This window comes from Phenylobacterium sp., from assembly GCF_028290885.1.
GTDB lineage: Bacteria > Pseudomonadota > Alphaproteobacteria > Caulobacterales > Caulobacteraceae > Phenylobacterium.
Genome location: NZ_JAQGIZ010000286.1, coordinates 1 through 51,609, shown reverse-complemented (window position 1 = coordinate 51,609; position 51,609 = coordinate 1). Strand labels below are relative to the sequence as shown.

At 68.9% G+C, this 51,609-nt stretch carries 51 protein-coding genes and 1 pseudogene; 26 read left to right on the top strand and 26 right to left on the bottom strand.

The window, feature by feature from the left end:
* Positions 1-119: 119 nt before the first annotated feature.
* Both JWP28_RS18850 and JWP28_RS18845 read left to right on the top strand, forming a co-directional pair.
* Positions 120-1,145, top strand: coding sequence for a hypothetical protein (locus JWP28_RS18850; protein WP_299545369.1), 1,026 nt, complete (start codon positions 120-122; stop codon positions 1,143-1,145).
* 88 nt (positions 1,146-1,233) lie between these two features.
* Positions 1,234-2,475: a hypothetical protein gene (locus JWP28_RS18845; protein WP_299545367.1), complete on the top strand. Its 1,242-nt coding sequence runs from the start codon at positions 1,234-1,236 to the stop codon at positions 2,473-2,475.
* Here the strand turns inward: JWP28_RS18845 and JWP28_RS18840 are convergent.
* Positions 2,472-3,263: a DUF6270 domain-containing protein gene (locus JWP28_RS18840; RefSeq protein ID WP_299545365.1), complete on the bottom strand. Its 792-nt coding sequence runs from the start codon at positions 3,261-3,263 to the stop codon at positions 2,472-2,474. The genes JWP28_RS18845 and JWP28_RS18840 overlap by 4 nt on opposite strands.
* 239 nt (positions 3,264-3,502) lie before the next feature.
* Between JWP28_RS18840 and JWP28_RS18835 the strand changes: the two genes are divergently transcribed.
* From JWP28_RS18835 to JWP28_RS18820, 4 genes are all read left to right on the top strand, one after another.
* Positions 3,503-5,230: a type I secretion system permease/ATPase gene (locus JWP28_RS18835; protein ID WP_299545363.1), complete on the top strand. Its 1,728-nt coding sequence runs from the start codon at positions 3,503-3,505 to the stop codon at positions 5,228-5,230.
* The gene (locus JWP28_RS18830; protein WP_299545361.1) at positions 5,227-6,597 is read left to right on the top strand and encodes an HlyD family type I secretion periplasmic adaptor subunit; all 1,371 of its coding nucleotides are present in this window, start codon (positions 5,227-5,229) and stop codon (positions 6,595-6,597) included. Before JWP28_RS18835 ends, JWP28_RS18830 begins: the two co-directional genes overlap by 4 nt.
* A gap of 216 nt (positions 6,598-6,813) precedes the next feature.
* On the top strand, positions 6,814-8,790 hold the full coding sequence (locus JWP28_RS18825) for a calcium-binding protein (protein WP_299545359.1): 1,977 nt from the start codon (positions 6,814-6,816) through the stop codon (positions 8,788-8,790).
* Between the two features lie 91 nt (positions 8,791-8,881).
* The gene (locus JWP28_RS18820; RefSeq protein WP_299545357.1) at positions 8,882-10,537 is read left to right on the top strand and encodes a glycosyltransferase family 4 protein; all 1,656 of its coding nucleotides are present in this window, start codon (positions 8,882-8,884) and stop codon (positions 10,535-10,537) included.
* 142 nt (positions 10,538-10,679) lie between these two features.
* Here the strand turns inward: JWP28_RS18820 and JWP28_RS18815 are convergent, their stop codons facing one another.
* From JWP28_RS18815 to JWP28_RS18805, 3 genes are all read right to left on the bottom strand, one after another.
* A complete protein-coding gene (locus JWP28_RS18815; RefSeq protein ID WP_299545355.1) occupies positions 10,680-11,450 on the bottom strand; it encodes a hypothetical protein in 771 nt (256 codons plus the stop codon).
* 63 nt (positions 11,451-11,513) lie between these two features.
* Entirely contained in the window at positions 11,514-12,509 is a 996-nt protein-coding gene (locus JWP28_RS18810) for a M23 family metallopeptidase (RefSeq protein WP_299545354.1), read from the bottom strand.
* Positions 12,510-12,571: 62 nt separating this feature from the next.
* Positions 12,572-13,312: a sulfotransferase domain-containing protein gene (locus JWP28_RS18805; protein WP_299545352.1), complete on the bottom strand. Its 741-nt coding sequence runs from the start codon at positions 13,310-13,312 to the stop codon at positions 12,572-12,574.
* A 189-nt stretch (positions 13,313-13,501) separates the two neighbouring features.
* Here JWP28_RS18805 and rfbF point away from each other — a divergent pair, with 189 nt between their 5' ends.
* From rfbF to JWP28_RS18770, 7 genes are read left to right on the top strand one after another with little or no spacing between them, the layout of a single operon-like run.
* On the top strand, positions 13,502-14,269 hold the full coding sequence (gene rfbF / locus JWP28_RS18800) for a glucose-1-phosphate cytidylyltransferase (protein WP_299545350.1): 768 nt from the start codon (positions 13,502-13,504) through the stop codon (positions 14,267-14,269).
* A complete protein-coding gene (rfbG, locus tag JWP28_RS18795) occupies positions 14,257-15,318 on the top strand; it encodes a CDP-glucose 4,6-dehydratase (protein ID WP_299545348.1) in 1,062 nt (353 codons plus the stop codon). The genes rfbF and rfbG overlap by 13 nt, the downstream gene beginning before the upstream one ends.
* The gene (locus JWP28_RS18790; protein ID WP_299545346.1) at positions 15,315-16,553 is read left to right on the top strand and encodes a class I SAM-dependent methyltransferase; all 1,239 of its coding nucleotides are present in this window, start codon (positions 15,315-15,317) and stop codon (positions 16,551-16,553) included. The genes rfbG and JWP28_RS18790 overlap by 4 nt, the downstream gene beginning before the upstream one ends.
* Entirely contained in the window at positions 16,553-17,083 is a 531-nt protein-coding gene (locus JWP28_RS18785) for a dTDP-4-dehydrorhamnose 3,5-epimerase family protein (RefSeq protein WP_299545344.1), read from the top strand. Before JWP28_RS18790 ends, JWP28_RS18785 begins: the two co-directional genes overlap by 1 nt.
* Positions 17,084-17,140: 57 nt before the next feature.
* Positions 17,141-18,214, top strand: a complete 1,074-nt coding sequence (locus JWP28_RS18780; protein ID WP_299545342.1) for an FkbM family methyltransferase — start codon at positions 17,141-17,143, stop codon at positions 18,212-18,214.
* On the top strand, positions 18,211-19,020 hold the full coding sequence (locus JWP28_RS18775; protein ID WP_299545340.1) for an NAD(P)-dependent oxidoreductase: 810 nt from the start codon (positions 18,211-18,213) through the stop codon (positions 19,018-19,020). The genes JWP28_RS18780 and JWP28_RS18775 overlap by 4 nt, the downstream gene beginning before the upstream one ends.
* On the top strand, positions 19,017-19,670 hold the full coding sequence (locus tag JWP28_RS18770; protein ID WP_299545339.1) for a hypothetical protein: 654 nt from the start codon (positions 19,017-19,019) through the stop codon (positions 19,668-19,670). The genes JWP28_RS18775 and JWP28_RS18770 overlap by 4 nt, the downstream gene beginning before the upstream one ends.
* Here JWP28_RS18770 and JWP28_RS18765 read toward each other — a convergent pair.
* The 3 genes from JWP28_RS18765 to JWP28_RS18755 form a co-directional block, all read right to left on the bottom strand.
* Positions 19,645-21,960 (bottom strand): tetratricopeptide repeat protein, encoded by a 2,316-nt coding sequence (locus tag JWP28_RS18765; protein WP_299545337.1) that lies wholly within the window; start codon positions 21,958-21,960, stop codon positions 19,645-19,647. The two genes, JWP28_RS18770 and JWP28_RS18765, sit on opposite strands and share 26 nt — an antisense overlap.
* A gap of 93 nt (positions 21,961-22,053) precedes the next feature.
* Positions 22,054-22,323 (bottom strand): SemiSWEET transporter, encoded by a 270-nt coding sequence (locus JWP28_RS18760; protein WP_299545335.1) that lies wholly within the window; start codon positions 22,321-22,323, stop codon positions 22,054-22,056.
* A 62-nt stretch (positions 22,324-22,385) separates the two neighbouring features.
* The gene (locus tag JWP28_RS18755) at positions 22,386-22,559 is read right to left on the bottom strand and encodes a hypothetical protein (RefSeq protein ID WP_299545333.1); all 174 of its coding nucleotides are present in this window, start codon (positions 22,557-22,559) and stop codon (positions 22,386-22,388) included.
* Positions 22,560-22,861: 302 nt separating this feature from the next.
* Here JWP28_RS18755 and JWP28_RS18750 point away from each other — a divergent pair, with 302 nt between their 5' ends.
* From JWP28_RS18750 to JWP28_RS18730, 5 genes are all read left to right on the top strand, one after another.
* Complete coding sequence (locus tag JWP28_RS18750) at positions 22,862-24,067, top strand: ATP-binding protein (RefSeq protein WP_299545331.1); 1,206 nt, start codon at positions 22,862-22,864, stop codon at positions 24,065-24,067.
* A 50-nt stretch (positions 24,068-24,117) separates the two neighbouring features.
* Positions 24,118-24,810 (top strand): phosphate signaling complex protein PhoU, encoded by a 693-nt coding sequence (phoU, locus tag JWP28_RS18745; RefSeq protein WP_299545329.1) that lies wholly within the window; start codon positions 24,118-24,120, stop codon positions 24,808-24,810.
* A 13-nt stretch (positions 24,811-24,823) separates the two neighbouring features.
* Positions 24,824-25,513 carry a phosphate regulon transcriptional regulator PhoB gene (phoB, locus tag JWP28_RS18740; protein WP_299545371.1) on the top strand — a complete coding sequence of 230 codons (690 nt, stop codon included), beginning with the start codon at positions 24,824-24,826 and terminating at the stop codon, positions 25,511-25,513.
* A 55-nt stretch (positions 25,514-25,568) separates the two neighbouring features.
* Positions 25,569-26,840: a phosphoribosylamine--glycine ligase gene (purD, locus tag JWP28_RS18735; RefSeq protein WP_299545328.1), complete on the top strand. Its 1,272-nt coding sequence runs from the start codon at positions 25,569-25,571 to the stop codon at positions 26,838-26,840.
* A 96-nt stretch (positions 26,841-26,936) separates the two neighbouring features.
* Positions 26,937-28,010 (top strand): phosphotransferase family protein, encoded by a 1,074-nt coding sequence (locus JWP28_RS18730; protein ID WP_299545326.1) that lies wholly within the window; start codon positions 26,937-26,939, stop codon positions 28,008-28,010.
* Here the strand turns inward: JWP28_RS18730 and lpxK are convergent.
* From lpxK to JWP28_RS18705, 5 genes are read right to left on the bottom strand one after another with little or no spacing between them, the layout of a single operon-like run.
* Complete coding sequence (gene lpxK, locus JWP28_RS18725) at positions 28,007-29,026, bottom strand: tetraacyldisaccharide 4'-kinase (RefSeq protein WP_299545324.1); 1,020 nt, start codon at positions 29,024-29,026, stop codon at positions 28,007-28,009. The two genes, JWP28_RS18730 and lpxK, sit on opposite strands and share 4 nt — an antisense overlap.
* On the bottom strand, positions 29,023-30,354 hold the full coding sequence (locus tag JWP28_RS18720) for a 3-deoxy-D-manno-octulosonic acid transferase (protein ID WP_299545322.1): 1,332 nt from the start codon (positions 30,352-30,354) through the stop codon (positions 29,023-29,025). Before JWP28_RS18720 ends, lpxK begins: the two co-directional genes overlap by 4 nt.
* A complete protein-coding gene (locus JWP28_RS18715) occupies positions 30,351-31,331 on the bottom strand; it encodes a cation diffusion facilitator family transporter (RefSeq protein ID WP_299545320.1) in 981 nt (326 codons plus the stop codon). The genes JWP28_RS18720 and JWP28_RS18715 overlap by 4 nt, the downstream gene beginning before the upstream one ends.
* A gap of 33 nt (positions 31,332-31,364) precedes the next feature.
* A complete protein-coding gene (locus tag JWP28_RS18710) occupies positions 31,365-32,069 on the bottom strand; it encodes a lysophospholipid acyltransferase family protein (protein WP_299545319.1) in 705 nt (234 codons plus the stop codon).
* Positions 32,066-33,853 carry an ABC transporter ATP-binding protein gene (locus JWP28_RS18705; RefSeq protein WP_299545317.1) on the bottom strand — a complete coding sequence of 596 codons (1,788 nt, stop codon included), beginning with the start codon at positions 33,851-33,853 and terminating at the stop codon, positions 32,066-32,068. The genes JWP28_RS18710 and JWP28_RS18705 overlap by 4 nt, the downstream gene beginning before the upstream one ends.
* Before the next feature lie 107 nt (positions 33,854-33,960).
* On the opposite strand from JWP28_RS18705, the gene JWP28_RS18700 reads away from it, so the two are divergent.
* Positions 33,961-34,644, top strand: coding sequence for a protein tyrosine phosphatase (locus JWP28_RS18700; protein ID WP_299545315.1), 684 nt, complete (start codon positions 33,961-33,963; stop codon positions 34,642-34,644).
* A 6-nt stretch (positions 34,645-34,650) separates the two neighbouring features.
* On the opposite strand, the gene JWP28_RS18695 is transcribed toward JWP28_RS18700, so the two are convergent.
* The 4 genes from JWP28_RS18695 to JWP28_RS18680 form a co-directional block, all read right to left on the bottom strand.
* Positions 34,651-34,893, bottom strand: coding sequence for a DUF4170 domain-containing protein (locus JWP28_RS18695; protein WP_299545314.1), 243 nt, complete (start codon positions 34,891-34,893; stop codon positions 34,651-34,653).
* Between the two features lie 78 nt (positions 34,894-34,971).
* Positions 34,972-36,303, bottom strand: coding sequence for a TldD/PmbA family protein (locus JWP28_RS18690; protein WP_299545312.1), 1,332 nt, complete (start codon positions 36,301-36,303; stop codon positions 34,972-34,974).
* A 44-nt stretch (positions 36,304-36,347) separates the two neighbouring features.
* Positions 36,348-36,749, bottom strand: a complete 402-nt coding sequence (locus JWP28_RS18685) for an MAPEG family protein (RefSeq protein WP_299545311.1) — start codon at positions 36,747-36,749, stop codon at positions 36,348-36,350.
* 116 nt (positions 36,750-36,865) lie between these two features.
* Entirely contained in the window at positions 36,866-38,392 is a 1,527-nt protein-coding gene (locus JWP28_RS18680; RefSeq protein ID WP_299545309.1) for a UbiD family decarboxylase, read from the bottom strand.
* A 74-nt stretch (positions 38,393-38,466) separates the two neighbouring features.
* Between JWP28_RS18680 and JWP28_RS18675 the strand changes: the two genes are divergently transcribed.
* From JWP28_RS18675 to JWP28_RS20690, 4 genes and pseudogenes are all read left to right on the top strand, one after another.
* Positions 38,467-38,697 (top strand): hypothetical protein, encoded by a 231-nt coding sequence (locus JWP28_RS18675; RefSeq protein ID WP_299545307.1) that lies wholly within the window; start codon positions 38,467-38,469, stop codon positions 38,695-38,697.
* A gap of 214 nt (positions 38,698-38,911) precedes the next feature.
* Positions 38,912-39,064 (top strand): annotated as a pseudogene (locus tag JWP28_RS20695) (hypothetical protein); the annotation flags it as partial.
* Positions 39,065-39,195: 131 nt separating this feature from the next.
* Entirely contained in the window at positions 39,196-40,149 is a 954-nt protein-coding gene (locus JWP28_RS18670; protein WP_299545306.1) for an IS1595 family transposase, read from the top strand.
* A gap of 109 nt (positions 40,150-40,258) precedes the next feature.
* Positions 40,259-40,723, top strand: coding sequence for a super-infection exclusion protein B (locus JWP28_RS20690; protein WP_366143829.1), 465 nt, complete (start codon positions 40,259-40,261; stop codon positions 40,721-40,723).
* Positions 40,724-40,890: 167 nt separating this feature from the next.
* Here the strand turns inward: JWP28_RS20690 and JWP28_RS18660 are convergent, their stop codons facing one another.
* Complete coding sequence (locus JWP28_RS18660; RefSeq protein ID WP_299545303.1) at positions 40,891-41,673, bottom strand: hypothetical protein; 783 nt, start codon at positions 41,671-41,673, stop codon at positions 40,891-40,893.
* Positions 41,674-43,161: 1,488 nt separating this feature from the next.
* Between JWP28_RS18660 and JWP28_RS18655 the strand changes: the two genes are divergently transcribed.
* Positions 43,162-43,689 carry an SMI1/KNR4 family protein gene (locus JWP28_RS18655; RefSeq protein WP_299545301.1) on the top strand — a complete coding sequence of 176 codons (528 nt, stop codon included), beginning with the start codon at positions 43,162-43,164 and terminating at the stop codon, positions 43,687-43,689.
* 105 nt (positions 43,690-43,794) lie between these two features.
* Here JWP28_RS18655 and JWP28_RS18650 read toward each other — a convergent pair whose 3' ends face one another.
* From JWP28_RS18650 to JWP28_RS18615, 9 genes are all read right to left on the bottom strand, one after another.
* On the bottom strand, positions 43,795-44,142 hold the full coding sequence (locus JWP28_RS18650) for an MmcQ/YjbR family DNA-binding protein (protein WP_299545299.1): 348 nt from the start codon (positions 44,140-44,142) through the stop codon (positions 43,795-43,797).
* Positions 44,139-44,345: a YdeI/OmpD-associated family protein gene (locus JWP28_RS20685; RefSeq protein ID WP_366143828.1), complete on the bottom strand. Its 207-nt coding sequence runs from the start codon at positions 44,343-44,345 to the stop codon at positions 44,139-44,141. The genes JWP28_RS18650 and JWP28_RS20685 overlap by 4 nt, the downstream gene beginning before the upstream one ends.
* On the bottom strand, positions 44,342-44,689 hold the full coding sequence (locus JWP28_RS18645; protein WP_299545298.1) for a hypothetical protein: 348 nt from the start codon (positions 44,687-44,689) through the stop codon (positions 44,342-44,344). The genes JWP28_RS20685 and JWP28_RS18645 overlap by 4 nt, the downstream gene beginning before the upstream one ends.
* On the bottom strand, positions 44,689-46,455 hold the full coding sequence (locus tag JWP28_RS18640) for a gamma-glutamyltransferase family protein (protein WP_299545296.1): 1,767 nt from the start codon (positions 46,453-46,455) through the stop codon (positions 44,689-44,691). Before JWP28_RS18640 ends, JWP28_RS18645 begins: the two co-directional genes overlap by 1 nt.
* 73 nt (positions 46,456-46,528) lie before the next feature.
* Entirely contained in the window at positions 46,529-46,798 is a 270-nt protein-coding gene (locus tag JWP28_RS18635; protein WP_299545294.1) for a hypothetical protein, read from the bottom strand.
* Entirely contained in the window at positions 46,798-47,730 is a 933-nt protein-coding gene (locus JWP28_RS18630) for a phytanoyl-CoA dioxygenase family protein (protein ID WP_299545292.1), read from the bottom strand. The genes JWP28_RS18635 and JWP28_RS18630 overlap by 1 nt, the downstream gene beginning before the upstream one ends.
* Complete coding sequence (locus JWP28_RS18625; protein WP_299545290.1) at positions 47,720-48,331, bottom strand: acyl-homoserine-lactone synthase; 612 nt, start codon at positions 48,329-48,331, stop codon at positions 47,720-47,722. Before JWP28_RS18625 ends, JWP28_RS18630 begins: the two co-directional genes overlap by 11 nt.
* A gap of 56 nt (positions 48,332-48,387) precedes the next feature.
* Positions 48,388-49,161: a LuxR family transcriptional regulator gene (locus JWP28_RS18620; RefSeq protein ID WP_299545288.1), complete on the bottom strand. Its 774-nt coding sequence runs from the start codon at positions 49,159-49,161 to the stop codon at positions 48,388-48,390.
* On the bottom strand, positions 49,158-49,568 hold the full coding sequence (locus tag JWP28_RS18615) for a helix-turn-helix transcriptional regulator (protein WP_299545287.1): 411 nt from the start codon (positions 49,566-49,568) through the stop codon (positions 49,158-49,160). Before JWP28_RS18615 ends, JWP28_RS18620 begins: the two co-directional genes overlap by 4 nt.
* A 174-nt stretch (positions 49,569-49,742) precedes the next feature.
* Here JWP28_RS18615 and JWP28_RS18610 point away from each other — a divergent pair, with 174 nt between their 5' ends.
* Together JWP28_RS18610 and JWP28_RS18605 are read left to right on the top strand one after the other, a co-directional pair.
* Positions 49,743-50,345 (top strand): hypothetical protein, encoded by a 603-nt coding sequence (locus tag JWP28_RS18610; RefSeq protein ID WP_299545284.1) that lies wholly within the window; start codon positions 49,743-49,745, stop codon positions 50,343-50,345.
* A 76-nt stretch (positions 50,346-50,421) separates the two neighbouring features.
* Entirely contained in the window at positions 50,422-51,435 is a 1,014-nt protein-coding gene (locus tag JWP28_RS18605) for a TIM44-like domain-containing protein (protein WP_299545282.1), read from the top strand.
* Positions 51,436-51,609 lie beyond the last annotated feature (174 nt).

Genomic DNA, 51,609 nt, shown 5'->3' with positions numbered 1-51,609 from the left:
GCGCTGGCCGCGGCGCTGGAAAGCGGCGGCCTGGCGGGCCTGGCGCGCGCGCAACGCAAGCCGCAGCTCTACGACCTGGCGTTCAGCGCGCTGACGGTCGACCTCCTGGAGGGCCGGGCGTGAAGGTGCTCTGCTATTCCAGCTTCACCTTCTCCTACCTGAACCGCGCCCGCGTGCTGTTCCAGACGCTGCGCCGCTTCCACCCGGACTGGGAATTGGTGGCCCTGATCACCGACCGCCCGCCGCAGGGCTTCGCCTTCGATCCCGCCGCCGAGCCGTTCGACCGCGTGGTGTGGGCGGAGGACCTGGGGATCCCCGACTTCCAGGGGTGGCTCTTCAAGCACGACGTGGTCGAGGTCTGCACCGCGGTGAAGGGCCCCTTCATGCTCCAGGCCTGCGACTCGGGTGCGGAGGCGGTGATCTACCTCGATCCCGACACAGCCCTGTTCGGCAGCCTGGCCCCGCTGGAGGCGTGGCTGGAAGACCACGATATCCTGCTCACCCCGCACCTGGTCGATGCGAACGACACGGCCGAGGCGATCCGCGACAACGACCTTTCGGCCTCGCGCACCGGCATCTTCAACCTGGGCTTCGTGGCGGTCCGCACGCGGGGCGAAGGCGCCCGTTTCGCCAGCTGGTGGAACGACCGGCTGCTCGACTGGTGCTACGACGACATGCCCAACGGCATCTTCGTGGACCAGCGCTGGTGCGACCACGTCCCGGCGCTGTTCGACAAGGTGAAGGTGGTCCGCGACCCCGGTTACAATGTCGCCAGCTGGAACCTCAGCACCCGGACGGTTTCTGTACAGAAGGACGGGCAGGTCACCGTCAACGGCCAGCCGCTGCGCTTCTGGCACTTCACCAAGCTGGGGCCGATGGGCGACGCCATGACCAAGAAGTACGGCGGGACCAACTTCCCGGTCTACGAGATCTGGAGCTGGTACAAGCGCCAGGTCACCGAGGCGACAGACGCGGCGATCCCGGAGCGCTGGTGGGCGTATGGGGCCTATTCGGACGGGGCGCCGATCGAGAAGGCGCACCGGGTGCTCTACCGCGAGCGCGCCGACCTACAGGCCGCCTTCCCCGATCCCTTCCAGGCGAGCGAGGGCGGCTATCGCCAGTGGCTGGAGCGGGAAGGCCTCTGAGCCGCTTGCCTTGACAGGCTCGGGCGCGCACCCGAGACAACCCGTTCAGATCAACGGGAGGGGCCGCAGCAGAGTCGCGGCCGCAGATTTGGCCAAGACCGCCGCGCCACCGCCGAAACCCGCTGAACCGCGGGCCGCCACCCAGGCCGCGGCCGGCGTCGCCCAGAAGGCTGCCGCCGTGGCGCAGAAGGTCGCAGGCCTGCGCGCCGACCTGGCCCTCGCCCACGAACTCGCCCACCGGGCGCAGGTGCGCGAGGCGCTGACCCGCACCGAGCTGACGCTGGCGCTCACTGAGGCGCTGAAAGGCCGTGCGGAGGCGCAGGCCTCGGCGCGCCGGCTGGCCGTGCAGCGACACCTGGAACATGCCTCGCCGCGGCCAATCCGCCGCCACGGCAGGTTTCAGCGGGGAATCGACCGCCTGCTGCTGCGGCTGGGGCGCGCAGGCCAAGTGCGGCTGATCGCCGACGCCGGGGTCTGGCGGAACGGAGACCCGGGCGCAATGGCCGCCTATGTGCGGCGCGGGGCCGATCCCACGGCGGTTCCGGCGACCCTGTTCGACCAGGCCTGGCACCTGGAGACCTATCCCGAGGTCGCCGCCTCCGGGCTTTCCCCACTGGTGCATTATCTCGTTCGCGGGGCGGCGCGCGGCCACAGTCCGCATCCGCTGCTGCACGCCGACTACTACGCGGCGCAGAACGCTTCGGCCCTTCGCGGGGCGCAGGTTTCGCCGCTCGAACACTTCCTTCGCGAAGGCGCAGCCGGCGGGCGCAATCCGCACCCGCTGTTCGACGTGCTGCACTATGCGGCCCAGGGCCCCGGTCTCGCCGCGGACGAGGACCCGGCGTCGCACTATGTCCGCACGGGCTGGCGCGACGGGCTCTCGCCGCATCCGCTGTTCGACGCCGCCTGGTACCGCCGCCAGATGCCGCGGCAGGCGGCCGAGACGCCGCCCCTCGTGCATTACCTGACCACGGGCTGGCGCGAAGGCCTGACGCCGCATCCGCTGTTCGACCCTCGATGGTACGTCGAGCAGAACCCGGACGTGGCGGAGATCGGGACCGAGCCCCTGACGCACTTCCTGATCGGCGGCGCGGCCGAGGGCCGCAGCCCAAGCCCCTGGTTCGACCTGCCCCACTATGTGGCGGCGCGCGGCGAGGCGCTCGATCCGGCCGCCAACCCGCTGGTCGACTACCTGCAGGGCGGCGCCTGGGCGGTCGCCGAGGCGCGGCCGGGCTTCCCCACCGCGGCCTACCTGGCCGCGACCCCGGAACTGGTGGGGCAGGGCATGACGCCGCTCGAGCACTGGGCGCGCAAGGCGGCCAAGCCCTAGGCTGGAATCCGCGCCCCGATCCCGAGGGCGGCGAGCTGGCGCCAGATCTCTGCGTAGTAGTCCTGCACGTAGTGGAAGGGGCTCACCCCCCACTGGTGGGCGTCGTCGGCCAGCCGCTGCCGGGGCGCCTCGACCCGCGCCATCGGCGGCATCAGCTCGGCGAAGGCGGCCTCGTAGCGCGCCAGCAGGGCGTTGTGCGCGCACACGTCCGCGGCTTGTCCGGGGAGGATCTCGACGCCCTCGAGCGGCGCGTCGCGACCGCTGGCCAGGCGCCGCCGCTCGGCCCAGCGGGCGGAGTGCAGGATGAGCCGCGCCTCGGCCAGCGGCGTCGCCCGGACGAAGGCGGCGAGTTCGCCGGCCGCCTCCAGCCATAGCCGCTCACCGGCGGCCGAGAGCCGCGGGACCGGCCGGGCGCCGCGCAGCGCCGGCTGCGCCAGATAGCCGCTGGCCTCCAGCTCCCAGCTGTAGGTGACGAGGGTTCCCCTGGCTGAGAGCAGGTCGAACCGCTCGTCGATGAAGTCGAAGATTAGGTGCGTCGGGCGAAAGGCCACCAGGCTCGCCAGCGCGGTCTTGCAGAGGTCCGCCACCAGCGACCGGTGCGGTTGTGGACGCAGCCCCCGCGGCGGCCCGGCGGCGGGGTGGAAACTTTTCAGGGGTGTGGCAAAAAGGCTCGGAAGGCTGGTTCGCGAGACGTAGAGGATATCAGGCTGCGGATCGGTAACCCTGTCGCCACGGAACCGCCACACATCCCTCGTTATGCAGCTCCCGACAATGGCGACCCTCGACATTCCAACTCCTGGCGCTGCTGCTTCGCGCGGCGAGACGCCTTCTAGCACGGGCGGCGCGCGCCGTTGGAGGCGCAGCATTGACATCGGCAGCATTGACATCGCAAGGGCCCCCGAGCATCTCTGCGCCCGCTTCGGACGCCGCGCGGTCGCTTAAGAACCTAGCTCCGCGTTCACCTTTTTAGGTCACCTTTCAGATATAGCTTCTGACGGCACGGGACGGACGGCACAGCTTATCGCGCATGAAAATATTCAGCTTTCTCAGCAATCAGCCCGACAACGTGCTGACTCGCGCGCTTTCCGATGGAAAGCATCCGTTCGCCGTGGCCGCGGCGTTCAGCTTCTTTTCGAACGTCCTCTACCTGGCGTTGCCGCTGTACACCTACCAGGTCTACGGCCGGGTGATGGTCAGCCAGAATGTCCCCACCCTGATCGTCCTGACGTTGATCACCCTGTTCGTGTTCGGGGTTTCCAGCGCGATCGATGATTACCGCGCGCGGATCCTGATCAACTACGGGGTGATGCTCGACCAGCGGGTCTCGGGGAAGGTGTTCTCGGCCCTGTTCGACGCCTCGGTGCGGGGCGACACGGGCGCCCGGGCCCAGGCCCTGCGCGACCTCGACCAGTTCCGCCAGACCCTGACCGGGATCGCCGCGGCCGCCTTCTTCGACGTGCCCTGGATCCCGGTGTTCCTGATCGCGCTGTTCATCATCGATCCGTGGGTCGGCATCGTCACCACCGCGGGCGCCGTGGCGCTGCTCGGCCTGGCGCTGCTGCAGGAGCGGACCATCCGGCCGATCCAGCGCGACGCCGGCGATGCTCAGCTTCGCAGCTACGCCTTCACCGACGCCGCGCTGCGCAACGGCGAAGTGGTGCGCGCCATGGGCATGCTGCCCACGCTGGGCGCGTCCTGGGCGGGCCACCGCGCGGTCACCATCGAACGCGGCGCGGCGGCGGCCGAGAATTCCAACGTCTTCACCGACATCATCAAGGCCGTCCGTATGGGCATCCAGGTGCTGATCATCGCGATCGGCGCCTACCTGATCATCAAGGGCAAGCTCCACCAGGGCATGCTGTTCGCCAACATGATCCTGGCCAGCCGGGCGCTGCAGCCGATCGAGAAGATCGTGGGCTCCTGGGATCCGCTGAACAACATGGTCAGGGCGCACGGCCGGCTGATGCAGCTGCTGTCGAAGGCCGAGCCCTCGATGCCCGCCACCGCGCTTCCGCGGCCCAGCGGCCGGCTCGCGGTCGAGACGCTCAACTATGCGCCGCCCGGCGCGAACAAGCTGCTGCTTGCCAACATCAATTTCACGCTCGAACCCGGCGAGATCCTCGGCGTCATCGGACCGTCCGGGGCCGGCAAGTCGACCTTGGCGCGGCTGCTGGTCGGCATCTGGCGCCCGGTCAACGGCGTCGTGCGGCTCGACGGCGCGGACGTCTTCGCGTGGGATCGCGCGGACTTTGGTCGCCACGTGGGCTACCTGCCGCAGGACACCGAGCTGTTCGCGGGCACCATCCGCGACAACATCGCGCGCTTCCGCTCCGACGTGAGCGACGAGGACGTCGTGAAGGCCGCCCAGCTGGCCGGAGTGCACGAACTCATCCTGCGCCTGCCGAAGGGCTATGAGACCGATGTCGGCGACGGCGGCCACACCCTGTCCGCCGGGCAGCGCCAGCGGGTCGGGCTGGCGCGCACCATGCTGGGCAATCCGGCGTTCATCGTGCTCGACGAACCGAACGCCAGCCTCGACGCGGAGGGCGAGGACGCGCTCCTGCAGGCGCTTGACGCCATGAAGGCCAACGGCGCCACGGTGGTGATCATTTCCCACAAGCCTTCCATCTTCCGGGCCGCGGACCGGATGCTCGTTCTTCGCGAAGGCCGTATCGAACTGTTCGGCCCGCGCGACCAGGTGATGAACCGACTGATGAAGCCGACCGAAGTCCGCGCTGTGGAGGCTGGCCGATGAAACTCGACCTCACCCCCGTCCGCTCCTCCTACGTCGCTCCGACGTTTGGCGGCGACGAACTGCTGCCGATCGATCCGGCGCTGCAGCGGCGCATGCGCCGGCCGATGATCGTCGGCGCGGCGATCATCGGGGTCCTGGTCCTGGGCCTGGGCCTCTGGGCCTCCCTCACCCCGCTCGCGACCGGCATCACCGCTTCGGGCGAGGTCCGTGTCGAATCGAACAAGAAGACCCTGCGGCATCGGGAGGGCGGCACGGTTCGCCAGATCCTGGTCCAGGAAGGCCAGCACGTCCGCGCCAGCCAACCGATGATCCTGTTCAACGATGTCGAGGCGCGCGCGAGTTACGACGTCCTGCAGAACCAAGTGGACAGCCTGCAGGTCCAGGCCGCGCGGTTCACGGCCGAGGCGACGAATCGCCCGACGCTGGAGTTCCCGCCGGAGGTGATGGGCCGGATGTCGGACCCGCGCGTCGCGGGGATGGTTCGCGACCAGCAGTTCCTGTTCACCACGCGTAGCCAGCTCTTCGAGAGCCAGAACTCGGTGCTGTCCCAGCGGCTCGACCAGATTCAGACCCAGGTTGGGGGCCAGCAGGCGCAGGTCGCCTCCGTCGACGAGCAGATCTCGCTGACCAAAGAGGAGATGGCCGGCTACCAGACCCTCTACGACAAGGGCTTCGCGCCCAAGCCGCTGATCCTGCGCTACCAGCGCTCGCTGGCCGACCTGCAGGGCCGGAAGGGCTCGTTGCTGTCCGACATTGCGCGGCTTCGCCAGCAGGGGGGCGAGACGCGGATGCAGGTCTCGGCCAACCGCGACACCCGCACGAGCCAGGCCGCCGAAGGCCTGCGCGACGCCCAGACGAAGCTCGCCGACACCCTGCCGCGACTCGCGGCCGCGAAGGAGATGCTGGACGCCACGGTGGTCCGCGCGCCGGTCGACGGCTACGTCTTCAACCTCACCCAATTCACCGTCGGCGGCGTCACCGGGCCCGGCGAAGTGCTGCTCGACGTGGTGCCCGCCAATGCGCCGATCGTGGTCACTGCGATGATCGAGCCCAAGGACATCGACAAGATCCGTGAGGGCATGGATGCGCAGGTGCGGTTCACCGGACTGAACCAGCGCTGGCACGGGCCGATGAAGGCCAAGGTGGTGCTGGTTTCGGCCGACAAGATCGTCAACGAGAAGTCCGGCGCGTCCTTCTACCGCGCCGATCTGAGGATCGATTCGAAGGAGCTGACGAAGCTGAAGCGCAGTGCTCAGATCACGCCTGGAATGCCGGCTCAGGTGATGGTCGTGACGGGTGAAAAGACGGTCATGGGATCGCTGATTTCGCCGATCACGGACACCCTTCACGGGGCGCTCCACGACTGACCGATGCGTCTCGGTAACAGGGGGCTAGTCTAAGGATTCCAGGGCCTTTTTGCTGTTGCGTAAATCACGGGCTTCCGATACGTCTTCCCTCGGGCTCGTTTAACCTTCGCCGCAGCCACGCTATGGCGCTTGGGATAAATGGACCGTCGGGACTGCTCCATCGGGGATGGGGGTCAGGCGTGCCGGGGGTCCGTGTGACACAGACTGGAGAGATCTATGGCGACTTATCTTTTTGAGACAATCACGGCTGCGCAGGCGCTCACCTTCAGCAGCACCGCCGATACGCTGGTGTTCAGCAACGCGACGTCTTCCGGATCGAAGATGTCGGTGCTTTACAACGCAGCGACGGCCACTACGACCCCCACGGTGACCATCACGGACCTGGTGACGGCTCATGCGGTGGTGTTCGGGACGGGCGTCTACGGTGAAGGCGAAGCCAGCCACACCACCCCGATCTTCTCGGACGGCTCGACGCTCATTGTCGGCGACAACGTCTTGGGCGATGGGGCTGCCGGCACCGCTGTCGGCACCAGCAAGACCGACGGCCTGTTCGGCGGCGACGGCAACGACACCCTGCAAGGGTCTTCTGGCGGCGACGTGCTGCAAGGCAACCAGGGCAACGATTCGCTCTGGGGCGGCGACACCGCTGGCACGACCGCTGACGGCAACGACACGATCTACGGCGGCCAGGGCAACGACACGATCAACGTTGGCGACGGCAACAATTTCTCCAACGGCAACAAGGGCGATGACACGATCACCGCCACTGCCGCCGGCACCGGCACCAACATCCTGCTCGGCGGTCAAGGCAATGACAGCATCATCGGCGGCGCTGGCAACGACATCCTGAGCGGCGACCTGGGCAACGACACCCTGTCGGGCCTCGGGGGCAACGACAGCCTGGCTGGCGTTGACGGCAACGACGTCATCACCGGCGGCGCCGGCAACAACACCATCGACGGCGGGGCCGGCAACGACGTCATCTCGAGCGGCGGCGGCGCTGGCACCAACAACATCGTCGGTGGCGATGGCGACGACACCATCACGGTTCTTACCAGCACCACCGGCAACGCCTTTGTCGCAGGGAATGCCGGCAACGACATCCTCGTCGATCACGGGTCCGGCGCCGACACCCTTCTGGGCGGCCAAGGCACCGACACGATCAGCATCGACGGCGGCGGCAACGACCTCGTCGATGGCAACCTTGGCGCTGACACGATCACCGCCACGGCGGCGGCGACCGGCAACCTGACTGTGCTGGGCGAAGACGGCAACGACGTCATCGACCTGCATCTCGTGGTGGCGACGAGCCAGAGCGACCGCATCGACGGCGGCGCGGGCAACGACACCATCACCGGCAGCGCCGGCAACGACGTCATCATCGGCGGCGAGGGCGCGAACGTCCTTTCCGGCGGCGGTGGTCAGGACAGCTTCACCGCTGGCGCCGGCAACGACGCCATTACGGGCAGCTCCGTCGCGGGCGGTGACACGATATCCTCGGGCGCCGGTGACGACACCATCACCGGTGGTGGCGGCAACGACCACATCGACGCTAGCGACGGCAATGACACCGTGGTGGTCGGCGCGGGTGACGTAGTCGTCACGCTCGGCGCCGGCGACGACACGATCAGCGGCGGCACCACCGGCAAGGAAAACGTCGATGGCGGCGCCGGCAACGATCTGATCACGACGGGCTCCGGCACCGACACGATCACCGGCGGCGCCGGCAACGACACGATCACCGGAGGCGGCGGCCAGGACACCCTGACCGGCGGCGCGGGGAACGACGTCTTCGTGTTTAGCACGACCTCTGTCGCCACGACGAGCGCACCGATCGTCACTGGCGACTCCTCGACCGTCGCCGGCTCCGGCGACCAGATCAAGGATTGGGAAGGCGGTACCTCGGCTGCGCCGCTCGACCACCTGCACTTCACCCTCGCCGATCACACAACTGGCTTGGGTTCGGCCACTTCGGCCAACTACGTCGAGGTCAACGCGACGGACTATGCGCAGGCGGCTTCGCTCGCCGGCGGCTTCTTCACCGGTACGGTCCACTACGTGGTGGCCCAGGTCGGGGCGGACGTCGTGGTCTTCGCCGACACCAACCCCAGTGGTGGCCTGGACACGGGTGACGACGCGGTGGTGCTCGTCGGCCGGTCGCTGACCGACATCGACGTCACCAACATCATCTAAGCCTCGGCTTTGGTGTGAGTTTGGGGCCGCCCTTCGGGGCGGCCCTTTTCTTTTGTGGCGTTCAGGAAGGGGCGCGAGGCCCGGGCGTGCGATGACCAACGCTGCGATCTACATGCATCCCAATGGGTTCGACACGACCGGCGGGCGGCTCCTCGGGCGGCACTCGGCGGGCGAAAGCTTCCTGCGGGGCTTCCTGCGCCACGCCGACGTGGAGCGGTTCTATTTCTGGCACGCCGGCGCATCGACCATCACCGAGCTGCAGGCGCTGGTCGAACGCATCCAACCGACCGAACGGCCGAAGACCTGGATCACCACGACCAATCGCCCCGGGATCGGCCAGGTGGGCGTGCTGAACCTCCCCGGACCCAATCTCGGCGAGGAGGCGTGGGCCCGCCGTATCTACGGCGCCAACAGCTATTCGATCTGTGGCCTCACGCACACCACCGCCACCGCACGGGTGATGGACCTCCTCTCGCAATATGCGACCGCGCCGCTGTCAGATCACGACGCGCTGATCTGCACGTCCTCGGCGGTCCGCGACAGTGTCGAGCTCCAGCTCGCCGGCATCCGCGAACACCTCGCCGAGGCGTATGGCGGGCCGCGGCGAGGCGCCGAGGTCCAGCGCGTGACGATCCCGCTCGGCGTCAACGCGGGCGAGTTCGAGACCACGGCCGAGCAGCGGAAGGCCTGGCGCGAGCGCCTGGACATCCCCGAGGACGCCGTGGTCGCCCTCTACGTCGGTCGCTTCAACACCCGCGAAAAGATGAACCCCGCGCTGATGGCGCTGGCCCTGGAAAAGGCGGCCCAGGCGACCGGCCAGCCGATCTATTGGGTGAACTCCGGCTGGGCGGAATCGGAGGCGGAGGGCGTGCGCTATCACGAGGGCGCCCGCGCGTTGTGCCCGTCCGTCCACTACCGCGAGGTCGACGGCCGGCCGCCTGACGTCCGCTTCTCCATCTGGTCGGTGGGCGACTTCTTCATCAGCCTGTCGGACAACATCCAGGAAACCTTCGGCCTGACCCCGGTGGAGGCCATGGCCGCGGGCCTGCCGTGCGTCGTCACCGACTGGAACGGCTATCGTGACACCGTCGGCCACGGCGAGCACGGCTTCCGCATCCCGACGATCGCCCCGGCGCCCGGCGACGGCATCGATCTCGCCTATTGGTACGCCAACAACTGGATCGGCTATGTCGACTATGTCGGGGCCGCGAGCCAGTTCGTGGCGATCGACTTCGCCGAGTCGACGGCGGCCATCTCCGCCCTGGTGCAGAACGCCGACCTTCGCCGAAGGCTCGGCCAGCAGGCCCAGGCCCACGCCAGGGCGATGTTCGACTGGTCGCAGATCATCCCGCAATATCAGGCGCTCTGGGCCGACCTGGACGCGCGCCGCCGCCGCCGCGCGCCGGAGCCGTCGATGCGCGACAACCCCTACCGGCCAGATCCCTTCCGGCTGTTCGGCGGCTATCCCACGCAGCATCTGGCCACGGGCTGGACCGTGCAACTGGGGGCGTCCGTCACCTGGCCCGACGCGAAGGCGCTGCTCTCCCGTCCGCTCACGAACTACAGCTATTTCAACCGGCCCAGCCTGGAGGAGGCGGAGACGATCGTCGCCTGGCTCGCCGAGCGGCCCGGGGCCAAGGTCAGCGAACTCGTGCAGATCTTTCCGGCGCAACGCCGGTCCGCCATCGCCCGCGGCCTGCTGTGGATCGCGCGGTACGGGGTGATCGTGTTGCGCCCGCCCGGCTGACGGCCCGAAAACGCGAAGGCCGGGCAACGGACCTTGCGATCCGCTACCCGGCCAAAGCGACACAGCCATGGAGAGCTAGGCTGACAAGCGACACTAGCCCAGAGCGTCACCGCGCGGAAGCCGATCCCCGATCACTTAACGGTTAAGCGGTGTCTGTTTCGCGGACGAGCGCGGCCGCGCGCAGGGCGTTCGCACGGACCTCGTGCACGAACCGCTCGCCAATCGCGTTGACGACGATGTTGTGGCCGCTGCCCTCCGCCGCCTGATGAATCCGCACCATGCCGCTGGCGCGCAACAGGTCCCGGTCGTGGGCGCTCGTAAGCGAAGGCCAGGTGTCCATGGTCCGCATGGGCAGCAGCGGCGACTCCGCGACGATAGCGTCGGTCGGAATGCGAATCCCGCGCGCAAGATGCTCGTAGTCGACGTTGTCGACGCCGCCCGGGCGGATGCCGAAGATGGAGGTCAGGAAATCGGCAAGCGGCATGTTGTCCGGGTTCGCGGTCAGCTTCTCTTGCGCATAGGCCTGGAACGGCCACAGATCGCGGGTGTTGAAGAACGGCTCCTGGGCGATGTGCCGGACGATGTTCGGCGCGCGCAGCCCCAGGGTCACCAGGCACCCGGTGGACACGCCATAGGCGACGATCGGCTGCGTCGGCAGCAGCACCCCGATAAGCTCATCGAACGCGGCGGAATAGCTTGCCGGAAGATGGCGGTCGAACGAGGGCGAGCGCATCCCGGGCAAACAGCCCACGATGACGTTGTCGTTCGGGTGCTTGTCGACCAGGTCATGCAGGTAATCCGCCGGCGGAAAGGCTCCACCCACCGCCAGCAGCGTCGCCCGAGGGCGGCCGGCGTGCAGGCGCCCCACGACGAGAAGCGGCCCGAAGCGGGTCTGAACGGTCAGTCGATCCATGGGGCCGGTGGGCGCGCTCTCGCAAAGGTCGCTGCGTGATCTAACGCAAGTCGCCCATACCGCCTAGATGGTCGCGCTGAACCGCCGCGAGACGGCCACGGCGCCCGCACGGTGTACGCGGACCTCGGCGGCGTAGGCGCCGTGCGGCCAGCCGCCGGGCGGCGGCTTCTTGCCGGCGTAGGCGACGTACTGGGCCTTGCCGGTGGCGAGTGGGGCGAGCTGGCTCTGGACCAGGGTCTCGCCGTGCGGACCGGTCAGGACGAGCTCGATGCTGTCGCCGGGGTCCAGCCCGATGAGACGCGCATAGGCGATCAGCGGAGCCGCGGCGCTGGGGCCCGGAATGCCGCCCGCCTCGACGTTTTCCATGGTCACCGGGCCCGAGGCGAAGCCGACATTCAGCACCGCGCCGGCCTTGTAGCCCAGCTGGCGCAGCGCCGGCGCGCTCCAGAGGGTGGCGGCCTGGGCGCGGCAGGCGGCCGGGTTGGCCATGTCCGGGGCGAAGGGATCGACCACCTGGCCCGCGTGGCGAACCGTGAAGTGCAGGTGCGGGAACTCCGTGTCGCCCGAGAGGCCGACGTGGGCGAGCGGCTGGCCGGCCGCCACGGTGTCGCCGACCTTCACCCGGACGCTACCGCGCGCGACGTGGCAGTACTGCGTCTCCCAGCCGTTTCCGTGATCGACGACCACACCGTTGCCGCACTCCTGGCCGGCGACCGGGGACGCCCCCGGCGCGTGGACCGAGATGTCCTGAACCCCGTCGCGCAGGCGCGCGACACGGCCGGGCGCCGCGGCCAGGACGTCGACGCCGGCGCGCTCGGCGGCCATGTCCAGCAGCCGGATGTCGACGCCGTTGTGGCCCTGGTAGGTGCGATGTCCGCAGCGGTAGTCCAGTGCGCCAGGGCCGGGATCGCGGTCGACGTAGTGCTGCACCTCGCAGGTGCGGCCGATCTGGCAGGCGAGCGGCAGGACGAACTTCGGCGCCTCGGGCGCGGCGCGCAGCGCGGCGAGCGGGGCGAAGGCGAGGGTCAGGCCGAACAGGGCGAGCGGGGCCGGGCGCATGGCGGGTCCTTCGGGCGGCGGTCGCGGCAAACCTCGCGGGCGGCCGCGACGAAACTATGGCCTCAGCCGAAGCGGACGCCGGTGAGGTCCGCCAGCCGCGCCAGGTCGCGCGCGTAGACCCCGCGAAGGTGGTCCATGTCGGCGACGGTCAGCGCCGAGCCGTAGTCCATCTCTCGGCCGACATGCGCCTCGCGCGCCGCCGGCGCCGCGGCGGCGGACAGGCCCAGGAAACCACGGACCTGCGAGAGGGCTGGGCCGGGATCGCGGCGCAGGTCTTCGGCGCGCAGCACCAGCACCTGATCGCGGGGAAAGAGGCCGTAGAGCCGTTCGATCTGCTCGCCGTAGAAGCCGCGCTCGACGTAGGAGAGCTCCCGGTGGAAGCCCCAGGGGTCGGCGGCGAACAGCCGCTGGCGGCCCTCACGGACGCACCAGGCGAAGGGCCTGGTCTCCACCCCGCGGGCGTATTCCATCTTCCAGTGCGACCAGGCCCGCTCCACCGGATCGCGCAGCATGACGACCAGCTTGATGGCCGGGTTGTAGGCGCGGATGCGCTCGAGGCTGCCCGGCCAATAGAGGTAGATCGGCGTCGCCTCGCCGCGCGGCCGCCCATCGAAGGGATCGAAGTTGGCGTGGTAGGCGCCGTAGTCCGGGCGGGCCCAGTCCTGCCCCTCGTCGTCGAAGAAGTGAACCTCCTTGACGCGCGACAGCGACAGCTCCGGCGCCTCGCCCAGATAGTCGAAGAGGGCGGTGGTGCCGCCCTTCTGCACGCCGGCGACGATGAAGGCGACGCGGTCCTCAGCCATGGACCCTCACATCCCCCGGCGGGCGCGACGCCGCAAGGCCCCAGGGCCCCAGGGCCCCAGGGCCTCAGGGCCCCAGGGCCCCAAGACCTCACGACGCTCGGGCGACCATTGGCGCTTCATCGCGCCGGAGGTACGCGATATGAGGAGCGGCGGTTCGCAGGGGCGCGGCCGGCGAGAGGCTTCGACGCGATGAAGACGGTGATCCTGGCGGGCGGCCTCGGCACGCGCATCTCGGAAGAGAGCCACCTGAAGCCCAAGACGATGATCGAGATCGGCGGGCGGCCGGTCCTGTGGCACATCATGAAGCTCTACTCGCACTACGGCTTCAACGACTTCATCGTCTGCCTTGGCTACAAGGGCTACGTCATCAAGGAGTATTTCTCGAACTATGTGCTCCACAACGCCGACCTGACCGTCGACCTGGCGAAGGGCGAGATCGAGTACCACGCCACCAACCACGAGCCCTGGCGGGTGACCCTGGTCGACACCGGCGCCGAGACCATGACAGGCGGGCGCCTGAAGCGGGTCGCGCGCTATCTCGAGCCGAACGAGCCCTTCTTCCTGACCTACAGCGACGGGGTGGCGGATCTCAACCTGCGCGCGCTGGCCGACTTCCACCGCAGCCATGGGCGCGACGCCACCGTGACCGCCGTTTCGCCGCCGGGCCGGTTCGGCGCCCTGGAGATCGTCGACGGCCAGGTGGAGCGATTCATCGAGAAGCCGCCCGGCGACAACGGGCTGATCAACGGCGGCTTCTTCGTTCTACAGCCAAGTGTGATTGATCGCATCTCCGGCGACCGGACCATCTGGGAGCAGGAGCCGCTGGTGGGCCTGGCCCATGACGACCAGCTGATGGCGTTCCGGCACGACGGATTCTGGGCGCCGATGGACACCCAGCGCGACAAGAACATCCTCGAGGCCATGTGGGCTTCGGGGGAGGCGCCGTGGCGGCGCTAGATCGCGCCTTCTGGCGCGGCCAGCGGGTCCTGCTGACCGGCCACACCGGCTTCAAGGGCTCCTGGGCGGCGGTCTGGCTCGAGCGCCTCGGGGCGGAGGTCACGGGCCTCGCGCTGGCGCCGGACCAGAGCCCCAGCCTGTTCGAACTTGCCGGCGTCGAGACCCTGACCCGCTCGCTGGTCGTCGACCTCCGCGACCGGGCCGCGGTGGAAGCCGCGCTGGCCGGCCGCAGCTTCGACCTGGTCCTGCACATGGCCGCCCAGCCGATCGTGCGCACGGCGATCGCCGAGCCGGTCGAGACCTTCGCGACCAACGTCATGGGTACGGTCCACCTGCTGCAGGCCCTGCGCGTGCAGGCCGCGCTCAAGGCCGCGCTCGCGATCACCTCCGACAAGGTCTACGCCAATGCCGAGACCGGCCGGGCCTTCGCCGAGGGCGATGCGCTGGGCGGCAAGGATCCCTATTCCGCCTCCAAGGCCGCGACCGAGATTGCCGTGCAGAGCTTCGCCAAGAGCTATTTCGAGCCGGCCGGCGTGCCGCTGGCCACGGCGCGGGGCGGCAACGTCATAGGCGGCGGCGACTTTTCCCGCGACCGCATCGTGGCCGACATCGTCCGCGCCGCCCGCAGCCGGCAGCCGGTGGTGCTGCGCCATCCGGAGGCGACGCGGCCCTGGCAGCACGTGCTGGACTGCGTGGCGGGCTACCTCGTCTACCTGCAGGCGCTGGCGACCGACCCGGCGACCCCTCGCGCGCTCAACTTCGGCCCGCGGCCCGGCGGCCCGGCGGTAACCGTGGGCGAGCTGGCGACGCTGGGCGTCGAGGCGCTGGGCGCCCAGCCCTGGCGCCACGAGCCGGACCCCAAATCCCTGGAGGCCACATCACTCGCCATTGACGCGGGATTGGCCCGGCGGACGCTTGGCTTCGAGAGCCGGCTCGACGCGCCGAAGGCCGTGGCGCTGACCATGGACTGGCACCGCCGGCAGGCGAATGGCGAGGACGCCCTGGCCTTGTGCCGGGAAGAGATCGCGGCTTACGAAGACGCCGCATGACCCCGCCGCTCTGCCGATTCTGCCGCACACCGCTCGTCGACACCTTCATCGACCTCGGCCGACAGCCCCTGGCCAACAGCTACCTCACGGCCGAGCAGCTGGCGGCGGGAAACGAGCCGGCCTATCCGCTGCATGTCCGCGTCTGCCACGAGTGCTTCCTGGTGCAGGCCGACGACGCCGTGCCGGCCGACGCCATCTTCGACGACGCCTACGCCTACTTCTCATCCTACTCCACCAGCTGGGTGGAGCACGCCCGCCGCTATGCGGCGGCCATGGCCGAGCGGTTCGACCTGGGCCCGGAGTCCCTCGTCGTCGAAGTCGCGAGCAACGACGGCTATCTGCTGCAGCACTTCGTCGAGATGGACATCCCCGTCCTCGGCGTCGAGCCGACTGCCAACACCGCCGAGGCCGCCCGGGCGCGCGGCGTGCCCACCGAGGTGATGTTCTTCGGCGAACAGACCGGCCAGCGCCTGGCCGCGCGGGGCTACCGCGCCGACCTGATGGCCGCCAACAATGTGCTGGCCCACGTGCCGGACATCGGCGACTTCGTGGCCGGCTTCCGCGAGCTGCTGAAGGACGAAGGCGTTCTGACCTTTGAATTCCCGCACCTCCTGAACCTGATCGAGAAGGTGCAGTTCGACACCATCTACCACGAGCACTTTTCCTACCTCTCGCTGCTGGCCGTGGAGCAGGTGCTGCGGGCCAATGGGCTGAGACCATTCGATGTCGAACGACTTTCCACCCATGGCGGATCGTTGCGGCTGTTCTGCTGCCACATGGGCTCGGGCCACGAGGAGACCGAGGCGCTCGTGACGCTGCGAGAGGATGAACACGCCGCCGGCCTCGACCGGATCGAGAGTTACGCAGGGTTCGCCCCGAGAGTCGAAGCGGTGCGCGACAGCTTCCGCGCCTTCCTGGCGGTTGAGAAGGCGGCGGGCCGGCGGGTCGCGGCCTACGGCGCGGCGGCGAAGGGCAACACCTTCCTGAACTACTGTGGGACGACCACGGACGATGTCGTCGCCGTGTTCGACGCGAGCCCGGCCAAGCAGGGCCGCTTCCTGCCGGGCAGCCACCTGCCGATCCTCGCGCCCCAGGCGGTGCGGGAGATCCGGCCCGACGACCTGCTGATCCTGCCCTGGAACCTGAGGGACGAGATCATGGCGCAGATGGCTTTCATCCGCGACTGGGGCGGCCGCTTCGTCACCGCCTCGCCGCAGACCAGGGTCTTTCCCTGATGCGGTTCAGCGAGACGGGCATCGACGGCGTCGTGGTGATCGACATAGAGCCCCGCGAGGACGCGCGGGGGGCCTTCGCGCGCCTGCAGTGTCCGGACGAGTTCGCCGCCGCCGGCCATCCGTTCGTCCCCGTCCAGACCAGCCTCTCGCGCAACCCGCATCGCGGGACCCTGCGCGGGATGCACTACCAGCGGGCGCCGCACGCAGAGACCAAGCTGGTGCGGGCCGTCCGTGGACGGATGTTCGACGTGGCGCTCGACCTGCGCACGGACAGCCCCAGCTACCGGCGCTGGACCTCGGCTGAGCTGTCGGCGGAGAACGGCCGCGCGCTGCTGATCCCGCAGGGCGTGGCCCACGGCTTCCTGACCCTGGAGCCCGACACCGACATGCTCTACCAGATCAGCCCGGCCTTCCAGCCGGGCCACGAGGCCGGCGTCCGCTGGGACGACCCGGCCTTCGCCATCGCCTGGCCGGCCGCCCCGCAGGTCATCTCCGCGCGCGACGCCGGCTACCCCGATCACCAGGGCTGAGATCGTGCGCACGATCTGCTAGACGTGCCCTGCTGCCCCCAAGGAACAGGTTCGCTTATGGTTGAGGACAAGGCGCTGGCGGCGCTGAAACGCATCGCACAGGACGAGGCCTGGCGCGCCGCCTTCATTCGCCAGCTGATCGCCTTCGAGGCCGCGATCGACGCGCCCGGCGTCGATGTGCGCGAGGAGATCACCGGCCCGCTGGCGGACGCCCTGTTCGACGACGACCAGGTGGTCCGCAAGACGCTCTCCAGCGGCGTGACCTTCGAATTCCTCTACCGCTCGAAGATCGCCCGCGACTTCGTGATGTCGACGCCCGAGGCGCCCGACCATGCCTGGGAGCCGCAGACCAGCCGGCTGCTGGTGAACCTCGCCAGGCGCGCGAAACAGGTGGTGATCGGCGGCGCCTACTTCGGCGACCACGCCGTGCTGATCGCCCGCGAGATCGCCCCGCGCGGCGGCGTGGTGCACGCCTTCGAGCCCAACAACCAGCAGCGCGCGATGCTGGTCCGCAACGCCGAGCTCAACGGCCTGGGCAACATCCGCCCGCGGCCCGAAGGGCTGTGGTCGGACTCGACCACCAAGCTGAAGCTGGTCGGCTACGACAGCTTCGCCAGCGCCGAAGTGGCGGAGGCGGACGCCGCGGACGGCTTCCGGACCGTGACCATCGCCGACTACCTGGAGGCCGCGGGCGTCGACCGGCTCGACCTGATCGTGGTCGACATCGAAGGCGCCGAGCTGGGCGCGCTGAAGGGGGCCGAGCCGTTCCTCGCGCTGCCGCCCGGCCAGGCGCCCGACATCCTGTTCGAGGTGCACCGGCACTACGTGGACTGGTCGAACGGGCTGGAGGCGACCGAGATCGCCCGCCTGCTGACCGGCCACGGCTACCACCTCTTCGCGCTGCGGGATTTCAACTCGAACTATGACCTTTCGGGCCGACCGATCGAGCTGATCCCGGCCGATGCGATCCATCTGGAGGGTCCGCCGCACGGCTTCAACATGGTGGCGGTGAAGGACCCGGCGATCTTCGAGACCGACGCCTACCGGATCGTCCGCGACGTCTCGCCGAAGCTGCTGCGCCACAAGGATCCCAGGCTGCACCATCCGGTGGGAGGCCTCCAGGCGAGGTGATCGGCCTCGCCACCATCATCGGCGCCACCGGCTTTGTCGGCCGCCGGCTGCGGGCGCGGCTCACCGCCATGGGCTGGGACACCTACACGCCGGCCAAGGGCGATACGAGCCTGTTCGGCCGCGACATGGGGGCGGTCTTCTACTGCGCGGGCCTCACCGCCGACTACGACCGCCGGCCCTTCGACACCGTCGAGGCCCACGCCAGCCTGGTCAACGCGCTGGTCCGCGCCGGGCGGTTCGAGCAGTTGATCTACCTGTCCTCGACGCGGCTCTACGACGGCCTGGCCGCGCCGGTCGTCGACGAGGCGACGCCGCTGGTCTTCGACCCCGTCGACCCGCGCCGGACCTACGACCTCTCCAAGGCGCTGGGCGAGAACATCGTGCTCACGCGTACCGAAGGGCGCGGCGTGGTGGCCCGCCTCGCCAACGTCTACGACTGGGAACTGGAATCGCCCGGCTTCCTCTCCCAGTGGCTTGTCGAGGCGGCCAGGACCCGCGACCTGGACCTCGCGTCCAGCCCGCACGTGGCGCGCGACTACATCCATCTGGAGGACGTGGTCTCGGCCCTGCTCGCCATGGCGGACAGGTCGGTGCGCGGCGTCGTCAACGTCGCCAGCGGGGAACTCACCAACAACGGCGAGATCGCCAACATCTTCCTGCAGGCCGGCTGGCGTGTGGCGTTCAGCGGCGACGCTTCGCCGCCGGCGCCGCCGCGGGCGGATATCGCGCGGCTGCGGGCGCTTGGCGTGGCGCCCGCGCCGGTCAAGGAGGTGGTGCGCGGCTATCTGCAGGGGCTGACGGCTTGAGACTGAAGGACCATACCCGTGAGAGCCTCTTGGCCTACACCGTCGCCCAGTGCGCGGCGGTGGTCCCGGACGGGCGCGAGGCGGCGTTCCGGGCGAGCGTCGACGCCCACCTCGACGAGGCCCTGGAAAGGGTGCATCGGTGCATCAACGCCTGCGCGCCCTGGCGGCCGGACGAGTTCAATGTCCTGCAGTCCTCGCAGCACACCATCTATCTGTATTTCCTGGCTAATACGATCTGGAAGCGGTCCGGCGACACCGAGGCGCCGACCCGGCTTTTCCTGATGAACAAGGCGTTCAACGGCATCGACCTGTTCTACGAGATCGCCATGCCGGAGGTGTTCTACATCGGCCACAGCGTCGGCATCGTGCTGGCCAAGGCGACCTACGGGAACCACCTTGTCCTCTACCAGAACTCGACGGTCGGGCGGCACAAGGACCAGGTCCCGGTGCTGGGCGAGCGGGTGGTGCTCTATCCGAACACCGCCGTCATCGGCCGCTCGGTGGTCGAGGACGACGCGGTGGTCAGCCAGGGCGTCAGCGTCGTGAACAAGCGGGTGCCGAAGGGTTCGATCGCCTTTGCCGGCGCGCCCGGCGAGCTCGCCTTCCGGCCGCGCCCGAACGACCTTATCGGCGAGTATTTCCGGCTGTAGCGGCCTTCACCGGCGTCTCGGCGACGGCGCCGGCCACCATGTCGTAGAAGTCCCGGGCGAAGTCGTCCGTGCGGCCGAGCGGGCTGTTGCGGATGCGGTCGCGCAGGGTCGCGCGCAGGTCGCGGCGCCGCTCGCGGTCGCCGGCCAGCTTCAGGGCGATCGCCTGGTACTGGTCGAGGTCCGCGCCCACCAGGTCGCCGAGGCCCGCGTTCGACAGGATTGAATAGCTCAGCCGCTCGAAGAAGGCCTCGCCGCGCAGGCTGACCGCCGGGACGCCCATCCACAGGGCCTCGGTGGTGGTCGTGCCCCCGGTCAGCGGGAAGGGGTCGAGGGTGATGTCGATCTCGTTGTAGTAGGGCAGGTGCTTGCCGCGCACCGTATGGAAGACGATCCGCTCTTCGCCGATGCCGTGCGACGCGAACTGCGCCAGCACATTGCGGCGGAAGCTGGCCGAGGAGCCCTCCGGCCGCACGAAGGCGAACTTCGAGCCGGGAACCGCGGCCATCACCCGCGCCCAGGCGCCGAGCACCGCGCGGCTGTACTTGTGCGGGTTGTTGGCGGTGCCGAAGGTCAGGAAGCCGTTGCGCTCTTCCGGCAGGCCGTCTGTGATCGGACGATTCTCGCTGAACACCGCGCGCCCCAGCGCCAGCCAGGTGTGCGGCATCGTCAGCGGCTTTTCGATCATCAGGGCCGGATCGGTGGGCGCCGAATAGGGATCGCAGATGAAATAGTCGATCGTCGAAAGCCCGGCCGAGTGCGGGTAGCCCAGCCAGCTCGCCTGCCGCGGCGCAGCGCGGAAGGCCATCACGTCCAGCCGGTTCATATGCGTCGAGCCGCCGAGCTCGATGAGCATGTCCAGCTGGTCGTCGGCGATGGTCTGGGCGATCTCGCGCGAGGACTTGTCGGGCAGCCAGCGGAAGGCGGTCACCTGCTTGGCGATATAGGCCTGCAGCGGGTCCTCATCGCCCTGGAAGAACGAGTAGCAATAGAGGTCGAAGCGCTGGCGATCGACGTGGTCGAACAACGGAAGGGCGAAGTAGGCGACCGGGTGCTGGCGCAGGTCCGAGGACATGAAGCCCAGGCGGATGCGCCCATCGGCGGCACGCGGCGCAGGCCTGCGGATCGGCGCCTCCGCCGCCTTGGCTTCCACGAGCCGGCCCCAGATGCGGTGCTGTTCGACCAGCTCCAGGCGATCCTCCGGGCCGCGCACGAACGCCAGTTGCTTCAGGAGCGCCGTGTGGCGGTTGGAGGCCGCCCAGCCACGGCCCAGCGTCTTGAAGTCGCCCAGCCGGTCGAGATCGTCGAAGGCGCAAACGCGGATCAGCACCTCATTGAGGATCTTCAGGTGACCCGGCTCAGTCGGCTTCAGCGCCAAGGCACGCCGGGCGAGCTGGTAGGCTTCTTCGATATTTGCGCCCTCGTCGCCCGAGCGCGTCCGCTCAAGGCTCTCGATCAGGGCCGTGAGGTAGCCGATGTTGTCGGGCGCCAGCTCAACGGCCTTTCGCAGATGCACGTTGGCGCGGTCGCGATCGTAGTCGGCGATGACGCCGCCGAGTTGCGAATGCAGCCAGGTCGCGGTCTCGAAGCGGGGGAGAAGCTCCAGCAGATAGGCCTCGCAGCGTCGCCGCTGGCCCGCCCGCCGCATCACCATGGCCCTGGCCTCGAGCAGCCGCGGATGGTCGGGCATGGCCGCCAGCGCCCGGTCGATCAGGGCCTCAGCTTCCGTCGTACGATGCATCTCGTTCTCGACGCCGATCATGTCGAGCCAGGCCTCGAGGTGGTCCTTCCTGAGCGCCACGGCCTGTCGCAGGCGGGTCATGGCGGCGCCGACCTTGCCCTGCTTGAGCAACGCGCGGCCGAGCTCGCGCTGGTGCCCGCTGTTGCGCGGCTCGGCGCGCGCCAGCTTGGCGAACACCGCCTCGGCGCGGACGCCGTCGTCCATGTCGAGCAGCACATTGCCCCGGTTCGACTGGATCGCGGCGTTGTTGGGCTTGAGCTTGGCCGCCTGCTCGAACCTCGCCAGGGCCTCCGGATAGCGCGCCAGACGCCGGTAGCTCACGCCAAGCATATTCAGGATGTCGGCGTCGCGCGGAGAGCGGCCGGCGGCCGCCTCCGCCCATCGGACGCCTTCTTCCGGACGTCCGGCCCGATAGAGCTGCACCAGGAGCGCGCGGTAGACCGGCGCGGGCTGGTCGGGGTCGGCTTCCAGGAGTTCGGTCAGCCGCAGGATGGCCTCGTCGCCACGCCCGGCCTTGAGCGCCGCGTCCGCTGCGGCCAAACGCTCGTCCATGCTTCCACTCGAGGGCCTGCGCCCCGGGGGGCGAACCGCGAGCAGCCTTAAGGCCGCCGGTTCCGCCTGACTAGAGCCAGCGCGGCGTGGGCGTCACCTATGCCGGCTGAACCGCCATTTGAGCGCCAGGACCGCGGCCGACATCAGGAGGCAGACGACGTTCGAGACGGTCACCGGCCAGCTCCCGATCAGCACGCCATAGCCGGTCCACAGGCAAAAGCCGGTGACGGTCACGAGGTACATCTTCAGCGACACCTCGGAGGCGTCGCGGTCGCGCAAGATCTTGACGATCTGCGGGACGAAGCTGGTCATGGAGCAGAGCGCCGCGACGGTCCCTATGGTGTTGGCGATGAGGTTCGACAACCGTCAGCCCGCCTCGGCGAGGCGGCGGCCCACGATCGGGACATCGAGCGGCCGGGCGGCGGTCATGGCGCGTCGGAAGAGGTCATCGGGACAGTAACCGTCGTGCGCACGCCGGGTTGCGCGCCGGCGGTCTCCAGCCCGGCGTGGAGCTGCTGGCAGAGCAGCTGGACGATCGTCAGGCCGAAGCGCGGCGAATGGTCCGCCAGGCCCACGCCGTCGTCGGCGACGGTGAGCACGCAGGCGTCGCTGCGGCAGCAGGGTCAGCGAGGCGATCAGCTGCAGATTGTTCTTCACCCGGTAATCGACCTCGTGCAGCAGGGCGTCTTTCTGCGCGAGGGCCTCGTCCAGCGCAGCAGCGCTGGGGTTGGGCGCGTCGCCGTCAGAGCGCGCGTCTCGAGAGCTTTTCATGGCATTGCGTGGCTTTGCGCCGCCCCGGAACTCGCCTCTACGGCCGGCGACGGCCAAGGTCGGGTTCCTGACACCGCCGATATGCGGCCGCTCGTCATCGGCCTGTCACAGGACTGAGGATGCTAGGGTGTTGCGGAACGGAGATTCGCCCCTGTCCCTCCTCGACCCCCTCCCGTCGTCGGCGTCGGCCTCGCAGCTCTACGCGGCGTTGGTGGACGCCCTGCCGGATCCGATCCTGGTGGTGTCCGGGTCGAGGCGCGCCGACTTGACTGGACGGCGCTTCATCCTCGCCAACGCCGCGGCGCGCGAGCTGCTGCGGCTGACCGCGGATGAGGGCATGCTGCTGTCGGCGGTTCGCGATCCCGCGGTGCTGGGCGCGGTGGACAAGGCCCTATTCGACGTCGCCGACGCGGAAAGCGCCTACGAGACGACCGGCGCCCAGTCGCGGAGCCTGCGGGTGCGGGCCCGGCCGCTGGGGTTCGGGACGGATGGCGTGCGCCTGGCGCTGCTCACCTTCCACGACGAGACCGAGGTGCGGCGGGTCGAGCGCACCCGCGTCGACTTCCTCGCCAACGCCAGCCATGAGCTGCGCACGCCGCTGGCCTCGCTTTCCGGCTTCATCGAGACCCTGCGCGGCCACGCTCGCGACGACCCGGCCGCCCGCGAGAAATTCCTCGGCATCATGCAGGCGCAGGCCGACCGGATGGCGCGGCTGATCGCCGACCTCACCTCCCTCAGCCGGATCGAGCTCGACGAGCACGTCCCGCCGCGCGGCGTCGTCGATCTGGGGGTGGTGGTTCGCGAGGTGGTGGAGGCCGCGGCCCCGCTTGGCGCTCAGCGCGGCGTCAAGCTCGACTGGCGCTCCTGCGGGGCTCCGCCGGCGCTGGTCCGCGGCGAACGCGACCAGATCGTCCAGGTGGTGCAGAACCTGCTCGACAACGCCATCAAATATTCCCCCGACGGCGCGTCGGTCCGCATCGAGATGCAGGGCGGGCTGAGCGAGCTGGCGGCGGCGGCCAGCCATGACGGCGTCCCGCGCCTGTCATTGGTCGCGCCGGACCCCTCACAAGAAACCTACGTCGCCTTGCGGTTCATCGACCTGGGCCCCGGCATCGCCCGCCAGAACCTGCCGCGCCTCTCCGAGCGCTTCTATCGCGTGGACGGTCAGAAGAGCGGCGCGCGCTCCGGAACGGGCCTCGGCCTGGCGATCGTCAAGCACATCATGAACCGCCATCGCGGTGGGCTGGCGGTCGCCAGCGTCGAGGGCGAGGGCAGCACCTTCACGGCGTATTTTCCCATGGCCGGCGACCCGGAAGGCGTCGTCAAAGCGTCATGAGACTGTAGCATAGGGACGGCGCGGGCCTCCGCGGTGTCAGGGCAAAGCGGATGAGCGAGCACATCGTCAAATCCTACGAGGATGAGCTGAACAGCCTTGCGGCCGAGTGCGTCCGCATGGGCGGGCTCACCGAGGCGCAGGTCGCCGACGCCGTGAACGCCGTGGTCAAGCGCAACCAGGAGCTGGCCGCCTCCGTCGTGGGTCGCGACGACAAGCTCGACGAGGCCGAGCGCGACATCGAGCGCAAGACCATCCGGCTGATCGCCCTTCGCCAGCCGGTGGCCGACGACCTGCGCCGCGCGATGGCGGCGATGAAGATCGCCAATAATCTCGAACGCTGCGGCGACCTGGCCAAGAACATCGCCAAGCGCACCCTGGTGATCGTCGAGTCCGACCCGCTCACGCCGCTCACCCGGTCCATCGAGCGGATGGGCAAGCTGGTGCTCGGACGGCTCTCCAGCGTGCTCGACGCCTATAGCCGCTCGGACCTGGAGCGCGCGCTGGCCGTCTGGAGCCAGGACGACGAGGTCGACGAGCACTACAACAGCCTGTTCCGCGAGCTCCTGACCTACATGATGGGCGATCCGCGCACGATCACCGCCTGCGCCCACATGCTGTTCGTCGCCAAGAACCTGGAGCGGATCGGCGACCACGCCACCAACATCGCCGAGATCGTCCACTACCAGATCACCGGCGCCGAGATGATCGGCGGCCGGCCCAAGACCGACGAGCTGCGGGTCTGAGGCCGCCATGCAGATGACGCCCCACGTCCTGGTGGTCGAGGACGAGGATTCCCTCGCGACCCTCCTGCAGTACAACCTGCAGAAAGAGGGCTACGACGTGGCGCTCGCCGGCGACGGCGAAGAGGCGCTGCTGCTGGTGGACGAGCGGCTGCCCGACCTGATCGTGCTCGACTGGATGCTGCCGAAGATCTCCGGCATCGAGGTCTGCCGCCGGCTGCGCCAGCGCAACGAGACCCGCAACGTGCCGATCATCATGCTGACCGCGCGCGGCGAGGAGAGCGACCGGGTCCGCGGCCTCGACACCGGCGCCGACGACTATGTGGTCAAGCCGTTCTCGATGACCGAACTGACCGCGCGCATCCGCGCCGTGCTGCGGCGCCTGCGGCCGGGCCTGGCGGAAGACCGCGTGCGCCGCGGCGACATCCTGATCGACCGCGTGGCCCACCGCGTGAAGCGGTCCGGCCAGGAGGTGCACCTGGGCCCCACCGAGTTCCGCCTGCTCGACTACCTGATGCAGCACCCGGGCCGGGTGTTCTCCCGCGAGCAGCTGCTGGACGCCGTCTGGGGCTCCGACGTCTATGTGGAGGCCCGCACGGTCGACGTGCACATCGGGCGCCTGCGCAAGGCGCTGGGCGTCTCCGAGACCGACGACCCGATCCGCACGGTGCGCTCGGCCGGCTATTCGCTGGACGTCGAGGGCTAGCCGGCGCTCCGAACTGCGGCTTGACCGCGCCCGGCGCGCGCGCGAAAGCCCGCGCATGAACATCCTCCTGGTCGGCTCCGGCGGGCGCGAGCATGCGCTGGCGTGGAAGATCAAGCAGTCGCCGCTGCTGACGCGCCTGGTCTGCGCGCCGGGCAACCCCGGCATAGCCGCGATCGCGGAGGTCCGCGACGTCCAGACCACCGAGGTCGCCCGCCTGGTCATGCTGGCCCAGGAGATCGCCGCCGACCTGGTGGTGATCGGTCCGGAGGTGGCCATCGAGGCGGGCCTGGCCGATGCCCTGGAAGCCGCCAACATCCCCTGCTTCGGCCCCACGGCGGCGGCCGGGCGGCTGGAATCCTCCAAGGCCTTCACCAAGGCCTTCGCCGACCGCCACCACCTGCCCACCGGCGCCTACCGGATCTGCGACGACGCAGAGTCGGCGAAGGCGGCGCTGGCCCACTTCCACCCGCCCTATGTGGTGAAGGCCGACGGACTGGCGGCCGGCAAGGGCGTGGTCATTGCGCCTGACCGCCACGCGGCCGAAGCGGCCATCGACGACGCCTTCGGGGGCGGCTTCGGCCCCGCCGGTGCGCGGGTGGTGATCGAGGAGTTCCTCGAAGGCGAGATCGGCTCGCTGTTCGCGCTCAGCGACGGCAAGACCTCGATGCTGTTCGGCTGGGCCCAGGACCACAAACGCGCCTTCGACGGCGACGAAGGCCCGAACACCGGCGGCATGGGGACCTATTCGCCGGCCCCGGCCTTCACCTTCGACCTGGTCGAGCAGGTGCGCAGGCGGCTGGTGGAGCCGGCGTTCAAGGGCATCGCGGCGGAGGGCGCGCCCTATCGCGGCGTGCTGTTCGTCGAGCTGATGGCCACGCGGCACGGGCCCAAGCTGGTGGAGTTCAACGCCCGGTTCGGCGACCCCGAATGCCAGGTGCTGATGCTGCGCCTGGAGAGCGACCTGGTCCCCTACCTGATGGCCTGCGCGACGGGCCGCCTGCACGAGATGCCGCAGCCCGTCTGGCGCGACGACGACGCCGTCTGCGTGGTGCTGGCGACGCAGGGCTATCCCGGACCCGCCAAGGCCGGCAGCGTGATCCGCGGGCTGGACCGCGATTTCGGCCCCGAGGTGGTGGTTTTCCAAGCCGGCACGTCGGCGGGCCCGGACGGCGCGATTCTGGCCGGCCCCGGACGGGCGCTGAACGTCTGCGCCACCGGCGAGGACCTCAGCGAGGCGCGTGAGCGGGCCTATGGCGCGGTGGCGCTGATCGACTGGCCGGAGGGCTTCCACCGCACGGATATCGGCTGGCGCGCCTTGGCGCGCTGAAGGAGGGCGCGCGCGCTCGCTCGTTGAGCGCCTTGCTCCCGTCGCGTCCGCCCCGGTAAAGTGGGTTCAAACAAGTGTAAGAGGGAAGGGTGCGCCATGGCCGACGCCGCCGAACAGGAGCGCGAGCAGCTCAACACCGGCACCAAGGCCGTGGCCGAGAGCCACAGGTTTGACGAGGCGTCCCTCGACCGCTGGATGCGGGCCAACGTGGCGGGCTACGCCGGCCCGCTGGAGGTGCGCCAGTTCAAGGGCGGGCAGTCGAACCCGACCTACCAGCTGATCACGCCCGGCAAGAAGTACGTCCTGCGCCGCAAGCCGCCGGGCAAGCTCTTGCCCTCCGCCCACGCCGTCGACCGCGAGTATAAGGTGATCACCGCGCTGGGCACGACCGGCTTCCCGGTAGCCAAGACCTACGGCCTGTGCATCGACGACGCGGTGATCGGCACCTGGTTCTACATCATGGACATGGTCGAGGGCCGGATCCTCTGGGACCAGACCCTGCCGCAGTGCCAGCCGGCCGAGCGGCACGCGATCTTCATGGCCAAGATCAAGACCTTGGCCGACCTGCACAACACCGACTATGAGGCCATCGGCCTTAGCGACTTCGGCCGGCCCGGCAACTACATGGGCCGCCAGGTCGAGCGCTGGACCAAGCAGTACAAGGCCTCAGAGACCGACCACATCCCGGAGATGGAGAAGCTGATCGAGTGGCTGCCCGCGACCCTGCCGGCCCAGGAGCGCACCACCGTCGTGCACGGCGACTACCGGCTCGACAACATGATCTTCCACCCGACCGAGCCCAGGGTGACCGCCGTCCTTGACTGGGAGCTCTCGACGCTCGGCGAGCCGCTGGCTGACTTCACCTACCTGTTGATGAACTGGGTCAACGGGACGATCTCGACGGTGCCGGACCTGAAGGCCCACGGCATCCCGACCGTCGAGGAGACCGTCGACTACTACTGCAGCCTGACCGGCCGCTCGGGCCTGCACGACCTCGACTGGTTCTTCAGCTACAACGCCTTCCGGTTGGCCGGCATCCTGCAGGGGATCGTGGGCCGCGTGCGCGACGGCACCGCCAACAGCCCCCACGCCGCCCAGCAGGCCGACCGGGTGACCATGCTCGCCCAGGCGAGCTGGCGCTTCGCTCAGAAGGCGGGCGCGGTCGGTTAGAGGCCGGCTTTCGCCAGAAAGGCGTCGAGTGCGGCCGGGTCGTCGAACTCGGCGCGGACGGGCCAGGGGGTCACCCGGGCCTGCCAGCTGGACGGCAGCCGCACCCAGTCCTTCTCGGTGGTGACCAGCCCGGCGCCGAACTGCTGCGCTCGGTCGGCCAAGCGCTTGAGCGTCGCCTCGTCGTAGGTGGCGTGATCGGCGAAGGGGGCGAAGTCGGCGAGGTCGCAGCCGGCCGCCTGCAGGGCGCGCTCCACCTTCCAGGGCTTGCCGACGCCGGCGAACCCCACTTGAGGGCCCTCGGGCGGCGGGGCGGCGGCCGCGAGGTGCGCCACCAGCAACGGCGGGCCGTTCAACGCGCGAACCAGCTCCGGCTCGACGGCGGACAGGTCGGCGGGGAGGAGGATCAACGCCGCGTCGGCGCGCGCCAGGCCCGCGGCCAGCGGCTCGCGCATCGGCCCGGCGGGGAACACCCGCCCGTCGCCGAACGGCCACTCGTCATGCCGGGTCTCCCCATCCACCACCACCAGCGACAGCGCCTTCTTCACCGAGGGGTTCTGGTGGCCATCGTCCATGACGATCACCTCAGCCCCGCCCTGCGCCGCGGCCTTCGCCCCCGCCGCCCGGTCGCGGGCCACCCAGACGGGGAAGTCGCGGGCCAGCATCAGCGGCTCGTCGCCGACGTCGGCGCTCGCGTGCCGCGTGGGATCGACGCGGACAGGGCCCTCGAGGCGTCCGCCATAGCCGCGCGACAGCAGGTGGACCTTGCAGCCGCGGGCGGCAAGCCGTTCGGCGAGCGCCCGCACTACCGGCGTCTTGCCTGCCCCGCCCAGGGTGAGGTTGCCGACACAGATCACCGGCACGCCCGGATCGAAGGGCTCGGCGCGGGCGATCCGGCGGGCGGTGACGGCGGCCCAGATCCACGAAATGGGCGTCAGCACCACGCGGCTCACCGGCATGCCGCCGCGGCGCGCCGGAAGGTCGCGGACATACCACCAGCGGGGCGTCGCGAGCTTCATGCCGGCAGCAGGGGTTCGAGGAGCGCCAGCGCGGCCTCAAGCGCCGCGCCCTGCCGCCCGGCGTAGGCCGCCGCCGCCTCGCCGATCCGCCGGGCGATCACCGGATTGTCCAGCAGGCCGCGGATGTGGCGGGCCAGCGCCGCGGCGTCGGCGGCCTCGATGGCGGCGGCTTCGGCGAGCATCCCGGCGTAGATGTCGCGGGCGTTGAAGATGTGCGGGCCGGTGACGATCGCCGCCTCCAGGCGCGCGGCCTCCAGCGGATTATGGCCGCCGATCCCCTCGACGAAGCTGCCGCCCATTACCACCGCGTCGGCCACGGCGTAGAACGCGCCGAGTTCGCCAAGGGTGTCGACGACATAGGCCGTGGTGGCGGGTTCCAGCGCCTCGCCGGCCGCGCGGCGCGCGACAGCGAAGCCCATGCCCTGCAGCTCGGCGGTGACCTGTGGACCGCGGTCGGGATGGCGCGGGGCGACGACCAGCGCCGCCGGCGGGCCGTCGCTGATGGCGGCGCGAAAGGCCCCGGCGATCAGCGGCTCTTCGCCCGGGTGCGTGCTGGCCGCGAGCACGAGCTTGCGGCCCCCCTTGCCGCTCCTCAAGGCCGCTGCCAGGGCGCCGTCCACCGGCGGGGCGTCGCCCACGAGCTTGAGATTGAGACGGGGGCCGACGCGGGCGCCCAGGCCGACCAGCCGCGCTTCGGTCGCCGCATCCTGCGGCAGCACGAGGTCGAAGGCCTGCAGCAGCGCCCGTGCGCTGGCCGGGGCGCGGCCCCAGCCTTCGGCGCTCGCCTGGGTCATCCGGGCCGACAGCAGGGCCAGCCGCACGCCGCGCGCCTGGGCGGCCTGGATCAGGTTGGGCCAAAGCTCGCTCTCCACCAGCAGGGCCGCGTCCGGCTCCCAGTGGTCGAGGAACCGCGCCGCCGCGCCGGGGGCGTCCACCGGGGCGAACTGATGGATGACGGCGCTCGGCAGCCGCTTGGCGAGCACCTGGGCGGAGGTGACGGTGCCGGAGGTGACGAGCAGGGTGAGGTCGGGCCGCCGGGCCCGGAGCGCTCCGATCAGCGGCAGCAGCGACAGGCTTTCGCCGACGCTGACGCCGTGCAGCCAGACGAGCGGTCCCGCCGGCCGCGCGATGGCGGGACGCCCCAGGCGTTCGTTCAGCCGCTCGCTATCTTCCTTCCCCGCGCGGGCGCGGCGGCGGAGCAGGGCCGGCGCAAGCGGCTCTAGAAGGCCGGTCGCCGCGGTGTAGAGCGCCAGCGGCAGGGTTCCTCCTACGCTCCTGCGGAGCTTCGGAGGACGTGGTCCTGCGAAGCCTTGGCGGAGCGGAATCACACCACCCCGGCCGGGGCGAGCCGGCAGGCGCTGTCGGCGTCGGTTTCCACCTGCAGGGTCGCGTGGCCGATGTTGAACCGAAGCGCCAGCCCCTCGCAGGCGTTGTGCAGGAAGCTGTCGCCGTCATCCTCATTCTCGAGGCGGGCGGCCGGGCGGATCACGTGGGCGGTCAGCGCCGTCTCCGTGGTGCTCATCGCCCAGATATGCAGGTCGTGGATCTCCTCGACGCCGGGCAGCGCCGCCAGCCAGGCGCGGACCTCGGCTGCGTCGATCTCCCGCGGCACGCCGTCGAGCGCCAGGTTCACGGAATCGCGCAGCAGGCCCCAGGTCCCGAAGACGATGAACACGGCGATGGCCAGGCTGAGCGCGGGGTCGATCCACTCCAGGCCGGTCAGCGCGATGACGCCCGCCCCGATCACCACGGCAACCGAAACCGCCGCGTCGCTCGCCATGTGCAGGAAGGCGCCGCGGGCGTTCAGGTCGGCCTTGGCGCCGCGCATGAAGAGCAGCGCCGTGACCGTGTTGATCGCCACGCCCAGCGCCGCCGTCAGCATCACGGTGCCGGTCCCGATCACGCTCGGCGACGACAGCCGCTGGATGGATTCCGAGGCGATGGCGCCCACCGCCATCAGTAGGAACACCGCGTTGGCGAGGGAAGCCAGGATGGTGCCCTTGCGCAGGCCGTAGGTCCGCCGGCCGCTGGGCGCCCGCCTTGCCAGGATGGTCGCGCCCCAGGCCAGCATCAGGGCCAGCACGTCGGAGAGGTTGTGGCCGGCGTCCGCCAGCAACGCCATGGAGTGCGCCCAGAACCCCGCGGTGACCTCCACGGCGACGAAGAGGGTGTTCAGCCCCACGCCGATCGCGAACGCCCGGCCCATGTCCGCCGGGGCATGGTGGTGATGCCCATGGCCGTGGCTGTGCCCATGCTTGTGGGCGCCGTGGTCGTGTTGGGCGTGGTCGTGGTGCGCGTGAGCCATCGCAGGCCTATGTCTCACTGCGCGCGGGCGGGATCAATGCGGCGTACGGCCGACCAGGGCCTCGGCGCGGCGCGTGGCCGCGGAAAGCCTGGCGGACCAGTCGGCGATCAGGGCGGAGATGGCCGCCTCGTCGGCGTCCGGCGGCACATAGAGCGGGCCATCCCAGACCACCGCGCCGCGGCCGAACGGCCGGGCGAACATCACCTTGTCCCAGGTGTTCATCTGCATCGCCGGATTGGCCGCGATGCCCATCAGGAAGACCGGCTGCCTCGACCGCCGCGCGATCTGCAGGGAGCCCGCGGCGATCACCTCGTTGGGGCCGCGCGGGCCGTCCGGCGTCACCACCAGCGCCCCGCCCTCGGCCACATGGGTGATCGCCTCGCGGAAGGCGGTAACCGCCTGGCGGGCCTTGGCCGTGTCGCCGGGCTTGGCGGTGGAGATGCGGATCGCCGGGAAGCCGGCCATGGCCAGGGCCTGGGCGATGAACTCCCCGTCCGCCGACGGTGAAATCAGCGCCTTGGTGCGCTTGCGCCACCATTGCGGCGCGGTGGCGAGGCAAAGCGGGATGCGGCCATGCCAGAAGAGGGCGACGGCGCCGGCCTCGCCCGCCAGCACCGGCTCGACGCACGCCAGGTTCTCGTGACGCCAACGCACAGTGGCCAGGATGACCCGGATGTAGAGGCCCAGCAGCCATCCCAGCAGGGCCTGGACCGCGTCGCTCCGCAGCAGCTTCTTCAAGCCGCGGTCTCCGCCTCCCCCGACGCCTCCAAGTCCTGGCTCTTGGCGAGGCGCGTGTAGAGGCCCCGCTTGCGCAGCAGGCCCTGGTGGTCGCCGGTCTCGACGATCCGGCCCCCGTCGATGACGTAGATGCGGTCGGCGCCGCGAACGGTGGACAGGCGGTGGGCGATCAGGATGGTGGCGCGCCCGGCCATCAGCCGCTTCAGCGCCGCCTGCACCTGGGCCTCGCTCTCGGTGTCGAGCGCGCTGGTGGCCTCGTCGAGCAGCAGGATGGGGGCGTCCTTCAGGAAGGCCCGCGCTATGGCGATGCGCTGCCGCTGACCGCCGGAAAGCCGCGCGCCAGCCTCGCCGACCGAGGTGTCGTAGCCCTGCGGCAGGGCCAGGATGAACTCGTGCGCCGCGGCCTCGCGGGCCGCCTGCTCGATCTCGGCCTTCGACGCCTCCGGCCGCGCATAGGCGATGTTGGCGCGGATGGTGTCGTCGAACAGGAAGGGCTCCTGGGTCACCAGCGCGATCTGGTCGCGCAGCGAGGTCAGCGTGACGTCTCGCAGGTCGTGGCTGTCGATCAGCACCCGGCCTGCCGTCGGGTCGTAGAAGCGCGGGATCAGGTTGAGGATCGTGGTCTTGCCCCCTCCGGAGGGCCCGACCAAGGCGACGGTTTCGCCGCGATGCACCTGGAAGCTCACGTCGCTCAGGGTCGGAGCCCCTTCAGGCCCATAGGCGAAGCCCACGTGCTCGAAGCCGATCGTGGCCTGGCCCCGGGGCAGCGGCTTCGCGCCGGGCTGCTCGCGGACTTCCGGCTCCACGTCGAGCGCGGCGAACAGGCGCCGCGCCGCGGACATGCCCTCGGCGAACACCGTCTGCAGGTTGGCGAGCTGGCGCAGGGACTGGGAGGCCATGCCGAGCGCGCCCATGAAGGCTACGAAGGCGCCGACCGTCATGTGGCCGTGCTCGGAGCGCCAGCCGGCGTAGGCGATCACCGCGGCGGTGATCAGGGTCATCAGCAGCTCTGTGGCCGGCGCCGCATAGGCGCGCGCATTGGCGCCCTTGGTCAGGTGCGACTGGCGGCGGCGCACCACCTCGTCGACGCGCGCCTCCTCATAGGCCTCGCGGTTCTCGATCTTGACCACCCGCACGCCGTCCAGGCTCTCCATGATCGCGCTGGAGAGCGCCGAGGTCTCGGCCATCGCGCCCTTGGCGGCCTTGGTGGTGCGCTTGGAGAAGCGGCGCATGATCCAGCTGGCCGGCGGGGCCGCGACCACCACCGCCAGCGACAAGACGAGGTCATTGGAGACCATGATGGTGATGGCCCCGATCACCGTCAGCAGGTGCTGGGTGTAGTTGATCACACCGGCGGTCGCCGCCTCGCGGATCAGGCCCGCGTCATAGAGCACCGAGGAGACGTAGGCGCCTGAGTGCTGGCTGCGCAGCCGGGCGAGGTCGGCCCGCACCAGCTTGCCGAACAGCTGCACCTGCACGTCGCCCACGACGGCGTTGCCGATCCGGTTGACCAGCGAGGCCTGGATCACCTGGGCGAGCGTGCGGCCGATGGCGTAGGCGGCGATCACCAGCGGCAGTTTGAGCAGGGCGCCCGGCTTGTGGTTGACCATCAGGTCGTTGGTCGCCGGTTCCAGGATCTGGATCAGCTTCGAGGAGAAAAAGGCCACCAGGATCGCGGCGAACAGGGCGGTCAGCCAGCCTTTCCACCGCGGGGCCATGTAGACCCGCGCCACCCGGCCGACCAGGGCGCGGGCGGAAAGCTCAGGCGGGGCGCGCTCGCTCATAAGGCCTGGGGTCGTCCGATGCGGGGTTGAAGTCAAGCCGACCACCGGTCACGGCGCGACCACCGTGCGCCTTCCGTCCAAGCGCCTGACGCCTTAGGTAGGGCGGGATGACCGTCGCGCCAACCGAGTCCGGATTCAACCTCGCCACGCCGGGCGGGCGCCTGCGGACCTATGCGGACTATCTGTGGAACGACCACGCCTATCTGCGGCTGGGCTTCCAGAACGCCCACTGGATCTCCGACGAACTGGTGCGCACCAATCAGCCCTGGCCGCACCAACTGGCGGCCTGGAAGGACCGCGGCATCAAAACGATCGTCAACCTGCGGGGCGGCTTCGACGCCAGCTTCCACGCCCTGGAGAAGGACGCCTGCCGCCGGCTCGGCCTGGAACTGGTCGACTTCACCGTCACCTCGCGCGAGGTCCCGACCCGTGAGCGGATGCTGGGCGCCAAGCGGCTCTACGAGACCATCGCCTATCCGGCGCTGGTCCACTGCAAGTCCGGCGCGGACCGCGCCGGCATCATGAGCGTCCTCTACATGCACTTTCGGCAGGGCAAGACCATCCGCGAGGCGATGGACCAGCTGCACCTGCGCTACCTGCACGTGAAGCACGGCAAGACCGGGGTGCTGGACTACGTCTTCGAGCGCTACCTTGAGGAGGGCGAACCCGCCGGGATATCGTTCCTGGAGTGGGTGGAAAGCCCGATGTACGACCCCGCCGGCATGAAGGCCGACTTCCGCGCCGGCATGCTGGGGACGCTGCTCAGCGAGAAGCTGTTGCGACGGGAATAGCCCATCCTAGTGCTCGTGCGGGTGATCGGATTCCGGATCGAGCAGCTTGTGGGCGTGGATGATGAAATAGCGCATCAGCGCGTTGTCCACCGTCGACTGGGCCTTGCCCCGCCAGGCGGCGAGGGCCTGGCTGTAGTTCGGATAGGCGCCCACGAAGTCGACCTTGGAGAGGTCGCGGAATTCCGCGGGCCCGTCGAGCGCCTTCAGTTCGCCGCCGATCACCAGGTGGAGGAGCTGTTTGTCGGGCATGGTCCCTAAGTCTCGTAACGGCTGAAACGATCTGCTGGCAGCCGATAGGCCGCCCTCGCCTCGGGATCAATGGGTGGGTTAGAGGCCGGCGATCGCCAGGGCGTCGACGAGGATCGAGGGTGCGTTGGACGAGCCGCGGATCTCCAGGTCGGAACCGGGGACCAGCCGGCCGTAGATGTCGATCAGATTGCCGGCCACGGTGATCTCGTTGACCGGATAGGCGACCTCGCCGTCCTCGAACCAGAAGCCCGCGCAGCCCACCGACCAGTCGCCGGTGTTGCCGTTCAGCGAGGGCCCGAACATCGAGGTGACCAGCAGGCCCGCGCCGGCGTCCTTCATCAATTCGGCCTGGGTTCGCGTGCCTGGCTGCAAGGTGAGGTTGGACGGCCCGACGCCGGGCGGACCGGCGAGGCCGCGGGAGGCGTGGCCGGTGGTGGTCAGGCCAAGCTGGCGCGCCGAGGAGGTGTTCAGGAGCCAGGTTGTCAGCACGCCGTCGTCGATCAGGCTGAGCGCGTGGTTCGCCACGCCCTCGTCGTCGAACGGCGAGGAGCCGAGGCCGCGCAGGCGGTGCGGGTCGTCGGTGACGGCGATGCCCTTGGCGAACACCGGCTGGCCGAGCTTGTCTTTCAGGAAGGAGGTGCCGCGCGCGATGGAAGGCCCGGAGATCGCGCCGATCAGCGGGCCGAGCAGCGAGGCCGCCAGTCGATTCTCGAAGATCACCGGGGCGGTGGTGGACGCGATCTTGCGCGCCCCCAGCCGCTCGGCGGCGCGCCGGCCGGCCTCGGCGCCGATGACGCCGGGCTCCGGCAGGTCGGCCTGCCAGCGCTTCGAGCGGCCTTCGTAGCCGGTCTCCATGCCCCCCTCGTCGCCGGCGATGGCCGAGGCGCCCAGCGAAAACGCCGAGGCGCGATGCAGGCCGGAGAAGCCGGCGCTGGTCACCATCCGCCACTGGCTGGCCGACCAGGAAGCCGAGGCGCCGTCGGAGTTGGTCACCTTCGGCACGGCGCGGGCGGCGTCCTCGGCGGTCCGCGCCTTGGCTTCGAGGGCTTCGGGGGCGGGTTCGGCCGGGTCGTAGAGGTCGAGGTCGGGCAGCGGCCCGCGCGCCAGCCGCTCGGGATCGGCGAGGCCCGCGTAGGGGTCCTCCGGCGCGAGCCTGGCCATGGCCACGCAGCGCTCCACCAGCTTGGCGCGGGCCTGAGGGCTGACGTCGGAGCCGGAGACGCTGGCCTGCCGGCGGCCGACGAAGACCCGCAGGCCCAGGTCGCGGGATTCCTCGCGCTCCACCTCTTCGAGCTCGCCAAGGCGCACGGTGATCGAAAGGGCGCGGCGCTCGGCGCCCACCGCCTCGGCGGCGTCCGCGCCTGCGGCCAGCGCCTCGGCCACCACGTCGTTCAACAGGTTTTCGTCCATCCCGCGCATATGGCCGAGCGGGCCGCCCGCCACAAGCGAAGCCCTTACGGGATCGCGTAGAAGATCAGCGCCACGCCGCCCAGGATGTAGGCCAGCCAGGTCAGGATCGCGCCGGCCGAGCGCAGCACCGAGGCGCCGCCGCTGCGCGACAGGCCCACCGCGTGGGCGAGGCGGCCGGCCAGCAGGGTGAGGCCGGTGAGGTGCACCACCATCGGCGGCGCGCCGGCCATGGCCAGGACCGCTATGGCCACGAGGCCGGCCGGCACATATTCCGTGGCGTTGCCGAAGGCCCGGACCGCCTGGGCCAGCTGCGGGATGTCCGCGTCGCCTAGCAGCACGCGGTGGCGGCGTCGCTGGCGCACCACCAGCACCGACAGCACCAGCAGCAGGATCAGGTGCAGGCCGACCCACAGCGCGGCCGCATGGGCGGAAGGCGTTGCATCCATGGCGTTTCCCCGACTGCGCCCCCCGCGGCGCCCAGTTCAGCGGCGCAGTTGGTCGCGCTTCGCGGCTTCCCGCAAGATCAGTCGCCAAGTTCGGTCGCCAAGTTCGGTCGCCAAGTTCAGTCGATTGGCCGACCCTCGCCCGGCAGGCCGAGCTTCGCCCACATCTGCGTGACCGCCTCGACCGTCTCTGCGTCCATGCCGAGCTTGCGGCCCCATTCGCGGTGGGTCTCCGGCGGCCATTTGTCGGTGGCGTCGAGGCCGATCTTCGAGCCCAGGCCGCTCTCCGGCGAGGCGAAGTCCAGGTAGTCGATGGGAGTGTTCTCGACGACGGTGATGTCGCGCGCCGGGTCCATGCGGGTGGAGATCGCCCACATGACGTCCTTCCAGTTCCGCGCGTCGATGTCGTGGTCCACGACGATCACCCACTTGGTGTACATGAACTGGCGAAGATAGCTCCAGACGCCCATCATCACCCGCTTGGCGTGGCCGGCGTAGGCCTTCTTCATCGACACCACGGCGATGCGGTAGGAGCAGCCCTCCGGCGGCAGCCAGAAGTCGACGATCTCCGGGAACTGCTGGCGCAGCAGCGGGATGAACACCTCGTTCAGCGCCTCGCCCAGCACGCTGGGCTCGTCCGGCGGCCGGCCGGTGAAGGTGGTCAGGTAGATCGGGTCCTTGCGCATGGTGATGGCGCTGACCTGGAAGACCGGGAACTTCTCGACCGAATTGTAGAAGCCGGTGTGGTCGCCGTAGGGCCCTTCATCGGCGTATTCGTCCAGCAGGACGTGGCCCTCGATGACGATCTCGGCGTTGGCCGGGACCATCAGCGGCACGGTCTTGGCCGCGACCAGCTCGACCTTGGCGCCGCGTAGGAGGCCGGCGAACTGGTACTCCGACAGGGTGTCCGGCACTGGGGTCACGGCGGCCAGGATGGTCCCGGGGTCAGCGCCGATGACTGCGCAGGCGGGCAGGGGCTCGCGGCGGCCTTCGGCCTTCCAGCGGCGGTGGTGCTGGGCGCCGCCGCGGTGGGCGAGCCAGCGCATGATCGTGCGGTCGGGCCCCAGCACCTGCATGCGGTAGATGCCGAGGTTATAGTCGTCCTCGCGCTCTTGCGAAGGTCCGCGGGTGACCACCAGCGGCCAGGTGATCAGCGGCGCGGGCTCGCCCGGCCAGCAGGTCTGGATCGGCAGCTTGGCAAGGTCGATGTCGGCGCCCTTCCAGACCACCTCCTGCACGGGGGCCTTCTTCACCGTGGCGGGCCGCATGGACATCACCGTCTTGGCGAGCGGCAGCATGTCCCAGGCGTCCTTCAGGCCGCGGGGCGGCTCGGGCGCGCGCAGGAAGGCCAAGAGCTCGCCGACCTCCCGAAGGTCGGCGGCCGTGGCCCGCTCACGGCCCTCCAGCGTCACGCCCATGGCCACCCGCTTCACCGTGCCGAACAGGTTCACCAGGCAGGGCATGGGCGAGCGTTCGCCGTCGGCGCGGATGACGTTCTCGAACAGCACCGCCGGCCCGCCCTGGGCCAGCAGGCGGCGGTGGATCTCGGTCATCTGAAGGACGGTGGAGACCGGCTCGGACACGCGGACGAGCTCGCCCGCCGCCTCCAGCTTGCCCATGAATTCCCGCATCGACCGGTACGCCATCCGTCCTCCCTAGGGGCGCCGGGCTCCCCTGTCACGCTTGGCCGCGGATTTGGAGCGGGTCTAGACTGGCGGCCATGAAGCGCATCGACCTCGACGACCTGCCGCCGAAGCTCGCCGCCCTGTTGACGGCCGCGGAGGAGGGCGAGGAGGTCTTGCTGGTCCAGAACGGCGCCGTGATAGGCCGGCTGACCGGCGGGAGGCCAACGCCTTCGCCGCAAGTCGAGGGGGAACCTGAGTTGTCGCCCGAGGAACGGGCCAAGGAGATCTTCGACCAATTTCGCTCGATGATGGAAGACGAGTTCTAAGCATAAGATTTCCGCTCATCCCGGCGAAGGCCGGGACCCAGATTGCAAAGCGCCCATGCGGATCGGACGATCGCTGAGCTTTTCGAGCCCACGTCTGAGTCATTCCATCTGGGTTATGTAGCCTTTTTGGTACCGGGCGTTCGGGTGGTCCTCGAAGGCGAGTAGACCCGAATTTCGGGGTGAACAAAGCAACCCGCTTCCGGCGCAGCTTCGTGCACAGCGGCGGAGGCTCGGCTTGACCGTCGCGGAAGCGGCAGCGCCTGTTGGCGTCACACAATGGACGTTCGGTTTGTGGGAAAACGGCCGTCAGCGGCCCGAGCGCGCTCTCGGAACGCCATCGCCTCTTTTTCTGAGGCCCGCGCGTTAGTGCCGAGGCAGATCGCCTCACGCTGAATTTGGCGATGCATGAAGTTCCTGGTTTGTTCTTGACAGCGCATGGCGATGTTACACTTGACATACCTGACCCAATATATAGGGTGAGGCCATAGGAGATTTCCCGTGGCCAAGTCCGTTCTCAACGCCCCGCAATTCCAGACCGAAGCCGCCGCTTTCGCATACGTCGAAGCGCGCCTTTGGCCCGATGGCGCCTACTGCCCGCATTGCGGGGAGTGCGAGCGCGTGGGGCGTCTGGGCGGCAAGACCACCCGGCTCGGCCTGCACAAGTGCTACTCCTGCAAGGGCCAGTTCACCGTCCGCCAGGGCGCGATCTTCGAAAGCTCGCACCTGCCCCTGCATCTGTGGCTTCAGGTCATCCACCTGATGTGCGCCAGCAAGAAGGGCATCAGCACCCGCCAAATTCAGCGGATGCTCGAATGCTCCATGAAGACCGCGTGGTTCCTCACCTATCGCATTCGCGAGGCCATGGCCGATGGCGCGCTCACCACCCTTGGCGGTGGCGGCGGGGACGTGGAAGCGGACGAAACCTTCATCGGCCACGACGGCAACTTCTCGGCGCGGGGCGGCAAGAACATGAACGCAGTGCTGAGCATGGTTGACCGCGGAACCGGTCGCCTGCGCTCCGTTGTACTGGACAACGTGACCGCCAACGCCGCGACCGCCGCAGTCGTCGCCAATGTCGATCCCGACACCCGTCTGCTCACCGACTCGTCCAACATCTATCGCCGCGTTGGCGCGGTCATGGCGGGTCACGAGGCGGTCAATCACTCGGTCGGCGAGTACGTCCGCGAGGCCGACGTGACCGTCCACACGAACACCGTCGAGGGCACCTTCAGCATCTTCAAGCGGGGCATGCGCGGCATCTATCAGCACTGCTCGCGGAAGCACCTGCACCGCTATCTGGCTGAGTTCGACTTCCGGTATTCCAACCGGATTGCAGCAGGTATTGACGACAGCGCCCGCGTCGAAAACGCGCTCAAGGGTGTCCGTGGCAAGCGCCTTACCTACGAAACAATTGGTCGCCGGTGGGCCGGTGACGCCCGTATCGTCTGGTAAACGGCGATGGTTCACGAAGCCGCATCGCTGGGGACGGCGTGAACCGGAAGCGCAACTCGAATTGCCATGGGAGGACTGAGGCGTGGAGGGTCTGACGCAGCTGCTAGGCATGATGAAAATGCCACTTAGGTATTTCGTCGGGCTGGCCGCTGCGCTGGGATTTGTTCTTCTGGCGCCCGCCACCATCATTTCTCGCTTCGGTCTTTTGAAATACCGGGAGGAAGGTAAGCTTTATCTTGGTCTCTCCCTGATCCTTCTGGGGGCAATCATTACCTCTCAGGTGATTGGGTGGATTGCGCAGACATGCAAAAACCACTTTCGGCTGGGTGCCATGAAGAAGCGATTGAATATCCTCACCACTGAGGAGAAGAATATCCTCAGGGAGTATATTGAAGGCCAGACAAGAACCGTGAACCTCAGTATCCAATCCGGCGTAGTTAACGGACTTGAGCATGATAAAATCATCTACCGGTCCGCAAATGTCAGCAGCTTTTTCACCAACTTTGCCTACAACATTCAACCCTGGGCCTGGAATTACCTCAATCAACATCGTGATCTTTTGGGGCTTGATTGATGGCTCATCCAACTGAAAGGCTTCCATGATGCCTCGCAACGCGCGAGCAAAGCCCAAGCTCACCGACGCCCAGCGCCACGAACGGTTCGTGGAAACGGCGCACGCCGTCGAGGCGTCGGAAGATCCGAAGGATTTTGAGAAGGCGTTCAAGAAGGTCACGGCGCCGGTCAAACCAACCTCGCCAAGTCGGCCATGAACGTCCGAGACGCATTGAAAACGGCGTGCGCCTCTTCCCGCGTGTAGGTCTTCTTGGGGTGCATCACCGGGTTTCGCCACGCGATCCGCACTACGTTCAGGGTGGCCGATATCAGCGCCAGTTCTTCCTTCCGGCGCTTGTTGCTCGCGGTCTTGGCAGGCAGCCCGCGAATGGCGCCGTCAACGTGATTCATGATGTCGTTCCATGACTCGGTGTTGACGTTGATCTTGACCTTCAGCCGCCTGCCTAGCGTCTTCACGCCTATTTCCATCACCCTCATGAGGTGGAAAACAGCCGCCGTAGACTGTTGAAGGGCTAGGCAGTTTCCGGCGCCCTCAATGTCCTCGGTCGCGGTCGGAAACTTCGCTGCGACATCTGCGCCGAACTGAGTGGGCTTGCCGTAGAGCGACACGTCGCGACGGTCGAGATGGAAGAAAAACTCGTTCCTCAGTTCGTCTTTCAGACGGTCTTCAAGGGCCTTGAAATCCCGCGCTATGCCATCTGCGCTATCCCAGTCCAGACGGCGTTCTAGCCGAACGATTTGGGGCTCCAGATCGACAATATCCGTGAGGATGCAAAGCTTCCGAAGATTATGGAAAGCCCCCTTGGCCGCCGTCTGCCGAATGCGCTGCGTGGTGTCGGCGTCCTCGCTGGAGGAGAAGGCGTTTTGGACTACTTCCTTTTCCCAATAGCGGCGGGCGAAGTCGAGCGAGCCCAATGCGTAGGCGACCTCAATCCCGTACTTCTCGATCATGTCCCACAGGCTCCCCAGCCCGCGAGGGTGATCCGGTGCGGGCGCGCTCACGCCGCACCTCCATACCACAGCTTATGGGGGGTATGGGAAGTGTAACATCGCCCAGCGCATTCGCGTTCTGCCAAGCTGGCGCCGCGTCGATCACTGCCTCGCGCCACCCGCCGTTGAGCGGACAAGGCGCCGCAGCAAGGCCACGCAACCCCGACGATTGAGCAAGCGGCGGTTCGTCCGCCGTGACCGTCCGCCTGCCCGGCGGAAGCCCCATCGACATGAGGAGCGCGCGTGTGTCTGAGAGCTGGATCGACCCTGGAAGCCTGGAAGGCGATGCGCTCACGCAATGGTACCTGAGGTCCCCGGCAGATATAGAGCGGGAGCGTCAGGAGGCCTCAGCGCGTCGCTATCAGGATTTCTTCTACGGAGCGCCTGGCAACGACCCGGATCCGGAGTTCGGGCGAGAAGTTCCCTCAAGCCAAGACATCGATCCCGGACTCGCGATCTCATCGCCTTCCTCGCCCAAGGACATCGATCCGGGATTCACTTGGGTTCCACCAGGCCCGAACAGATTTCGAAGCGTCAGGGTGGCGACGGACAGGCCGCCGACTGCGACCAGCTTTGGCGGCGGCGCTCCTCCCACAGATGCAGTACGCTCGGACGTCAGCTATCGGTCTCCAGAAGGTATCCCGCCCGTCGGCAGTAGGTCTCGGCAGCTCTCGGGTTCGCCGAACGCGTCGCCTTTACCCGCCGACGCGCGGCAGATTGCAGCCCATCGAGCCGTGGGTGGCCCAGCCTATTTAACGCCGGCGACGCTGCCCCTCCCCACGTTCTTCTCGTCGCTGTTCGGCGGTCCCGTGCCCCTGACGAGCCCCGAGGGACACGTCGTCGGGTACTATGATCATCAGGCCGCGAAGGCGGGCCTAGGGATCACCGCGCAATACGCCCAGATAGCCCCCTGGCTTCAACCCGCCGGTTGGATGGACGGGCTGATCGCGGCGGGCGGCGGCTCCCGCATCGCTCTTTCGGGGGTTGCGCCTGCCGTTCGTGCCGTCGAGAGCGGCCTCAAGACGCCACTCAACTTCCTTGAGCGAGAGGCGTGGCAGGGTAGGTCTGCGGTAGAACAGGCGGCGCGCGGTCTGTCGGACGCCGCAAAAGCCGCGCTGAGGCGACAAGCGAGAGATCGGTTCGCGCAGGCGAGCGGAATATCCGCGTCGGAAATCGGCGCGAAAGTGCATCACAGCAAGCCCCTTGAATATGCACACTTGGAGCCCGCTGCTGATCCAAACAGGCTGGCCAATCTCTGGGGGCTGCCCGACGAAGCTCATCAGATCGCAAGTAACGAATGGACCGCATTTAGGGCGGCGCTAAAGGGTAGGATTCCAAGCCAAGCCGAGATAATGGCGGCCAAGCTGCGGATCGACCGAATGGTAGAGCCCTACCTCCTACGTGCTGGCCTTTCGCGGCCAGGCCCTACGCCCAAATAGGATGTCTCCAGTGCACATCGAGGCCGCCGCAGCAGCACGTGAACTGGAGGAAAAGGGATTGTTGCGTCGCCATCGTGCTGACAACTCCGAACGGATTATTCGACATGTTAGTCAGCAGCTTGGCCAGAAGCTGCCTGCGGACCTCGAAGCCCTCTACCGCGAACGCATTTCACGCGTGGGTGAGTTCGACGCAATCGCGCCAGTCTGGAATGACAGAGTTGGATGGCGCCATGTCGCGGTTGAGACCACACATCTCCTGTCGTCGCAGGCGGTTCCGATCTTCTCGGACGGATGCGGGAGCCTCTACGGCCTGGACCTTTCAGCAGGTGACGATGTCCCCGCGGTCTATTTCTTCGACCATGAAGATGCGTTTGCAACTCCAAGATGGGCGGCCGGCTCGTCCGTAGGAGCCTTCCTGCTTCTGCTCGGTGAGAGCGACCGTGCGGGTCGGGAAGGGTGGCCGTCCAAGTGGGAACTGGCCATTGATCCAGACGTAGAAAGGTGCCCACGCGCCCCAGCGATCTGGAACGCGGGATGACCCTCCAGAACCCTTGACGACACTGCCACGCTCTCCGAACCGCTCGTCTTGGCAGTGCGCAATCCCCTGGGTCCCGGCCTTCGCCGGGATGAGCGGATTTTTGGGTTAGGCCCCCGCCTTCGCCTCGTACTCCTTCACCAGCTTCTTCGGCGCGATCTTGCGCCAGCGGCGTTCGAGGAAGTTCCTGAACGAGCCGGGATGCAGGCTGTCGATGCGGGCGAGGACGCAGGGGTAGTCCTTGTAGTGGGCGGTGAAGTGGAAGGTCCTGGGCTCGGCCTCCATCAGCATCTCCCGCTCGTCGAAACTGACGTCCATCAGCACCACGCTGCCGTCCTCGCGGCGCAGGCGGGTGAAGAACTTGCCGTTCACCTTGTAGGAGGGACGGCCGTAGCTGATCCCCTTCTCGGCCATGGGGAAGGCCATGACGATGACGTCCATCTCGTCCTGGGTCATGACGCGCCTCCGGGGGCCTCCATTTGCGTGGCGGTGGCCAGTCTGCGCGCCTGCGCCGAGGCGTCAATCAAGAGCGCCAGCCGTTTGGCGCGGGTGGCGGCGCCCTTGGCGGCCAGGATGCGGTGGACGGTCAGCTTGCGGTAGCCGGGCGGCTGCGCCTGGAAGAAGGTCCACGCCGCTGCGTTCGTCTGGAATTGCTTCAGCTCGTCACGCGCCAGCTCGCTGGCGGCCCGTTCGTAGGAATAGACGCCGGTGCGATGCGGCCCTCGGCGTCGAGTTCGGCGAAGCGCTTAACGTTGACCTGGCTCCAGATGCCGCTGGCCTTTCGGGGTGTGAAGCGGATGCGGTAGGCGTCGTCATCGATGCGATGGCGCACCCCGTCAATCCAGCCGAACGCCAGCGCCTCGTCGACGCTCTGCGGCCAGGTGGTCGAGGGCCTGCCGGAGCCGACCTTCCAGAAGCCGACCGAGATATCCTTGGCCGTGGCGTGGTTCGCCTCCAGCCAGCCCCGCCACTCCGCGGGCGTTGGGAAGAAAGTCGGTCCCATCAATACGCCAGCGCCACCCCGTCCTTGCGCATCTCGGTCGCCGCAGCGTAGCGGCCGGGCCAGCGCTGGATGGCTTCGTAGCCGCCGTAGCCGCCGGGAGAGGGCTCCAGCGGCCAGCCGAGCGCCGCCAGGGCCTTCTGCGCAGCCTGCGGCACGCCGGTCTCCAGGTTCAGCTTGCCGATGGGCCCGAGGTCTTCGCCGGTCGGCTCGCGGCCGCCGTCGTGGTGCCAGCGCGGGGCGTCGCCGGCCTCCTGCAGGCCGAGCTCGAAGTCGATGAGGTTGGAGATCACCTGCGCCTGGCCCTGCGGCTGCATGTCCCCGCCCATCACCCCGAAGGAGAGCAGCGGCTCGCCGCCCTTGGTCGCAAATCCCGGGATGATCGTCTGGAACGGCCGCTTGCCCGGCGCATAGACGTTGGGGTGGCCGTCGGCGAGCGAGAACAGCTGGCCGCGGTTCTGGAACATGAAGCCCAGGCCGTCGGGCATCAAGCCCGAGCCCATGCCCGAATAGTTGGACTGGATCTGCGAGATCATCATCCCGTCCTTGTCGGCGACGGTGAAGTAGGTGGTGTCGCCGTGGCTGGGCGCGTTGCCGGGGAAGACGGTTTCGAGGATCTTGTCGGGGCGGATCAGCTTGGCGCGCTCGCGGGCGTAGTCCTTGGAGAGCAGCCAGTCGGTGGGTTGCTTGTAGTAGGCGGGGTCGGCGTAGAACCGCGCGCGGTCCTCGAACGCCAGCCGCTTGGCCTCCACCGAATGGTGGATCGCCGCCGCCGACTGGAAGCCCATTTGCTTGAAGTCGAACTGCTCCATCATGTTCAGGATCTGCAGGGTCACCAGCCCCTGGCTGTTGGGCGGCAGGCCCCAGACGTCAACGCCGCGGTAGTTGATCGTCCGCGGCTCGACCCATTCCGAATGGTGGGCGGCGAGGTCGGCCTTGGTCATCCAGCCGCCGATCCGCTTGAAGTAGCGCTCGATGGCGTCGGCGATCTCGCCCTCGTAGAAGGCGCGGCCGCCGCCCTCGGCGATCAGCCGGTAGGTGCGGGCGAGTTGCGGATTGCGGAAGATGTCGCCCTCGCGCGGCGTCTTGCCGTCCTTCACCCAGAGGCCGTTGAAGTTCGCCACCTCCTCGATGCCGGCGTCCGGCTTGTTGAAGATGCGCTGCGACGAGCCGACGTAGAAGGCGACGTTCTGGACGATCGGCGCGCCTTCCTCGGCGTAGCGGATGGCCGGCTGGAAGAGGTCCTTCCACGGCAGCTTGCCGTAGCGCTGGTGCAGGCTCCACCAGGCGTCGACCGCGCCCGGCACGCTGACCGACACGGCGCCGTGCAGGTTGATCACGCCCTTGGCGTTGGCCCGCTTGCGCTGTTCGGCGAGGCTCAGGCCCTTGGGGCTACGGCCGGAGCCGTTCAGGCCCACCACCTTGCGGGCCTTGGGGTCCCACAGCATCACGAAACAGTCGCCGCCGACCCCGCAGGAGATCGGCTCGCCGAAGCCCAGGATGGCGTTGGCGCAGACCGCGGCGTCCACCGCCGAGCCGCCGGCCTTCAGGATCTCGATCGCCGCCTGAGTCGCCAGCGGATGCGCCGTCGCCGCGGCCCCGTGCAGCCCCCAGGCTGGGCTGCGCGAGGCCCAGGTGGCCCCGTCGATCCGATCCCCGCCGTGCACGTCCGGCCGGTCGCGGTTCGGGTTTTCCTGTCGGCTGGTGGCGAAGGCGCGCCCGGACAGGGCTGCAGCCGGCACGGCGGCAAGGAAGGTGCGGCGACGCATATGGTGAAGCTCCCCGAGGTGTGGCGGGGAAGTCTTAGCAGAGGTTGGCGGCGGCGCGAGGGGGCCGCCGCCCTCACGAGCGATCGCGGACCGCAGCGCGAGCGATCGCATCCTGGACCTGGCCGGCGGCCGCCAAGTCGCGGGCCAACCCAGCCAGTTCCCGCCTGAGGATCGCCAGAAGGGATACCGCGCGCTGGTGGTTCCGGCGCGCTGTGGCCTTCGCGGGAAGCTCGCCCAGCATGCCCCCCTCCTCGATGGCGTCCAGGATGGCGATCGCCTCGCGCAGCCGTCCGAGGGCGTCCTCCACCAGATCCGGCGCGCGCGGCGGGTTGGCCGGCGGCATCAGCGCACGCCCGCAGGGGGAGCCCCGACCTGCGCTCCTGCGGCGGCGGCGCGCTTGGCCTGCAGCGCCTCCGCCTGGCGGGGCAGAAGTTCGTCGACCGCGCCCAGGAAATCCACCGGCTCGCCGGTCAGGAGGACGGAGGGACAGCGGCCTTCGTAGTTCCCCAGGTTGGGGCGGTGCTGCTGGTAGCCCACCAGGCGGGCCAGCTCCGGCGAGAAGGTGCGGGCGACCTCCGGGGGATAGACCAGCCACTGGTTCTCGTAAGGCTTAAGCCAGCCCAGGCTGTAGCTGACGATCATGCCGGTTCGCGGCCGCTCGGCGCTGTTGCCGCCGCCGCCGTGCAGCGTCGAGCCCAGGAACAGCAGCACGTCGCCGGCGTCCATCTCGGCGAAGATCGGGTCGCCCGCTCCGCTGCCGCCGTTGTGGCTTTGGGGATAGATCACCGTCGCGCCGTTATCGCGGCGATAGGGGCCGAGCGGCCACATGACGTTGACCAGGTATTCCATCTCGCCCTTGGCCCCGCCCCACATGTCCTGATCGCGATGCGGCGGCTGCGCGTCCTGGCCCGGGTAGATCTCCAGGGCCTGGGTGAGGTTGAGCTGGAACCGGTCGCAATAGGGACCAAGCACGGCCTGCACGATGTCGAGGATCAAGGGGTGGCGGACGAAGGCCTCGGCGAACCCCGAGCGCTTCAGCACGCCGCCGAAGCGCTTGGTGCGTCCGCCATAGAAGACCCCCTCGCAAAACGGGGTGCGCTCGAAGCGCTCGGCCAGGTCGGCGGACAGGCCCGCGACGAGATCGTTTCCGACGAGGCCGCGGATGATGCAGTAGCCGTCCCGCTGGAGGCGGGCCAGCCACAGGTCGGCTTGCGACGGGGACGTGTCGTCGCGGGCTGGGCGGCCGAGCGGCGCGATCGCGGCTTCAGGCGGCATCGCGCACCTCCCACCGCAGCACGGGGCCCCGCAGGTTCGCGCGCATGCGCAGCAGGCTCAGCGTGTCCGGAGTCACGTTCACCACGAGGGCGCCCACCATCTGGCCGGCGTGCTCCTGCGGCAGCCCCAGCGGCTCGCAATCCCAGCCGATGGCCAGGAGGGCCGACAGATAGGGGATGTGGCTGACCAGCGTGAACCGCCGGATCCCGTTCAGGAGCGCGAACTCGACCATCCCCACCATGAGCTTCTGGCGCACCAGCTTGGCGTCGGCGATGCCGGGGTGCGTGCACATGCGGGTGATCTCCCAGACATCACCCCCCCTTGGCACGCCGCGTTCGCAGAGGTGCGGGAAGACCTCCGACAGGAGCGTCGGACCGGTCGACGGCAGCAGCCGGGCTGAACCGAGCTGCGCTCCGCTAGGATCCAGGGCCAGGACGTAGACGGCGCGGTCGGTGTCGAACTGGTCGATCTCGAACTCGCCGGCGACGACCGGGACCTCCCAGCCCAGCCGGTCGACGAACACCCGCTTGCGCTCGCGATACATCTCTGCGAGCTGGCTTTCGAACGCCGCTCGATCGGCCGCCTCGATTAGCTGGATCATCTTGCCACCTCCGTTGGAGGCAGGATGGCTACGGCGGGACCGATGCGGCTATTCCCCTAATGGGGGGATGGGCCGCCCGGTCCGATCACGTCGGCGAAGGTGATCTGGCTGTCGAACAAGGCCCGCACCACCAGCTGGGTGCGGGAGGCGACATTGTAGCGCCGCTTGGCCATCTCGATGTGCTGGTGTACGGTTTCATGCGAAATCCCCAGCAGCTGGGCGATGTGCCAGTCGCTCTTGCCCTGTGCGGCCAGCACGAGGCAGTCGAATTGCCGCCCGGTGAGGGTGGGACGCAACTCGCGCTTCGCGCCGTTCGAAAGGCGAATGCGCCGCGCCGCCTCGAAGGCGAAGCACCCGATGTATTGGGCGGCGGGCAGATTCTTTCGCCGCACCGCGCGCCCCGCCCGCATGGCGAAAGAGCAGGACCCCAGGAACTCACCGGGCACGTTGACGGGGACCGTGAACCCTTCCCCCAGCCCGCACGCCGAGGCCGCGTCCAGGATCTCCATCTGCCGGGGATTCAACGCGATGATGCCGGGAAGCTCCGACCAAAGGAATGCGGCGGCCGACCTCTGGACCGCGGCGAGCACGGGATCGTCCCCCAGGTAGCCCCGGGCGCGCATCAGGGCGCGCCATGCGTCAGGGTAGTTGATGAACTGCAGCGCCTGTTCCGCGGCGCCAGGCGCCGACAGGTTTACGTGGTGGACCAGGGCGACGTGGTCGAAGCCAACCATTTGAACTGCGTTCGACAGGAGGTCGGACAGGTCGCCCATCCGCGTCGCGCGATTGGCGGACTTGACGAATTGCTCGACGTCGTCGAACGCGGTCACGGCGATTTGTCCGGCGGCTCGACACTGGCGAGCGCCTTGGCGTGCTGCAGGATGGCGCGGCGCAGGCCCTTGGTCGGCAGAGCCGCATAGGCCTCGAGCATCTCGAGCGCCCCGCCTTTCGCCAGCAGTTCGTTGAGGTGCTCGAGCTGGTCGACCGGAGCGGACGCATCGAGGCCCTCCGCCAATACGCCCAACTGGCAGTTCAGGGCTTCGGCGACTTCGACAAGCCGCGAGAAGCTGATGCGGTTGCTTCCGCGCTCGTACTTCTGAATCTGCTGGAACGTGACCCCCACGGCCTCTGCGAGCGCCACTTGGGACATCCCCAACGCGCGCCGGCGCTCCCGAATCCGCTGTCCGATGGCGATGTCCAGTCTGTGGGGCGGCATGGCCGGTGCGAGTCTCGGCATTCAAAACCTCCCATTGCCACCTTGGTCGCGCGCCGCGGAAAAGTCACGTCCGGGGACGAGCGGCAAATCATCCGAAGACGGCGAAATTTGAGCCCCCGTGACGCGGCAGGCGAGCGATGTGGCTGCCTGAGCAACACGGCCCCGATTGTCATTCGATGCTGCAACAGCTTGGCCATGTTCCTGTCGCTCTTCGGCGCCAACATTGAGGCCATGCGTGCGCCCGCCCTTGCCCTTATCGCCTGCCTCTGGAGCGGGGCGGCGCTCGCCGCGCCGCCGCCGGGCCTGCCGCCCCAGCCGCCAAAGGAGGTCTCGGGGCTGACCGTCTACGCCAGGACCGATCCGCCCAAGGTCACCGCCACCTATCCGGCGGCGGGCCAGGCGCTGCCGGCCGGCGTGGTGATCCTGACGCTCACCTTCGACCAGCGCATGCTGGACACCGGCTTCGACATCGGCTCCGCGGCGGGCGGCGAGATGCCTCACTGCCTTAAGACGCCCAGGCTGCTGGAGGACGGGAAGACCTTCGTCCTGCTCTGCACGGTCGAGCCGCGGAAGACCTATGCGCTGGCCTTCAACGCCAAGCCGCAGGGCGGCTTCGCCAATGTGGCCGAGCACCGCGCCGAGCCCTCCACCCTCAGCTTCACCACCACCGACGGCGACGGTCCGCGGTCCATCAGCGAGGCCCTCAAGGTCCAGAACCTGCGGACCGTCGACATGCCGATCCAGATCGATCCCGACCACGAGGGACGGCCGGTGACTGAAGCCGCGGCCCGGCCCTGACGCGCAGGAGTCCGCGATCGCCGCTCTGGCGGCAGCCCTGCCGACCCCTTACATTTTGCGGGTCAGGGAGAATTTGATGACCCACCTTCGGTCAAGTGTCGGCGCAGCGCTCGGTATAGCGCTGGCGCTCGGCATGCTGGTCGCCGAGCCGGCGGATGCGCGGCGGGGCGGCAGTTTCGGGTCCCGCGGCGCGCGGACCTATTCGCAGCCCCAGTCGACGCCGACCGCGCCCGGCTATGTGCCGCCGGTGCAGCGCTCGATGACAGCGCCCGGCGCGGCCCAGCCCGGGGGCGCCTATGCGCCGCAGCCCGGGATGCCCGGCTACGCCGCCCCTCGCCCGGCCAGCCGATTCGGCGGGCTCGGCGGGATCGGCGGCGGCTTCCTCGGCGGCCTGCTGGCCGGCGGCTTGATCGGCGGCCTGATGGGCCACGGCTGGGGCGGCGGTTGGGGCGGCGGCGGGGGCGGTCTGCTGACCATCCTGATCCAGCTCGCCGTCCTGTTCTTCGTGGTGTCCCTGGCCGTGCGCTGGTTCTCGCGCCGGCGCGCCTCGGCGTCCATGCCGTGGGAACAGCCACAGCCGGCCTTCGGCGGGCCAGCCGGGTTTGGTGGTGGTGGTGGCGGCAGCGGCTTCGGCGCGGGCCCCGCTCCGGCTTCTCCCTATGTGCCCACCAGCGGTCCGGCCTGGGAGATCCCGATCACCCCGCAGGACCAGGCCGCGTTCGAGACTCTGTTGAAGGAGATCCAGGACGCCTTTGGCCGCGAGGACTACGGCGCGCTTCGCGAACGCACCACGCCGGAGGTGATGTCCTACCTGGCCGAGGAGTTGAGCGACAACGCCACCCACGGCCGGCGCAACGAGGTCAGCGACGTGCGTTTGCAGCAGGCCGACGTCGGCGAGGCGTGGAGCGAGGGCCCTGTCGACTACGCCACCGCGGCGATGCGCTATCAGAGCATCGACGTGATGCGCGACCGGACCTCCGGCGCGGTGCTGTCGGGCGATCCGGCCAAGCCGACGGAGACCACCGAGCTCTGGACCTTCGCCCGTCGAACGGGCGAGCCGTGGAAGCTGTCGGCGATCCAGGAGACCTGAAAACCGGGCCTCCCGCGTTGCAGGTCAGTAACCAAACAGTGGTCTCAGCGATGCTCGGAAGCATTGCGGCAGGAGCGGGGCGCCCGTAAGTTACCGGCATTCACCCGCGCCTCGCCGCGGTCGCATTTCATCCGGAGCCAGTCCTGTGCATCGCGCCCTTATCCTCGCCCTCGG

Bases quoted from the DNA above. Each gene is read 5' to 3' on its own strand.
- JWP28_RS18840 (WP_299545365.1), bottom strand. From the start codon at position 3,263: ATGTCGAGGGTCGCCATTGTCGGGAGCTGCATAACGAGGGATGTGTGG.
- JWP28_RS18835 (WP_299545363.1), top strand. From the start codon at position 3,503: ATGAAAATATTCAGCTTTCTCAGCAATCAGCCCGACAACGTGCTGACT.
- JWP28_RS18830 (WP_299545361.1), top strand. From the start codon at position 5,227: ATGAAACTCGACCTCACCCCCGTCCGCTCCTCCTACGTCGCTCCGACG.
- JWP28_RS18825 (WP_299545359.1), top strand. From the start codon at position 6,814: ATGGCGACTTATCTTTTTGAGACAATCACGGCTGCGCAGGCGCTCACC.
- JWP28_RS18820 (WP_299545357.1), top strand. From the start codon at position 8,882: ATGACCAACGCTGCGATCTACATGCATCCCAATGGGTTCGACACGACC.
- JWP28_RS18815 (WP_299545355.1), bottom strand. From the start codon at position 11,450: ATGGATCGACTGACCGTTCAGACCCGCTTCGGGCCGCTTCTCGTCGTG.
- JWP28_RS18810 (WP_299545354.1), bottom strand. From the start codon at position 12,509: ATGCGCCCGGCCCCGCTCGCCCTGTTCGGCCTGACCCTCGCCTTCGCC.
- JWP28_RS18805 (WP_299545352.1), bottom strand. From the start codon at position 13,312: ATGGCTGAGGACCGCGTCGCCTTCATCGTCGCCGGCGTGCAGAAGGGC.
- rfbF (WP_299545350.1), top strand. From the start codon at position 13,502: ATGAAGACGGTGATCCTGGCGGGCGGCCTCGGCACGCGCATCTCGGAA.
- JWP28_RS18790 (WP_299545346.1), top strand. From the start codon at position 15,315: ATGACCCCGCCGCTCTGCCGATTCTGCCGCACACCGCTCGTCGACACC.
- JWP28_RS18785 (WP_299545344.1), top strand. From the start codon at position 16,553: ATGCGGTTCAGCGAGACGGGCATCGACGGCGTCGTGGTGATCGACATA.
- JWP28_RS18780 (WP_299545342.1), top strand. From the start codon at position 17,141: ATGGTTGAGGACAAGGCGCTGGCGGCGCTGAAACGCATCGCACAGGAC.
- JWP28_RS18765 (WP_299545337.1), bottom strand. From the start codon at position 21,960: ATGGACGAGCGTTTGGCCGCAGCGGACGCGGCGCTCAAGGCCGGGCGT.
- phoU (WP_299545329.1), top strand. From the start codon at position 24,118: ATGAGCGAGCACATCGTCAAATCCTACGAGGATGAGCTGAACAGCCTT.
- phoB (WP_299545371.1), top strand. From the start codon at position 24,824: ATGACGCCCCACGTCCTGGTGGTCGAGGACGAGGATTCCCTCGCGACC.
- purD (WP_299545328.1), top strand. From the start codon at position 25,569: ATGAACATCCTCCTGGTCGGCTCCGGCGGGCGCGAGCATGCGCTGGCG.
- JWP28_RS18730 (WP_299545326.1), top strand. From the start codon at position 26,937: ATGGCCGACGCCGCCGAACAGGAGCGCGAGCAGCTCAACACCGGCACC.
- lpxK (WP_299545324.1), bottom strand. From the start codon at position 29,026: ATGAAGCTCGCGACGCCCCGCTGGTGGTATGTCCGCGACCTTCCGGCG.
- JWP28_RS18715 (WP_299545320.1), bottom strand. From the start codon at position 31,331: ATGGCTCACGCGCACCACGACCACGCCCAACACGACCACGGCGCCCAC.
- JWP28_RS18705 (WP_299545317.1), bottom strand. From the start codon at position 33,853: ATGAGCGAGCGCGCCCCGCCTGAGCTTTCCGCCCGCGCCCTGGTCGGC.
- JWP28_RS18700 (WP_299545315.1), top strand. From the start codon at position 33,961: ATGACCGTCGCGCCAACCGAGTCCGGATTCAACCTCGCCACGCCGGGC.
- JWP28_RS18695 (WP_299545314.1), bottom strand. From the start codon at position 34,893: ATGCCCGACAAACAGCTCCTCCACCTGGTGATCGGCGGCGAACTGAAG.
- JWP28_RS18690 (WP_299545312.1), bottom strand. From the start codon at position 36,303: ATGGACGAAAACCTGTTGAACGACGTGGTGGCCGAGGCGCTGGCCGCA.
- JWP28_RS18685 (WP_299545311.1), bottom strand. From the start codon at position 36,749: ATGGATGCAACGCCTTCCGCCCATGCGGCCGCGCTGTGGGTCGGCCTG.
- JWP28_RS18680 (WP_299545309.1), bottom strand. From the start codon at position 38,392: ATGGCGTACCGGTCGATGCGGGAATTCATGGGCAAGCTGGAGGCGGCG.
- JWP28_RS18675 (WP_299545307.1), top strand. From the start codon at position 38,467: ATGAAGCGCATCGACCTCGACGACCTGCCGCCGAAGCTCGCCGCCCTG.
- JWP28_RS20690 (WP_366143829.1), top strand. From the start codon at position 40,259: ATGATGAAAATGCCACTTAGGTATTTCGTCGGGCTGGCCGCTGCGCTG.
- JWP28_RS18660 (WP_299545303.1), bottom strand. From the start codon at position 41,673: ATGATCGAGAAGTACGGGATTGAGGTCGCCTACGCATTGGGCTCGCTC.
- JWP28_RS18650 (WP_299545299.1), bottom strand. From the start codon at position 44,142: ATGACCCAGGACGAGATGGACGTCATCGTCATGGCCTTCCCCATGGCC.
- JWP28_RS18645 (WP_299545298.1), bottom strand. From the start codon at position 44,689: ATGGGACCGACTTTCTTCCCAACGCCCGCGGAGTGGCGGGGCTGGCTG.
- JWP28_RS18640 (WP_299545296.1), bottom strand. From the start codon at position 46,455: ATGCGTCGCCGCACCTTCCTTGCCGCCGTGCCGGCTGCAGCCCTGTCC.
- JWP28_RS18635 (WP_299545294.1), bottom strand. From the start codon at position 46,798: ATGCCGCCGGCCAACCCGCCGCGCGCGCCGGATCTGGTGGAGGACGCC.
- JWP28_RS18630 (WP_299545292.1), bottom strand. From the start codon at position 47,730: ATGCCGCCTGAAGCCGCGATCGCGCCGCTCGGCCGCCCAGCCCGCGAC.
- JWP28_RS18625 (WP_299545290.1), bottom strand. From the start codon at position 48,331: ATGATCCAGCTAATCGAGGCGGCCGATCGAGCGGCGTTCGAAAGCCAG.
- JWP28_RS18615 (WP_299545287.1), bottom strand. From the start codon at position 49,568: ATGCCGAGACTCGCACCGGCCATGCCGCCCCACAGACTGGACATCGCC.
- JWP28_RS18610 (WP_299545284.1), top strand. From the start codon at position 49,743: ATGTTCCTGTCGCTCTTCGGCGCCAACATTGAGGCCATGCGTGCGCCC.
- JWP28_RS18605 (WP_299545282.1), top strand. From the start codon at position 50,422: ATGACCCACCTTCGGTCAAGTGTCGGCGCAGCGCTCGGTATAGCGCTG.